Origin of the sequence: Rhizobium album, from assembly GCF_003122325.1 — a bacterium.
Classification (GTDB): domain Bacteria; phylum Pseudomonadota; class Alphaproteobacteria; order Rhizobiales; family Rhizobiaceae; genus Metarhizobium; species Metarhizobium album.
The window spans coordinates 57672-113980 of the sequence record NZ_QFBC01000014.1 but is presented as its reverse complement, the minus strand read 5'-3'; the positions used below and the strand labels follow the sequence as shown (position 1 = coordinate 113980).

General features: G+C 59.3%; 60 protein-coding genes (1 of these 60 only partly in view). 27 read left to right on the top strand and 33 right to left on the bottom strand.

Annotated elements, in window-relative coordinates:
* Nucleotides 1-541: 541 nt before the first annotated feature.
* Nucleotides 542-943, top strand: a complete 402-nt coding sequence (locus DEM27_RS24500) for an ArsR/SmtB family transcription factor (protein WP_109460869.1) — start codon at nucleotides 542-544, stop codon at nucleotides 941-943.
* A gap of 795 nt (nucleotides 944-1738) precedes the next feature.
* Here the strand turns inward: DEM27_RS24500 and DEM27_RS24495 are convergent.
* Nucleotides 1739-2209 carry a helix-turn-helix domain-containing protein gene (locus DEM27_RS24495; RefSeq protein WP_165823570.1) on the bottom strand — a complete coding sequence of 157 codons (471 nt, stop codon included), beginning with the start codon at nucleotides 2207-2209 and terminating at the stop codon, nucleotides 1739-1741.
* Between the two features lie 121 nt (nucleotides 2210-2330).
* Here DEM27_RS24495 and DEM27_RS24490 point away from each other — a divergent pair, with 121 nt between their 5' ends.
* Nucleotides 2331-2636, top strand: coding sequence for a hypothetical protein (locus tag DEM27_RS24490; protein WP_109460867.1), 306 nt, complete (start codon nucleotides 2331-2333; stop codon nucleotides 2634-2636).
* Between the two features lie 16 nt (nucleotides 2637-2652).
* On the opposite strand, the gene DEM27_RS24485 is transcribed toward DEM27_RS24490, so the two are convergent.
* Genes DEM27_RS24485 through DEM27_RS24470 form a run of 4 tightly spaced genes read right to left on the bottom strand, consistent with a single transcriptional unit; the run spans nucleotide 2653 to nucleotide 5065 of the window.
* Nucleotides 2653-3183 (bottom strand): hypothetical protein, encoded by a 531-nt coding sequence (locus DEM27_RS24485; protein WP_109460866.1) that lies wholly within the window; start codon nucleotides 3181-3183, stop codon nucleotides 2653-2655.
* Nucleotides 3184-3195: 12 nt separating this feature from the next.
* Complete coding sequence (locus DEM27_RS24480) at nucleotides 3196-3867, bottom strand: thermonuclease family protein (protein WP_245446083.1); 672 nt, start codon at nucleotides 3865-3867, stop codon at nucleotides 3196-3198.
* Nucleotides 3864-4403: a thermonuclease family protein gene (locus DEM27_RS24475; protein WP_109460865.1), complete on the bottom strand. Its 540-nt coding sequence runs from the start codon at nucleotides 4401-4403 to the stop codon at nucleotides 3864-3866. Before DEM27_RS24475 ends, DEM27_RS24480 begins: the two co-directional genes overlap by 4 nt.
* Nucleotides 4400-5065, bottom strand: a complete 666-nt coding sequence (locus DEM27_RS24470) for a hypothetical protein (RefSeq protein WP_245446080.1) — start codon at nucleotides 5063-5065, stop codon at nucleotides 4400-4402. The genes DEM27_RS24475 and DEM27_RS24470 overlap by 4 nt, the downstream gene beginning before the upstream one ends.
* Before the next feature lie 101 nt (nucleotides 5066-5166).
* Between DEM27_RS24470 and DEM27_RS24465 the strand changes: the two genes are divergently transcribed.
* The 16 genes from DEM27_RS24465 (at nucleotide 5167) to DEM27_RS24390 (ending at nucleotide 20888) form a co-directional block, all read left to right on the top strand.
* Nucleotides 5167-6063, top strand: coding sequence for a lytic transglycosylase domain-containing protein (locus DEM27_RS24465; RefSeq protein WP_109460864.1), 897 nt, complete (start codon nucleotides 5167-5169; stop codon nucleotides 6061-6063).
* A 3-nt stretch (nucleotides 6064-6066) separates the two neighbouring features.
* Nucleotides 6067-6405, top strand: a complete 339-nt coding sequence (locus DEM27_RS24460) for a TrbC/VirB2 family type IV secretion system protein (protein WP_109460863.1) — start codon at nucleotides 6067-6069, stop codon at nucleotides 6403-6405.
* A gap of 3 nt (nucleotides 6406-6408) precedes the next feature.
* A complete protein-coding gene (locus DEM27_RS24455; RefSeq protein ID WP_109460862.1) occupies nucleotides 6409-6708 on the top strand; it encodes a VirB3 family type IV secretion system protein in 300 nt (99 codons plus the stop codon).
* Between the two features lie 2 nt (nucleotides 6709-6710).
* Complete coding sequence (locus DEM27_RS24450) at nucleotides 6711-9125, top strand: VirB4 family type IV secretion/conjugal transfer ATPase (RefSeq protein WP_109460861.1); 2415 nt, start codon at nucleotides 6711-6713, stop codon at nucleotides 9123-9125.
* A complete protein-coding gene (locus tag DEM27_RS24445; RefSeq protein WP_109460860.1) occupies nucleotides 9122-10264 on the top strand; it encodes a lytic transglycosylase domain-containing protein in 1143 nt (380 codons plus the stop codon). Before DEM27_RS24450 ends, DEM27_RS24445 begins: the two co-directional genes overlap by 4 nt.
* 43 nt (nucleotides 10265-10307) lie before the next feature.
* On the top strand, nucleotides 10308-11006 hold the full coding sequence (locus DEM27_RS24440; RefSeq protein WP_109460859.1) for a type IV secretion system protein: 699 nt from the start codon (nucleotides 10308-10310) through the stop codon (nucleotides 11004-11006).
* Entirely contained in the window at nucleotides 11006-11239 is a 234-nt protein-coding gene (locus DEM27_RS24435) for a hypothetical protein (RefSeq protein ID WP_109460858.1), read from the top strand. The genes DEM27_RS24440 and DEM27_RS24435 overlap by 1 nt, the downstream gene beginning before the upstream one ends.
* 13 nt (nucleotides 11240-11252) lie before the next feature.
* Nucleotides 11253-12278 carry a TrbL/VirB6 family protein gene (locus tag DEM27_RS24430; RefSeq protein WP_109460857.1) on the top strand — a complete coding sequence of 342 codons (1026 nt, stop codon included), beginning with the start codon at nucleotides 11253-11255 and terminating at the stop codon, nucleotides 12276-12278.
* A gap of 23 nt (nucleotides 12279-12301) precedes the next feature.
* A complete protein-coding gene (locus DEM27_RS24425) occupies nucleotides 12302-12994 on the top strand; it encodes a VirB8 family type IV secretion system protein (protein WP_109460856.1) in 693 nt (230 codons plus the stop codon).
* On the top strand, nucleotides 12994-13803 hold the full coding sequence (locus DEM27_RS24420) for a TrbG/VirB9 family P-type conjugative transfer protein (RefSeq protein WP_245446090.1): 810 nt from the start codon (nucleotides 12994-12996) through the stop codon (nucleotides 13801-13803). The genes DEM27_RS24425 and DEM27_RS24420 overlap by 1 nt, the downstream gene beginning before the upstream one ends.
* Entirely contained in the window at nucleotides 13800-15053 is a 1254-nt protein-coding gene (gene virB10 / locus DEM27_RS24415; protein ID WP_109460854.1) for a type IV secretion system protein VirB10, read from the top strand. The genes DEM27_RS24420 and virB10 overlap by 4 nt, the downstream gene beginning before the upstream one ends.
* A complete protein-coding gene (gene virB11, locus DEM27_RS24410; protein WP_109460853.1) occupies nucleotides 15016-16041 on the top strand; it encodes a P-type DNA transfer ATPase VirB11 in 1026 nt (341 codons plus the stop codon). Before virB10 ends, virB11 begins: the two co-directional genes overlap by 38 nt.
* Nucleotides 16038-18005: a type IV secretory system conjugative DNA transfer family protein gene (locus DEM27_RS24405; protein ID WP_109460852.1), complete on the top strand. Its 1968-nt coding sequence runs from the start codon at nucleotides 16038-16040 to the stop codon at nucleotides 18003-18005. The genes virB11 and DEM27_RS24405 overlap by 4 nt, the downstream gene beginning before the upstream one ends.
* Nucleotides 18006-18289: 284 nt before the next feature.
* On the top strand, nucleotides 18290-18652 hold the full coding sequence (locus DEM27_RS24400) for a hypothetical protein (RefSeq protein WP_109460942.1): 363 nt from the start codon (nucleotides 18290-18292) through the stop codon (nucleotides 18650-18652).
* Between the two features lie 281 nt (nucleotides 18653-18933).
* Entirely contained in the window at nucleotides 18934-19536 is a 603-nt protein-coding gene (locus DEM27_RS34755) for a helix-turn-helix transcriptional regulator (protein ID WP_109460851.1), read from the top strand.
* An 8-nt stretch (nucleotides 19537-19544) separates the two neighbouring features.
* Complete coding sequence (locus tag DEM27_RS24390; protein ID WP_165823568.1) at nucleotides 19545-20888, top strand: HipA domain-containing protein; 1344 nt, start codon at nucleotides 19545-19547, stop codon at nucleotides 20886-20888.
* Between the two features lie 147 nt (nucleotides 20889-21035).
* Here DEM27_RS24390 and DEM27_RS24385 read toward each other — a convergent pair whose 3' ends face one another.
* The 4 genes from DEM27_RS24385 to DEM27_RS24375 all read right to left on the bottom strand — a co-directional run bounded on the left by DEM27_RS24385 (nucleotide 21036) and on the right by DEM27_RS24375 (nucleotide 24544).
* Nucleotides 21036-21410, bottom strand: a complete 375-nt coding sequence (locus tag DEM27_RS24385) for a VOC family protein (protein ID WP_109460849.1) — start codon at nucleotides 21408-21410, stop codon at nucleotides 21036-21038.
* Nucleotides 21411-21557: 147 nt separating this feature from the next.
* The gene (locus tag DEM27_RS34170) at nucleotides 21558-21713 is read right to left on the bottom strand and encodes a hypothetical protein (protein ID WP_165823567.1); all 156 of its coding nucleotides are present in this window, start codon (nucleotides 21711-21713) and stop codon (nucleotides 21558-21560) included.
* A gap of 9 nt (nucleotides 21714-21722) precedes the next feature.
* Nucleotides 21723-23906: a conjugal transfer protein TraA gene (locus tag DEM27_RS24380; protein WP_128755559.1), complete on the bottom strand. Its 2184-nt coding sequence runs from the start codon at nucleotides 23904-23906 to the stop codon at nucleotides 21723-21725.
* A gap of 233 nt (nucleotides 23907-24139) precedes the next feature.
* Nucleotides 24140-24544, bottom strand: a complete 405-nt coding sequence (locus DEM27_RS24375; protein WP_109460847.1) for a plasmid mobilization protein — start codon at nucleotides 24542-24544, stop codon at nucleotides 24140-24142.
* A 414-nt stretch (nucleotides 24545-24958) separates the two neighbouring features.
* Between DEM27_RS24375 and DEM27_RS24370 the strand changes: the two genes are divergently transcribed.
* The gene (locus tag DEM27_RS24370; RefSeq protein WP_109460846.1) at nucleotides 24959-25669 is read left to right on the top strand and encodes a ParA family protein; all 711 of its coding nucleotides are present in this window, start codon (nucleotides 24959-24961) and stop codon (nucleotides 25667-25669) included.
* Nucleotides 25666-26064, top strand: coding sequence for a hypothetical protein (locus DEM27_RS34750; protein WP_245446079.1), 399 nt, complete (start codon nucleotides 25666-25668; stop codon nucleotides 26062-26064). The genes DEM27_RS24370 and DEM27_RS34750 overlap by 4 nt, the downstream gene beginning before the upstream one ends.
* A gap of 12 nt (nucleotides 26065-26076) precedes the next feature.
* Here the strand turns inward: DEM27_RS34750 and DEM27_RS34165 are convergent, their stop codons facing one another.
* Nucleotides 26077-26247, bottom strand: coding sequence for a hypothetical protein (locus DEM27_RS34165; protein WP_165823559.1), 171 nt, complete (start codon nucleotides 26245-26247; stop codon nucleotides 26077-26079).
* Nucleotides 26248-26521: 274 nt separating this feature from the next.
* On the opposite strand from DEM27_RS34165, the gene DEM27_RS24360 reads away from it, so the two are divergent.
* Nucleotides 26522-27721 carry a DUF1173 domain-containing protein gene (locus DEM27_RS24360; RefSeq protein WP_109460845.1) on the top strand — a complete coding sequence of 400 codons (1200 nt, stop codon included), beginning with the start codon at nucleotides 26522-26524 and terminating at the stop codon, nucleotides 27719-27721.
* A gap of 12 nt (nucleotides 27722-27733) precedes the next feature.
* Here the strand turns inward: DEM27_RS24360 and DEM27_RS24355 are convergent, their stop codons facing one another.
* Complete coding sequence (locus DEM27_RS24355) at nucleotides 27734-27955, bottom strand: hypothetical protein (protein ID WP_109460844.1); 222 nt, start codon at nucleotides 27953-27955, stop codon at nucleotides 27734-27736.
* A gap of 304 nt (nucleotides 27956-28259) precedes the next feature.
* On the opposite strand from DEM27_RS24355, the gene DEM27_RS24350 reads away from it, so the two are divergent.
* Nucleotides 28260-28577, top strand: a complete 318-nt coding sequence (locus DEM27_RS24350) for a WGR domain-containing protein (RefSeq protein ID WP_109460843.1) — start codon at nucleotides 28260-28262, stop codon at nucleotides 28575-28577.
* A gap of 42 nt (nucleotides 28578-28619) precedes the next feature.
* Complete coding sequence (locus tag DEM27_RS24345) at nucleotides 28620-28877, top strand: HU family DNA-binding protein (RefSeq protein WP_109460842.1); 258 nt, start codon at nucleotides 28620-28622, stop codon at nucleotides 28875-28877.
* Nucleotides 28878-29591: 714 nt separating this feature from the next.
* Here the strand turns inward: DEM27_RS24345 and DEM27_RS24340 are convergent.
* The 9 genes from DEM27_RS24340 to DEM27_RS24295 form a co-directional block, all read right to left on the bottom strand.
* A complete protein-coding gene (locus DEM27_RS24340) occupies nucleotides 29592-29903 on the bottom strand; it encodes a DUF736 domain-containing protein (RefSeq protein WP_109460841.1) in 312 nt (103 codons plus the stop codon).
* A gap of 466 nt (nucleotides 29904-30369) precedes the next feature.
* Entirely contained in the window at nucleotides 30370-30513 is a 144-nt protein-coding gene (locus DEM27_RS24330; RefSeq protein WP_245446076.1) for a hypothetical protein, read from the bottom strand.
* Nucleotides 30514-30667: 154 nt separating this feature from the next.
* Entirely contained in the window at nucleotides 30668-31597 is a 930-nt protein-coding gene (locus DEM27_RS24325; protein ID WP_109460940.1) for an ArdC family protein, read from the bottom strand.
* 300 nt (nucleotides 31598-31897) lie between these two features.
* Nucleotides 31898-32482: a hypothetical protein gene (locus DEM27_RS24320; protein WP_109460939.1), complete on the bottom strand. Its 585-nt coding sequence runs from the start codon at nucleotides 32480-32482 to the stop codon at nucleotides 31898-31900.
* Between the two features lie 474 nt (nucleotides 32483-32956).
* Complete coding sequence (locus DEM27_RS24315) at nucleotides 32957-33817, bottom strand: DUF7007 domain-containing protein (protein WP_109460840.1); 861 nt, start codon at nucleotides 33815-33817, stop codon at nucleotides 32957-32959.
* An 80-nt stretch (nucleotides 33818-33897) separates the two neighbouring features.
* Nucleotides 33898-35628: a ParB N-terminal domain-containing protein gene (locus tag DEM27_RS24310; RefSeq protein ID WP_109460839.1), complete on the bottom strand. Its 1731-nt coding sequence runs from the start codon at nucleotides 35626-35628 to the stop codon at nucleotides 33898-33900.
* Between the two features lie 492 nt (nucleotides 35629-36120).
* The gene (locus tag DEM27_RS24305; RefSeq protein ID WP_109460838.1) at nucleotides 36121-38595 is read right to left on the bottom strand and encodes a tetratricopeptide repeat protein; all 2475 of its coding nucleotides are present in this window, start codon (nucleotides 38593-38595) and stop codon (nucleotides 36121-36123) included.
* A complete protein-coding gene (locus DEM27_RS24300; protein WP_109460837.1) occupies nucleotides 38595-38981 on the bottom strand; it encodes a hypothetical protein in 387 nt (128 codons plus the stop codon). The genes DEM27_RS24305 and DEM27_RS24300 overlap by 1 nt, the downstream gene beginning before the upstream one ends.
* Nucleotides 38982-39368: 387 nt before the next feature.
* Nucleotides 39369-40292, bottom strand: coding sequence for a DUF3991 and TOPRIM domain-containing protein (locus DEM27_RS24295; protein ID WP_109460836.1), 924 nt, complete (start codon nucleotides 40290-40292; stop codon nucleotides 39369-39371).
* Between the two features lie 444 nt (nucleotides 40293-40736).
* On the opposite strand from DEM27_RS24295, the gene DEM27_RS24290 reads away from it, so the two are divergent.
* The 3 genes from DEM27_RS24290 (at nucleotide 40737) to DEM27_RS24280 (ending at nucleotide 43678) form a co-directional block, all read left to right on the top strand.
* Nucleotides 40737-42212, top strand: a complete 1476-nt coding sequence (locus tag DEM27_RS24290) for a protein kinase domain-containing protein (RefSeq protein WP_165823566.1) — start codon at nucleotides 40737-40739, stop codon at nucleotides 42210-42212.
* 188 nt (nucleotides 42213-42400) lie between these two features.
* The gene (locus DEM27_RS24285; RefSeq protein WP_205908953.1) at nucleotides 42401-43183 is read left to right on the top strand and encodes a DUF429 domain-containing protein; all 783 of its coding nucleotides are present in this window, start codon (nucleotides 42401-42403) and stop codon (nucleotides 43181-43183) included.
* Between the two features lie 99 nt (nucleotides 43184-43282).
* Nucleotides 43283-43678: a hypothetical protein gene (locus DEM27_RS24280; RefSeq protein WP_109460834.1), complete on the top strand. Its 396-nt coding sequence runs from the start codon at nucleotides 43283-43285 to the stop codon at nucleotides 43676-43678.
* 5 nt (nucleotides 43679-43683) lie between these two features.
* Here DEM27_RS24280 and DEM27_RS24275 read toward each other — a convergent pair whose 3' ends face one another.
* The 13 genes from DEM27_RS24275 to DEM27_RS24215 all read right to left on the bottom strand — a co-directional run bounded on the left by DEM27_RS24275 (nucleotide 43684) and on the right by DEM27_RS24215 (nucleotide 55590).
* Nucleotides 43684-44967, bottom strand: coding sequence for a type II toxin-antitoxin system HipA family toxin (locus DEM27_RS24275; RefSeq protein ID WP_109460833.1), 1284 nt, complete (start codon nucleotides 44965-44967; stop codon nucleotides 43684-43686).
* The gene (locus tag DEM27_RS24270) at nucleotides 44967-45218 is read right to left on the bottom strand and encodes a helix-turn-helix domain-containing protein (RefSeq protein WP_205908952.1); all 252 of its coding nucleotides are present in this window, start codon (nucleotides 45216-45218) and stop codon (nucleotides 44967-44969) included. Before DEM27_RS24270 ends, DEM27_RS24275 begins: the two co-directional genes overlap by 1 nt.
* A 155-nt stretch (nucleotides 45219-45373) precedes the next feature.
* On the bottom strand, nucleotides 45374-45925 hold the full coding sequence (locus DEM27_RS24265) for a hypothetical protein (RefSeq protein ID WP_109460832.1): 552 nt from the start codon (nucleotides 45923-45925) through the stop codon (nucleotides 45374-45376).
* A 65-nt stretch (nucleotides 45926-45990) separates the two neighbouring features.
* Nucleotides 45991-46449: a transposase gene (locus DEM27_RS24260; protein ID WP_109460831.1), complete on the bottom strand. Its 459-nt coding sequence runs from the start codon at nucleotides 46447-46449 to the stop codon at nucleotides 45991-45993.
* 251 nt (nucleotides 46450-46700) lie between these two features.
* The gene (locus DEM27_RS24255; RefSeq protein ID WP_109460830.1) at nucleotides 46701-47192 is read right to left on the bottom strand and encodes an NUDIX hydrolase; all 492 of its coding nucleotides are present in this window, start codon (nucleotides 47190-47192) and stop codon (nucleotides 46701-46703) included.
* Nucleotides 47182-48825, bottom strand: coding sequence for a Na/Pi cotransporter family protein (locus tag DEM27_RS24250; RefSeq protein ID WP_109460936.1), 1644 nt, complete (start codon nucleotides 48823-48825; stop codon nucleotides 47182-47184). The genes DEM27_RS24255 and DEM27_RS24250 overlap by 11 nt, the downstream gene beginning before the upstream one ends.
* 171 nt (nucleotides 48826-48996) lie before the next feature.
* Complete coding sequence (locus DEM27_RS24245; protein WP_109460829.1) at nucleotides 48997-49905, bottom strand: inositol monophosphatase family protein; 909 nt, start codon at nucleotides 49903-49905, stop codon at nucleotides 48997-48999.
* Nucleotides 49895-50443, bottom strand: coding sequence for a GNAT family N-acetyltransferase (locus tag DEM27_RS24240; protein ID WP_109460828.1), 549 nt, complete (start codon nucleotides 50441-50443; stop codon nucleotides 49895-49897). Before DEM27_RS24240 ends, DEM27_RS24245 begins: the two co-directional genes overlap by 11 nt.
* A complete protein-coding gene (locus DEM27_RS24235) occupies nucleotides 50440-51303 on the bottom strand; it encodes a glycerophosphodiester phosphodiesterase family protein (RefSeq protein ID WP_109460827.1) in 864 nt (287 codons plus the stop codon). Before DEM27_RS24235 ends, DEM27_RS24240 begins: the two co-directional genes overlap by 4 nt.
* Nucleotides 51300-52415, bottom strand: coding sequence for an ABC transporter ATP-binding protein (locus DEM27_RS24230; RefSeq protein WP_109460826.1), 1116 nt, complete (start codon nucleotides 52413-52415; stop codon nucleotides 51300-51302). The genes DEM27_RS24235 and DEM27_RS24230 overlap by 4 nt, the downstream gene beginning before the upstream one ends.
* Before the next feature lies 1 nt (nucleotide 52416).
* Nucleotides 52417-53331 (bottom strand): ABC transporter permease subunit, encoded by a 915-nt coding sequence (locus DEM27_RS24225; RefSeq protein ID WP_109460825.1) that lies wholly within the window; start codon nucleotides 53329-53331, stop codon nucleotides 52417-52419.
* Between the two features lie 2 nt (nucleotides 53332-53333).
* A complete protein-coding gene (locus tag DEM27_RS24220; protein ID WP_109460824.1) occupies nucleotides 53334-54224 on the bottom strand; it encodes a carbohydrate ABC transporter permease in 891 nt (296 codons plus the stop codon).
* A gap of 58 nt (nucleotides 54225-54282) precedes the next feature.
* Complete coding sequence (locus DEM27_RS24215; RefSeq protein WP_109460935.1) at nucleotides 54283-55590, bottom strand: extracellular solute-binding protein; 1308 nt, start codon at nucleotides 55588-55590, stop codon at nucleotides 54283-54285.
* A gap of 192 nt (nucleotides 55591-55782) precedes the next feature.
* On the opposite strand from DEM27_RS24215, the gene DEM27_RS24210 reads away from it, so the two are divergent.
* Nucleotides 55783-56309, top strand: the 5' portion of a protein-coding gene (locus DEM27_RS24210; protein WP_109460823.1) for an ROK family transcriptional regulator. It continues 628 nt past the right edge of the window; only the first 527 of its 1155 coding nucleotides appear in the window; its start codon is at nucleotides 55783-55785; the stop codon falls past the right edge of the window.

Below are 56309 nucleotides of genomic sequence, written 5' to 3'. Positions count from 1 at the left end.
ACGATGAACGCCGGTCGATAGACGACTACGCGCGTCACTACCGACCTATAGGATTGAGAGCCGTGATAGCGGCCACTTCAATTAGGGCTCCAGTCACTGATCAAACAAAAGCAAATCGCGATGGTCATTCCCCGACACTCGCCGTCAGAGATCACCAAGGCGAAGGATCTGACTAAGTAGTTCCGCTTTAGGATGAACTAAACTCGCTTTACACCATTCGAGGCGCATCCGAGCGAAGCTCCGACATCTCAGATTTACCAGCAGTAAAATTGCAATGATGTCTTTTTTCCATTGCGCGACCCACTTCCTGCTGTCAAGTTGCGGGCGACGATTGCTTTATGGCTAAAAGCAGTCGCTGCTCGCTTGAGATCCGCGCACGCAACCGAAGCCGATTTCAAACGCAAATCTCAAAGTTTCGAGCAAGTGCGATAATCGATACGTAAAAAACCTACGGTGGCTTGAAAGGTCTCCTGAAGTTCAGGAGCGGGTTGGCAAGTTAGTGGCATCCGTGAGGCAGGCTATCGACTAAATTGAGGCGGGGATGTCGATGCTGCATGATCATACAAGCGCGCTAATGCGTGCTTCAATTTTATTGACTGCAATGAGCAATGAAAAGCGTCTCCAAATTCTTTCGTTGCTGGTGGCGGACGAAAATTCTGTTGGACAGTTAGTGAGATCAGTGGGATCGAGCCAGTCCGCTCTGTCCCAACATCTGTCTAAGTTACGCGAGGTAGACCTTGTACGTGCACGGCGGGATGCCCAGACGATCTACTATTCGTGTCATTCCGATGCCGTGACACGCATCCTCGCGACGCTGCGCGAAGTTTTTACGCCAAGCAACCTTGCCGATGTGTCGATCGCTCGAGAGATACCGAACAATTCAGCTAACCACCTATGTGGCTCCGTCACAGGCGACAATCCAATACCCGCAAATTCTTCCTAAGCATTCCCGGCATCAAAGATATGGCTACCGGACTCTGTTGATATGCCCTGATCTCGCAAGTCTATGGGAGTTTACGCATCGGATCATTGGGGGGGGAATTGATCCGCGATATAGCTTCAACACGGCTCCACCAGGCAACGGAATTATTGAAGAGGTCCGTATGCATATTCCTTTTGAATTGTACGTGCTGATAGGCACGTTAGGCGACGATGATGTTATTCTTCCGCCGGGATTCGAGAGAGAACTGACGTGGCTTGAAAGAGTGGTCGAGGGAGCGATTACATACCTCGTATGCTTCTTCAGTAAGAATTGCTGAAGTCGTCAAAAACCGAAGAGCGCGCTTTCGCATTAATTTACTAATTGCCAATGTTCATCGAAATCAATTGGACTGTGACTATGAGGGCGACAAAGAAGCCGCATCTCATTAGTGCTGGCCCAATTGGTTGTTGGGTTGGCAAGGACTGTTTGAACCGACTTTTATCTACGGACGATATGTATTGACGTGCTGTGTGCTCAATGCGACGGACAAGTTCCATAAGCTATCTTATGTGATGTTATACAATAACACACGCCAAGGGTTGATTGTGTATCTCTGACAGTTTGAGCCGACCAGCTATGCGTCGGGCCACACTCATCGCCGCACTCCTCTGAAAATGCTCCCATTTTAAGAAAGCCAGGTCGAATATAGACTTCGATTTTCCCACACGTTTGAGAAGAATTTTGCTTTGCAGCACAATGCGGTTGGCGTATGTTGAACCGATCGCTAGGTACTTTGGCGCAACCGGTTCCTCGGATCTACTTCCCGTCTTTCTCGGACCGAAGTTTGGCCATCGCATCTATCATCGTCAACATGGATTCGACCGCATCTGCGGGAAGCGACTCCACGACCTTGATCAGCTTTCGGCGACTCTCGGCTTCGGCGGGCGTCTTGCCCCAACGATAAGGAGCGGCTGCCATGATCAAATCGATCGGCGAGAAACCCAACAATTCGCTGAGATGGATCAGCCGCGTAACGTGCATCTTCGTTTCGCTGCGCTCATACCTTCCATATACGATTGGATGAAGACCTAACAACGGCGCTACGTCTGCGTGGGTTAAGCCCGCCTTGTCACGCGCCGCACGCAGTTCATCAGCCATTCGCTGGTCGAGTTCGCTGAACTCTGGTGTTTCAAAGCCTGGACGACGATAGATCGGTTTTTCGACTTCAGGGTCGGATGTTTGGACCAGGCCATTTTCGTCGATGTAATTATCAAGTTTGCCAGACATGAACCCTGCTCTTCTTCGCGTGCCATTCTCATACATCAAAGACATTGCGCCTGGCTACCTTCGATGCCTCTTGCGCTGTCGTCCCTCAGGAACGGCGCCAAGGTAAGTGAGCGAGGGTGGCATGCCAGATCAGGATTTTAGTGCAGAATTTTCGGCCTTGATCGCCCGTCATCGCGAGATCATCATAGCAATGCTGGAGTCCAACCAGTTCTCGCCTATGACCGCGTCAGACGGTGCCACAGTCGCCAGGGTGGCGGAGGAACTAATGCTGAGAACGCGGATCATCGCCTGGCAGCCGACAAACCGGGATGAGGCCTATCGAAAGCTCGAACATCTCGTCCAGGCCTTGGCGGCCGGCGCTCCAATCGACAGGATGAGTGTCGACATCGCGGTCAAAACGGTCGAAAGTTTCATCTCAAGGCGGTGATTGCCGTGCTTTGAAATCAACGGTCGAGACTGAAGAAATACCGCGTCGCCTCCCCACCGGATGTCGGCCCAATATCGAAGAAATACGGCTTTTCCCTCAAGGGCCGCGCCATGGTTTCCCGCCTCACGCAGCCATCGTCCCCAGTCCCCCAGCCTCCGTTTCTTTCCCCCTCCAGGCCCTGCTCGAACACGCTTCCACTGCCTTGGCATCGATTGACCGTTCGACTGCATTGCGACAGCTCGTTGCTGCCATAGTGATCACCGGTGTCGGGCGCCCTGCTTGGGGTCCACCCGGCCGGGCATTCCCTGTAGCGCTCATAGCCGGGTTTTCCGGCACCACCTTCCGGGCAGGTCGGCCACGAGAACCCCGGCTTCTTCATCGCCGAGATCAGCCGCTCCATCGGCGGCCGGCAACTCGGCACGCCCTGCCAGGACGGGTTGTCGGATGCCGCACATAGGAGAACGTGGCATCCCCAGTCGCTCGCAAATACGGAACCCGTCGGCAGAAACGAGATCGAGATCGAAACCCAAAATGAGACAAACTTCATCGGACGCTCCCTTTAGCGATCGGTCCGCCGTGGCCGATTGCGCCAGTCGGCGAAGGGTGGTGTGATTTCGAGGCGGCGATCGCGAAGCAGGTTCTTGTCCGCCTGCGGCCTGCGCTCCATTGATCGGTCGATGGCCTTCTCTCGCCATTCCGCCATGTCGAGCACATAGGTCCCCCACATCCCGTAGCGGGCGGAGCGGGCATATCGTTCTGCCTGCACATACTGACTGTTGGCACGACTGCCTGTCGTTCGCGCCCAGCCGACCTTGAGCTGCTCAAGACCAAGGTCGCGTCCGGATACGGAGCAGGTGGCGTACAGATCGCCACTGGGCGCATACGTCCCTTTGCACGCAACGTCCCGGTTTCCGATCAGACGCTTGAGCCAAGCCTTTGCGAATGGCCCGCAAGGAACCGGGGCAAGGGTCGACCGCTGGTCGCCAGACTTCGGATCGAAGGCCCATTGCGGCAGTGCGCAGGCATCGATTCCGGCTAATTTCACGCGTTGGCCGCTCTGCGGAAACCATAGCGTATCGCCACTGATAACGGACGCCCTGCCGCGTACGGCCTGTGTCACGACGGCTGGCTGATCCGCCCTCTCGGACGTAGCCACCTCCAGATCCGCGGCGTGGCCGGAAAGTGACTGGCCATGGATCAGCAGCGCGACAACGAGGATCGGACGTTTCATGGATTGGGCTCCCTGGCCGTCGTCGCCTTCCCGAGGATGACTGATGGATGCTGCACGTCCGGAAAAGCCCACAGCCCGGCGGACCGCCCCTTGGCATCCTGCTCTGCAACGGCATAAGCGGGGTTGACCGGGATGCCGTCGGCGTTGAGAGCGGCAAACGCGAAGCCTTGCGAGATCAGCGCGGTGCCGAGATCGAGCTGCGTGCCGGCAACCGTCGCGTAGCAGACAACATAGGTGAGTGCTGCGCTGCGCGCCACGGGAGCACAGGCCGGATGCGTGTCCTTGATGAAGGCGGAAAGCACGGCCATAGAAGCGTCACCGCAGTCCTGTTTCAAGCCGGCCTTGTTGGTAAATGCCGTGCCCCTTAAGCAGGACTGGACGCCGTAGAGCCGATAGCGTTGTCCGGCGCGGGACCAGGTCTCTCCGCTTTCCAGCGCAATCCCGGATTCCAGCACGGTGTAGCCAGCCGGCGCCGCCAAGGCGTTGGCAGCGATTGCCAGGGAAACAACTAGAGTGACACGAGCCGAAGCGGTCATTGGCCCTGCACCCGCGGATCGGCCCACATCCCAAAGCCGCCACGGCCGATCTTCTCCGCCGCAGCGAGATCCGGCCGCATCACCGAACCGTCGGCCTTCTTGGCGAGCTTCAGTGCGCCTACCGACAGCAGTTGCTCTTCGAGGCTGTCAACCGTGTCGAGCGATCTAGGGAAATTGTAATATCCGTAGCACGTCACGTCCTGCACCGGGGCGTTCTGTTCGGAAACGAAGGCGCGGCAATAAAGAACCTTGGGTGACTTCATCAGCACGGCCAGCTGTTGCCGGGCAAAGTCCGCGCAACTGCCAGCGAACCCCTCCTTGGCGTTGACCATTTCGCCCTGGCAAGGTTCAAGCCCGTAGAGATGCAGCTGCGTCCGGTCATCGACCTTGATGTCCGTCGGCGACACCGCCTGAAAGCCCCGGGAGGTGGCATATCCCTTGCGGCCAACAGACGTCTGCGCCCCGTCGAAATACTCCACGACGAGGATCGTCTTTCGGGGTGCGGCCAGCGACCGAACGTAATTCTTGTCGATCGCAGAAGCCGCATGAACGACCTCCGGCGCCCCAATAAGCGCCGGGATGATGACTGCCAAGATAACGTAGTGCGTTTTCATCAAATCGTCTCCTTGCCCATTTTTGCCTTTGACTTTCGCAAAAATCAAGATAGCACTTAACTCATCAAGTTATCTTTTGTCATTTTCGCATGAGCGATATGCCGGCGATCTGGCTCTCTTTTTGAGCCGAATTGGTAAGGATCACGCTGATGAAAAAGCCCTTTGGCTTGTCATTGCTGTTAGCCGCTTCGCATCTCACGGTCGCTGAAGCACAGGAAATCTCTCCACCCGGCTTCGATTCGACGCGGTTTTCCGGCCAATTTGTTGAACCTGGCGCCGCTCACCGTGCGCGCGTCGGCCTGGAGAACTTGGAGCGCGGCCGCTCTTTCGTCATTGGCACCGATGGTCTCGCACGCAGCGAGACCGAACCGCAGGCGCTAAACTCGATAAGTTTACCTGCCCGTCTGAATGCCGATGTGAACGAGGCCAAATCGGAGGATACCGATGGCGCTACCGAAATGCGCGGGTTCGCCTCACTGCCCGAACCATGCGGGCCCTCGCCGCTCGAGCCCGCCGCGATCGAAGCACTGGTGATCGCCGCCGCGGAGCGCCACGGCGTCGAGGCACGATTTGCCACCGCCATCGCCTGGGTGGAAAGCCGCTTCGATCGGAAGCGTAACAGTCCGAAGGGCGCGCGCGGACCGATGCAGTTGACGCCCGCCACCGCCAAACGCTTCGGCGTTGCGGACGTCTGCGATCCGGCCTCGAATATCGACGGCGGCGTGCGTTACCTGCACGTGCTTCTCGACGAGTTCAAGAATCCGTTCCTCGCTGCGGCTGCCTACAATGCCGGTGAACAGTCGATCTACACCAATGACGGCATCCCGCCCTACCCTGAGACCGTCCGCTATGTGGCTGCGGTCATCAATCGCCAGCTCGGGCTGGAGCTTCCGGATAGACGCGCCACGAGACCGGGGCGCGGGGTTGCGATCGAGACGGCAGCCGGAGCCCCCCAACCCGCGAGCGACATCATTGGCGCCCGCGCGCCAAACTTCGTCGGCGGGGTGATGCAATTCCCATCAGGGCAATTCCAAACACAGGAGTGAACCATGAAGATCGAACTTTCGGATCGGCAGACAGTGATCGTGCGCGGCGCAGTCTTGGTTGCCGCCCTCTCCCTCCTTCAGATCGGCACTGCCGACCTTGCCTTCGCCCAAGCGACCAACCAGGCGTTCGCACCATTGGAAACCGTCGTGCAGGCGGTCGTGGATTTCATCACCGGGCCGTTCGGCCGGCTGATCGCCATCATCGCCGTCATCGGCCTTGGCTTCCTCGCCTTTGCCGGCCGCCTGAGCTGGTTCACCGCAGGCGCGGTCGTGCTCGGTATCGGCCTTGTGTTCGGCGCGCCCGCGATCGTCGACCAGCTGATCTCGACCGTTGGGAACTGAGCCATGTTGCCCGCCTCCGACGAAAAACCACATCTCACGCCGCTGGTCATCGGCCTCACCCGCTCCCCGACCCTTTGGGGCGTCCCATACATGGCCGTGGTGCTGGTGATCGGCCTGACGATCATCGCCTGGCTCGTTACCAACCAGCTCTGGGCGTTGCTGACCGCGCCAGTCGCCTATGGCGTGCTGTTCACGCTCTGCAGTTGGGACGCGCGGGTTCTCGACGTCCTGCAGGTTTCCACCCGCCTCACCCCGCGCACGCCGAACCGAACGTTCTGGGGCGCCAACTCATATGGGCCGTGACGATGCTGAAGGTGATCCGCGAAGAGCTGGGCTTCGGAGCCGTTGCCAACAGCGAACGGGCAATGGCGCGGCATATCCCCTATCTGCGACACGTGGCCGACACCGTCGTCAAACTCGACGGCGGCGCGCTGATGAGCGTCATCAGGCTCAATGGCCTGTTCTTCCAGACGGAGGACCAGGCTGAGATCAACATGCGCTCGGTCGTCCAGAACACTTTGATCCGGGCGCTGGGATCTAGCCGCTTCTCGCTCTGGTCGACGGTCATCCGCCGTCAGGTCGGCACCGAGATCGATGGCGCTTTCGATAATCCGTTCTCCGCCGAACTCGATCGGCGCTATGCCGCATCGCTTGCCGGCAAGCGCATGTTCACCAACGAGATCTATCTGACGGTCCTGCGCTCAGGGATGCGAGGCGCACTCGCCGCGGGTGACCGGATTAATCGCGCATTCGGCCGCGTCTCTGGACGCGATGCGCAGGCAGAGGAAATCCGTGAGGCCGTTGGCGAACTCGAGGAGATCGTCGGCAATATCGAGCGAGATCTGGCCAAATATGGCGCCCGGGCACTCGGCATTGAGTACCGCTCCAACGAGCCTTATTCCGAGCCGTGCGAGTTTCTGAACACGATCCTCACCTGCGGCATCCCGCGCAAGATGCGTCTGCCGCGCATGGGCTTGGCAAACTATATCGGCACGTCGCGGCTGCATTTTTCCAGGCGAACGATGCAGGCGCAGGGTCCAGTCAAGGCGGATGACCGCTATGGCGCGATGCTTTCGATTAAGGAATATCCGCCCTTTACCGGGCCCGGTATGCTCGATGGATTGCTGCAGGTGAACCATGAGTTCATCCTCACCCAGTCCTTCACGCTCGCCGACAAGCCGATCGCGCAGGAGCGCATCACCCGATTGAAGCGCCAGATCGGTGCCTCCGACGAAGCCGGCAGCGATGTCGAAACCGATATCGATTTTGCGCTGAACAGCCTGCTGAACCAAGAAGCGGTGTTCGGCTTCCATCACCTATCGCTGCTCTGCCTGTCACGCGATCTCGACGGGCTGAACAAAGCCGTGTCCGATCTCGGCGCCTGCCTGACCGACATGAACATCAACTGGCTGCGCGAGGATCTGAACCTCGAGGCGAGTTTCTGGGCGCAGCTGCCGGGCAACCATTCCTACATTTCGCGCAAAGCTCTCCTTTCGAGCGCCAATTTCTCCGGCCTGTCGTCGATGCATAATTTTGCCTCCGGCCAGCAGGATGGCGCACACTGGGGAAGCCCGATCACCATCCTGGAAACCACCAGCCAGACGCCCTACTGGTTCAATTTCCACCGACGCGATATCGGCCATTTCCTTGTCACCGGTCCGACCGGCTCCGGCAAGACCGTGGCACTAACCTTCCTGCTCGCGCAGGCGTTTCGTGTCCAACCCTCGCCGCGCGCGGTATTCTTCGACAAGGACCGCGGAGCGGAAATCTTCATCCGAGCCATGGGCGGTGCCTACGAGATCCTGTCTCCTGGAACACCGACCGGCTTCAACCCCCTGCAGATTGACAATACCGGCGAGAACCGTGAATTCCTGGTCCGTCTTCTCAAATCCATGCTGCGCAAAAGCGGCCACTCTGGCTTTGTCCAGGAAGAAGAAGACACGCTGGAACGGGCGATCGTCCGCCTGATGCAGGAACCGGTCGCGGAGCGGACGCTGGCCAACCTGTCCGGACTGCTGACCGGGCGTTCACGGGCCGATCCGAACGATCTCCGAGCTCGGTTGCGGCCCTGGATCGAGGGCGAGAAGGCCTGGCTGTTCAATGCGCCGCAGGACGTCCTGTCATTTTCCGACCGGCGCGTCTTCGGCTTCGACATGACCAGCATTCTCGATAATGACGAGGTCCGAACTGCCGCGCTCATGTATATTTATCATCGGCTCGACGCGCTGTTCGACGGCACGCCGGTGATGATCTTGATGGACGAGGGCTGGCGCCTGCTGCGCGACCCGACCTTTTCCGACTTCATCGTTGACAAGATGAAGACCATCCGCAAGCTCAACGGCATCGTCGGCTTCGGCACCCAGTCGGCCGCCGATATCGTGCGTTCGCCGGCCGCCCACACGCTGATCGAGCAGTCGGCGACCAATATCCATTTCCCCAACCCGCGAGCGGACGAGGAAAGCTACATCCAGCGCTTCGGGCTGACGGTGAAGGAATTCAACTTCATCCGCAACACGCCGCCGGAAAAGCGCGCCTTCCTGATCAAGCATGGCAATGACAGCGTCATCGCCAAGCTCGATCTCGGCGGAATGCCCGATCTGATCAAGGTCCTGTCGGGGCGCAAGGAAACCGTCGAGGAATGCGCCCGGCTGCGTCAGGCCAATGGCGACGACCCCGCCGGCTGGCTCGCCGAATTCTGCGGTTGGGAGGAGCAGGCATGAGCGTTCCGTCGTCACACCGCTCCTTATCGAACGATCAGCGCTTGCCGCGCGGGCGATGGCGTCATGCCGTCTCGGTCGCGTTGCTTGTCGGCACCTTGCAGGCACCAGATGCCGCCCGTGCCGACGTTCCCACCATCGATGGCACCAATCTCGATGAACGCGAGAAACGCGACGGCGCGACCACTGATATCAAGGACACCGACAATGACCGCCATACGATCCACACCTCGGTGACCTGCTCGATGTACCGTCCGTCACGCCGGAACGATCCGGTGGGATCGGCCGAGGCCAATCCCGAGATCTCCGGGCTGGTGCGGCGAATTGCGCGTGAAGAAGGCGTCGACGAAAACCAGTTCCTCGCACTCGTCTATCAGGAGAGCCGCTTCAACCCTTGCGCCAAGTCGGGCGCCGGCGCGACGGGTCTCGCCCAGCTGATGCCGGGCACGGCGGCACAACTCGGCGTCGACGAGAATAATATCGAGCAGAACCTGCGCGGCGGCGCGCGCTACTATCGCCAGCAGTTGATCAGGTTCGACGGCAATGTCTCGCTGGCGCTCGCCGCCTACAATTCCGGGCCGGGCAATGTCAGCAAATATGGCGGCATTCCCCCGTTCAAGGAAACGCAGGGCTATGTCGCCGCGATCACGCAAGACTGGCTGCCGGCGTTCGGCGGCTCCGACAAATCCGGCATCCCGCTGAACTTCGGCGGCGGCGAGACCGCCTATACGGGTATGCGATCCTCAACGCTGAACGCCATGGGCACGACGACGGCGACACGCGACAGCCTTGGAAATGTCGCAAGCTGGTACGCCCAGCTTGGAAACCTGCAGACTGGCACCATTCAAGACAGCTGGGACCACAATTCGACGGCCCGCAACGCCAACCTCGAGATGATCAACAACGTGATCAATCTCGGGACTGTGATGACCGATCTGATCAATTCCCGCAATGCGGTGACTGCCTCCAATGTTTCGGGTTCGTCTCGCAGCAGCGGGCCGGCCAATGACGAGAAGACGGAGCGGCCGACGACCGACCTCTGCGACGTGAGCAAGCACCTCGTCTGGAATGAGCAAGAGCAGGCCTGCATCGCCAAGCGAGAAGCCGAAACCCAGGTCCAGCTGCAGCTGCAGACCGAATGATCCCAGCCCCCCGCAAGACGGACCTGACCCATAGGAGACGACCTTGAAACATCTCGCACGCATTCTGGCCCTGATCACCCTTCCCGCTCCGGCTCTGGCAGACGTACCCGTCATCGACAAGACCAATTACGCGGTCGCCAAGCAGACGGCCGAGACGACGGACAAGATCCTCGACACCAACAAGAACATCCTGACGACCGTCGAGGATACCTTAAAGGCAGTGACCGGCGATCGCGGCAGTACTGCCTCGCCGCTGAAGGATCTCGCCGTCGGCAACGGTTTCAGCGTGACGTCGGTCCCCTCCTTCGACAGCATCCTCAAGGAAGGCATCCCGAACTTCGGATCGATGAGCGGCGACATCGCCAAGGCCGCCGGCGTCTTCATCAACGGGCTGCAACTCGTCAAGTCGCTCTCCGGCAAGGACAATAGCGGCCTTGCGAGCGACAAATCCTATGAGCAACTGGTCAACACCGTGCTCGGCGTCTCGGCCCTGATCAACGGCTCGAAACAGGCTATCGAAACCCGCCGCAGCGCCTTCGAACAGGCCGGCACCAAGATCGGAACCGCCGAGGACATCAAGGGATCGATCGACCAGAACACCCAGCTTCAGGTCCAGTCGGGCCTGACGCTCAACGAGATGATTGGCGTCATGAACGGTGCAGTCACCTCGCTGCAGGCCGAAAACCAGCGGCGCCTGACCGACATTTCCAACACTAAGAAGACACTGGCCTACGGCGAGTGATGAAGCGCATTCCTCCCACTCTCGGTATCATCCTGGTTCTCGCAAGCCTTGCCGGCTGTGGCACGGTCAAGGAAAAGACGGCGCCGTGCAAACGGCCCGCCATCCTGTCGTCCTTTGTAGAGGATCCTCGCCGGCCATGCGGTCCGATGCAGAGCGTCAACGATCCGACCGCCGCCTTCGAGGCGATCGGCGTCACGCCCAATGCCCCATTCGACCTCACAGGCACGCCATAGGGATTGCGACACGATGCAAGATTTTCTCGGCGACCTGTTGCAACGGATCGAGGATTCGGGAACGAGCTTCTCAGAGCAGGCCTATACTGTGGTGGCCCAGGAAATCATGCCGCTGCTGAGGATCCTGTTCATGGCCTATGTCGCCTGGTACGGGCTACAGCTGGTGATGGGAACGTCGCGTCTCGGCGTCGGAGAGATCGTCGGCCGCATCGTTCGTATGATGATCATCCTTGCCCTGATCGACAGCTGGGCGAACTTCAACAACCTCTTCTATCACTGGATCAACGACACGCCCGAAGACGTCGGCCGCGCGATCCTGGCGGCATCCGGAACGGGGATTACCGAACCGACCAACGGCATGTCGCAGATCTGGAAGACGGCCAACGAGGCGGCCTCCGCCTTTGCCGAACAATCCGGCTATTTCTCGATCCTGCCCAGCATGATTGGCGTGCTGATCATGATCGGCGCGGGAGTGTTCATCGCGGTGGCGCTCGCCATCCTCATCCTCGCCAAGGTGATGCTCTGGGTGCTGATCGGCACAGCGCCGATCTTCATCGCCTGCATGCTGTTCGAGCGCACACGCGGTTACGGCGTCGGCTGGTTCAATCAGGTGCTGACCTATGCGCTGATCCCGCTCTTCATCTACGTGATCGCCGCCTTCCTGATCGCGGCGATGAACCCCGAGCTCACCAAGATCGATGCGGCGAGCGACAGCCGGACGCTCACGCTCGCCGATGTCGCGGGCTTCCTGCTGCTCTGCGTCGCGGGCGGTTTCGTCATGCTCTACATCCAGTCGCTCGGCCAGGGGATTGCCGGCGGCATTGCCGCGGGTGTCGGAAGTGCTGCCCGCACGATTTCGCACGCCGCTGGAATCCGCATCCCGATGGCTGCGGCGCGCACGGGAGCCTCCGCCGGCCGGTCGACGGTTCGCGCCATCCGCAACGGTCGCGATCGGTTCCGGTCTGGCGGTGACGGGGATGACGACGGGACCCGCTTGGCCATGCAGGCCAAGATTTCCCGGCAGGGCACGCCGGGTTGACCTCAAGGAAAAGACGAAAACGAATGGCACAATCCAGGGACATCGACCTTCGCAGCTATTACCAGAGCGGCGACATCTGGGAGCAGGAGATCGTCAAGCGCGCCAAGCGCTCGCGAGCGCTCGCTTGGTTCGTCACCATGATCTTCGGCGGCATCACGCTTCTGTCGCTCCTGGCCCTCGTCATGCTCGTGCCGCTGAAGAGCTTCGAGCCCTATATCGTCGAGGTCGACAAGAATACCGGCTATATCGAGGTCAAGAGCGGCCTCACCCGCCCAGCCAGCCTCACCGACAGCCAGGCTGTTACACAGGCGAATATCGTCCGCTACATCCGGGCGCGCGAGGGCTATGACCCCTATGGGATTTCGGACAATTTCGGGATCGCGGCTCTGCTGTCGACCGCCAACGCGGCTCGCGAACTTCAGGAAAGCTTCAGCGCAGCCAATCCCCGCAATCCGGCAAAGCTCTACGGCAAGAACAAGCGCGTCACGACCGAGGTCGCCTCCGTCACCTTCCCGAACGCGTCCACCGGGATCGTGCGGTTCTCCACCACCGAAGTCTCGGAGACCGATGCCGCGACGCGCCACTGGATCGCGGTGGTCCGCTATCGCTATACCGACACGCCGATCCCCAACGAGTGGCGTTTCGAAAACCCCCTCGGCTTCCAGGTCTACGACTACCGCCGCGACCAGGAAACGGTGATGGGGAACGGCCAGTGATCCGTCCCATTCTCTCTACGATCCTTGCCTCGATCTTGGTCCCCGGCCTGTCTCACGCCGCCGAAACGCCGTCTGCCGGCCGGCTCGACCCGCGCGTCACCAGCGTCATCTACCAGCCCAATAATGTCGTGCGGGTGTTTGCGACCTACGGCATCTCTACGATGGTCATTTTCGACGAGGACGAGAAGTTCGAGACGATCGCGGTCGGCGACACCGAAAGCTGGGATGTCGTGCCGACCGACAAGGGCAACATCCTCTTCGTCAAACCGAAGGCGAAGAACGTCGCGACGAACCTCAACGTCGTGACCACCAAACGCATCTATTATCTCGAACTCAACGATTTCGCGCCGGAGGCCAATAAGAAGGTCTTCGGCATTCGCTTCGTCTATCCCGACAAGGATCTTAACGCTTCGCTGCGGAAAGAAGCGGAGGCCCGTGCCGCCTATCCCAACATCGCTGGCATCGACAAGGCCAACGTCAACATCGACTATTCCTTTTCCGGCGGTGGCGCGATGAAGCCGCTGATGGTGTTCGACGACGGCAAGAAGACCTTTTTCAAGTTCGGATCAAAGGTACCGGCGATATTCGCCGTCAATGCCGACTTCACCGAGACGCTCCGCAATTTTCGGCGCGAGGGCGACTACATCGTCGTCGACGGCACCGCCACCCAGTACACGCTGCGCGACGGGTCGCAATGGATCTGCATCTTCAATCTGAGAAAGCCGGATTTCGGCGAGCCCGACCCGGCAATCATGGGGCCGGCCCCGGATAACAAGGCAACGATGCGCAGAAGGAGCGGAAACGGATGAAGCGGTCTCCCGAACTGGACGCCATGCTTGCGGCCGACGACACCGATATCCGTGACAGGCGCGCGCGCCGCAGCCAGCTTCTCGGAGGTGCAGCCCTTCTGCTCGGCGGAGCCGCACTCGCCTATCTTGTCGTCTTCGCCCCGCAACGACAGGCAAAGGACGCTCTCCAAGGCGACGAAGAGTTCACTACGACGACGTTCCGGCCACCCTCGTTTCTCCGGGATACACCGCAGGTCGAGGAGAAGCCGAAAACCGAGGTGATCGAGATCCCTACCCCGCCGGAATCGAAGCCGGAGGAGAAGAGTGACACGACCCAGTTTGACGTGCCGCCACCCCCGATTGCTGTCGAGACCGCCGAGAAGACAGAAAAGTCTGTTGAGGAATTTCCGAAGCGTTTTCTGTCCAAGCAGGTGGTCGTCGATGCAACGACACCTGAAGCGGGAAATGGCGCTGCGTCTGGAAACCCTGACAGTGGCGCGACGGTCGCCGGTGAAGACCGCGCCAGCAAATACCTGGCGGCAGCGTCGGCACTCGGTGATCGCTCGGCCAAAGCCCGGCAGATCGGCCGCATAGACGCTATGATCCCCGAGGGAACGCTCATTCCGGGCATCCTGGAAACGGCGATCAACAGCGATCTTCCCGGGCAGATCCGGGCCATCACCTCGCAGGACGTCTATTCCTTTGACGGCCGTCGTGTTCTTGTGCCGACCGGCACACGGCTTATCGGCGAATATCAGTCGGATGTCACGCGCGGCCAGAAGCGGATCTTTGTCATTTGGACGCGGCTGCTGCGCGATGACGGGGTTACCGTCCGCCTCAACAGCATCGGGACCGACAGTCTCGGCCGCTCCGGCCTGACCGGTATCGTCGATAACAAATGGCGCGAGCGCTTCGGCTCTGCGATCCTTTTGTCGATCGTCGGCGGTGGCGCCTCCTACCTGACCGGATATGGCAGCGATCAATATAGCAGCTCCGGTAGTAGTGGCGGCAACAATGGCAGCTCAAACTCCGACCGCGCTGCCGATCTCGCTCGCCAGACGATCGCACAGACGTTTTCCGACATGGCAAACCAGGCCCTGTCGGAAAACCTCAAAATCCCGCCGACGATCAGCGTCCATCAGGGTGAACGCATCTTCGTCTATGTCCGCCAGGACCTCGACTTTTCCGCCATGTATCCGGATCCGGTCGAGGAAGCGCTGAAGGAGATCAAGCATGAGCGAGGCCTCGATACGGGTCGTTTCCAGCAATGACCCCTACTACTTCCTGAACCGCTCTCTCGCACCCTTGGCGGATTTCCTCGCCGACCGAAAGGTGGTCGAGATATCGATCAACCGGCCGGGCGAAGTGTTCGTGGAGCGCCTGGGTGCAGCAGAAATGGAGTTTCATTCGGTCCCCGCCCTGACCGTGACAGAGATCGAGCATATCGGCGAGCGTGTGGCGGCGGCAAGCAACCAGTTCATCAGCAGCACCAACCCGTTGCTGAGTGCTGCGCTGCCCTCGGGCGAGCGCATCCAGGTCGTCCTGCCACCGGCCGCACCGGACGGTGGTGCGATCTCGATCCGCAAGCAGGTGATCAGCGACTTCACCCTGGCGCAGTATCGCGACAGCGGTGCCCTCGACCGGGTCTCGGTTGCTGCCGGCGGCCTGAACGATGTCGAGCGGAACCTGATCGACCTGCTGGATGGCAACCATATCCACGACTTCATCGAAACGGCCGTCCGCGAACGCATCTCAATCCTGATCAGTGGCGGAACCTCGACGGGAAAAACCACCTTTCTCAACGCTTGCCTGAAAAGCATCGATCCGCACGAACGGATTCTGACGCTTGAGGATACACGCGAGCTGTTTCCGCCACAGCCAAACAGCCTCCACCTGCTGGCGTCGCGCGGCGAACAGGGCACCGCCCAGGTGACGATCCAGTCCCTGCTCGAGGCGTCTTTGCGTATGCGACCGGACAGGCTGTTTGTCGGCGAGATCCGCGGCAGCGAAGCGTTCGCCTTCCTGCGGGCCATCAACACTGGACATCCCGGCAGCATGTCGACCGTGCATGCGGACACACCGATGGGCGCCTATGAGCAGCTTGCCATGATGATGATGCAGGCCGGCATGTCGTCGGGCTACTCCAAGCAGGACCTGATGTCCTATATCCGCATGGTGATCCCGATCGTCATCCAGTTGAGGCGTGATGGCGGCCGCCGCGGAGTATCGGAAATCTACTACGCCCGGAGCGCGGCATGAACCGCGGCTATATGGCATTCTACCTGTTCTTTTGCGCGTTGATCGCGCTCGCGGTCTGGATGCTCGCCTATAGCCTGATCCTGCAGATCGCCTGGAAAGACGGCCGCATCCTGCATCTCATGACCACGACCAATCCGCTGGCGCCCTTCCAGCAGTTCATGGCCTACGCTAACAGTCGATCACTCCAGCTCGCGGCAGCGGCAGCCTCCGTTCCAGCGCTTGCCGCAGGAGCCGCCACCGCGGCATTCGGATTGAAGCGCCCGTCTAATCCGCTTGGCGACGCAGCGTTCCAGGACGTGGCGTCGCTCCGGCGGGGGCGCTGGTTCCGGAAGGACGGCCTGGTTCTCGGCCGGATGGGGACGCGTCTGCTGCGCCGCAACGACGATCGGCACCACCTGATCATCGGGCCAACACGGTCGGGAAAGGGCGTCGGCTATGTCATCCCCAATGCGCTGACCTTTCCCGGCTCGATGATCGTCACCGATCTCAAGGGCGAGATTTTTGACCTGACGGCCGGGTACCGGAAGGCTAATGGCCACCAAGTGTTCCTGTTCTCGCCGGGAGCGGAGCGAACCCACCGGTGGAATCCGCTTGATTTTGTGCGCGCCGATCGCGGCAGCCGTACGATCGACATCCAGAACATGGCGGCCGTCCTGATCCCCGAGACCGTCGGATCCGACAATGCTGTCTGGCAAGGGACCGCGCAGCAGGTGATTGCCGGCGTGATCAGCTATGTTCTGGAAAGTCCACGTTTCGCCAACCGGCGGAATTTCGGGGAGGTGAATGCGTTCTTCAATTCCGGCATCGATCTGCAGGAGTCCATGAAGCGGATCGTCGAAGACGATGGTGGTCTGTCGCGTTTCACCGTGGAAAGCTTCAATGCATATGTCTCGTTGAACGAGCGCGCGGCCCGCTCCGCCCTGCTCGACATTCAGAAAGCGCTGGCACCATTTCGCAACGAGCGGGTGGTGGCCGCAACCGCCGTAACCGACATGGACCTCGTGTCGTTGCAACGCCGTCCGGTGACCGTCTATCTGGCGCCGAATATCACCGACATGACGATCCTGCGGCCGCTGTTGACCCTGTTTGTGCAGCAGGTGATGGATCTCCTCACCCGCAAATACGATCCAAAGGCACTGCCGGTCCTTTTCCTGCTCGACGAGTTCCGGCAGCTAAAGAAGATGGACGAGATCCTCAACAAGCTGCCTTATGTGGCAGGCTACAATATCAAGCTCGCCTTCGTGATTCAGGATTTGAAGAACCTCGACGAGATCTATGGCGAAACCTCCCGGCATTCGCTGCTGGGCAACTGCGGTTTGCAACTCATCCTCGGAGCCAATGATCAGGCGACCGCGGATTATGTCTCGCGTGCGCTGGGCAAGCGAACGATACGCTATCAGTCGGAATCGCGGACTCTGGAACTGCTTGGGCTTCCACGCCGCACCCGGGTCGAGCAGATTCGCGAAAGAGATCTCATGATGCCGCAGGAAATCCGCCAGATGCCGGAGGATCGGATGGTATTGCTGGTCGAGGGTCAACGACCGATCTTTGGCAGCAAGCTGCGATATCATGCGACCGAACCCTACCGACGCGCTGTTGATAAAGCGCAATATCCCGGCATTGATATTCCAGACGTTGAGCTTGGCCCAGTCTCCATTCGGACAGATGCCATTGTGCCAGTCCCCGCCACCCGCGAACCAGTAGAGGTTGACATCGCCGCCTCGGCGCCGCCGCGACCTCAGCCCACGAGGCGTGTGGCGAGAGCCATCAAAGCGGAGCCCGCGCGGTCGGTGTCCAACGGGGCGGAGCGGGTCTCTCGTTCAGCGCGACGTCTTAAGGCTGCGGTCTCCGCGTCGATTACGCAAGCGCCGGAAATGCCCGCGGTCTCGCGGAAGGCAATCGAGGACATTCTGGCGCTGACGATACCGGATCCTTTGGATGTCGGGTTGGGCGAAGCTACTTAGAAAATCGCAATCTGCGATATCGCGGGCGCGGAACAATCTGTTACTGAGATCTCTGGCGGAGGCTGATACGGTTGGAGGCTAGGGGAGTCTCGCGGAACTATGATCGAATGTCCGTTCTGGTCAAATGCGAAGACGCATAGTTGGTGAATGGATCGTTCGGCGACCTGCCCGCGTTCCAGCAACACCTGCTCCGACTGGCGGCATCCAAGCCGACAGGATGTCGGCGTCGGGACACGATAGATGAGCGGCGGACGCTCCACATTTCGCTCACGAAGGGACGCGACATGAAAAGGGTTCTTCTGATTGGCATTCATCCGGATGCGGTCGATATCCATGATCCGACACTGCCGCCGGACATCACTCACGAAAAAATTGCGGCGGGCATCGAGGCCACGTTGGCCGACATGAAGCAACGGGGGTGGCACGCAGCATTCTGCGCTTTGCGCCCTGAGACCGCAGTGCCCGACATCGAGGCGTCTCTGAAGGAGAACTGGGATTGCATCGTCATCGGCGGAGGGATCCGCATTCCGCCCAACAATCTCATGCTGTTCGAGACTACGGTGAACACAGTGATCCGGGTCGCGCCAGGTATGCCGATCGCTTTCAACACATCTCCGGAGAACAGTGCTGACGCGGCAGCGCGCTAGGCTCAACTAACATCCGATATTCCGAGCCGGGGTGGTCCGTCGAGGGTTTGTGCTCCTCCTCGTGTTCCGATAGAGGCCTTTCCTAACCCGGACTAATGGGAAAACGTGCTCACCCAATGATCCATAGTCGTGCTCCCGAACGGTATCACGTCGGTAAAATCTGTCGACCTACACGATATCCGCTCCCGTACGGTATCAACATCGAAGTGTGATCCCGTAAGGGAGCAAGACGCTTGAACGCACGCTAGCAACATGCTATTGTTCCCGTTCGGGAGCAGAAAATGGTGAAGTCATCTAACAACCCTTTCCAGTCGATCAGCGACATTCAAAAGCTGGTTGACCAGGCCAATCCGGCAATCGAGTTGGCGCGCACGCTTTCGTCCATCAACGCGCCGACCAAAGCCTTGCAAGACCTCAGCAAGAGCCTCACGGTAAACAACGACCTGATGAAGTCGATCGCGTCCGCCTCGGATATCGCCAGACGGTTGACGCAGCAGACGGATGTGGCCGCCAGATTAACGCAGGGGCTGCCGAAAATTGATCTGAACCTCCCCGATATCTCCACAAAAATTAAAGCATCCTTGCCCCGGCAACTGGAGGACCTAGAGACTCGGCCGTCCCCGATTGCAGCGCAAGAGACGCATCCTGAGGCCTTCGCGACATCCGACGTCCAACTCGACAGCATCGAAGACCTCGGACACATGGTTCGTCGTTCCCGCGAACTCCGAAAACTATCCCAGCAAGAGTTTGCCGATCTGGCGGGCGTCGGACGACGGTTTGTCTCCGAACTGGAAAACGGCAAGCCGACGCTTGAATTCGCAAAGGTGCTCCAGGTCGCCCGGGCGGCCGGGATATCGCTTATCGCGCGCGATCGGTCCCGTTGATGGATGTGTTGGCGCTTGACGTCCGGCTGGACAGGTCGAACGACCCGGTCGGCGTGCTGGTCCGCGATCAACGTGGTGGCCTTGCCTTTGCCTACAACGAAAAATACGTGTCACAGCCAGGGGCAATATCTCTCTCGCTGTCGCTGCCCCTCACCTCCGAGCCGTTTGAGGAGGTGATCGCCCGCCCATTCTTCGACAACCTTCTTCAAGAGCGGGACGGCGCGCTGTCCGACATCATGGCCCGCGAGGCGATCAGTCGCGACGATATTGCCGGCCTGCTGTTCCATCTCGGCAAGGATTGTGCGGGGGCTCTTTCTATTTTGCCAGCCGGCGCACCGCCGACCAAGGTCCCCGGCGACTACCGCACGGACTACCAGCGCATCGATGACGCCCGACTGATTGCGATCGTTGACTCCCTTCACAAGCGGCGGCGATTACCGGCCGGTACGGACGACCCTTCTCCGCTTGCCGGGATGCAGAGCAAAATCGCCCTGACGGTCCTGCCGGACGGATCCTTGGCCGAACCCATACCGGGTTCCGGCGCGCCGACGACGCATATTCTGAAGGTTCCGGACCAGGACCATATCCACGACGGGTCTCTCGAATTTGAAACGATGCTGCTCTCCCAGGAGATCGGGATCTCGACAGCGGACGTGGCGCTGTTGCCGATCGCGGACCTCAAAGTGCTCTTGGTCACGCGGTTCGACCGCGCACGCGATAAAGACGATCGCGTTGTGAGGATTCATCAGGAAGACTTTGCACAGGCGCTTGGCTTGCCCGCGGCGCTCAAATACGAACGCCGCGGCGCACCGGGGCGGCGTTTCGATGTCGACGCGGTCCGACGCATCCTCGATGCGACCACCGATCCTGCCGGCGAAAAGGAGTTGTTCATTCAGGCGACGCTGTTCGACCTTATGGTCGGCAATGTGGATGCCCATGCAAAGAACTTCGCGCTTTTCCATGAGCCTGGCGGGAGGATCCGTACGACCCCACGCTATGATCTTCTGCCGACGCGCCTCGACAACAATCTTACGGACGAACTCGCATACACGATCGGTAATGCCACGACACTTGACGACATCAGTCGAGAGGATTTTGACCGGTTCCTTGTGTCTATCGGCGTCCCAAGCGCCGCGGCACGCCAACGCGTTACGAAACGGCTTGCGACAGAGATTGCAAACAAGCTCGCCGGGCACTTGGACAGGCTCGGCAGAAGCGGCCAAAAGCCATTCGCTGATTTGATTGCCTCTAACATGCGAAGCCTTCTTGGTGCGCTGGAGATTGATGTTCCCGGCCCGGCGAAAGACCGTGATGCCTATATCGGTCGGGCAGGTGGCTGGCTGCTCAGCTGAGGACGCTCATCGACGGGTGGAGCCGAGAAGAGATTTGAAGACAGACTTTCTGTGGTGGATATGGAACCGAAGATCGTAACCTTAGCGGATCGTTCCGCGCTGGACTATTACGATACCCCGGCACATGCACCGCCGGCCATCCCTGCCTCACCTCACCGGAAGGGTTCGCACAGACAGTTTATTTCCGTCAGGGTCGCGAAGGTATGCCACGAATGATCCGTTCGGGCGCTCGGTCGGCGGGCTCTCGATCGCTGTGCCGCCATTTGCGGTCCCGGCAGCATGCCACGCCAAAACATGATCCTGGCTCTGTGCAGCGATGCCGATTGTCCCCCCATTGGCAAACGTCGCCGGCTTGCCGTCGATCGGTTTCGTGACCATGAACCGACCGCCCTCATGTGTGTAGATTAGCCTGCCCCTCGCATCCACCTCGCCGACACTGCCTCCCAACGCCGCGAACGTGGCATCGTAAAAGATCTTGGCTCGCTCCAGGTCGTTGCTCCCGATCATGACATGGGTGAACATGCTGCTATCTCCGATAGAGCGCACAGTCGCTCCCGCATGGCGCGGTCTTAAACTAGCGCGTTTCCGCTTCTACCGGCAATGACCATCCTGATTTCGATCGGAGACAGTTGACGAGCATCGGACTCGCCACGCAAGCAGGTGATCATCTCACTTCGTCAGCATAGCCCACAGAAGGGTGAGGCCATGGTCAGCCAGGCCGACCAGCATCACGACCCAGAAGACAGCGCCAAAGACGGTGGCAAGGCTCGCCTCACCTTTACGATCCGGCTCGGGATTGATGATGATGGGCCTTTCGTCTCGCATATCTCGCTCCTATCGCTCGTGATCGTCCTGATCGCGTTCACGCCGCGCGTCCGTGTCACGTTGTAATTCGATCCTCGGAACATGCTCGCGGGCGGGATCGGTTCTGGTCGTGTCACCCGCCTCCGGTCGCGACGTTTCGGTTCTCGTTTCAGCCCTCTTCGCGGCGGTGCCTTGAACCTCCGCTTTGTCGACTTCGTCGCGGCGGTTCCGGTCTTCATCCCCGGCATCGCGCTCACGCGGCATCTCCTCCGGACGCACGCCCTGCCCTCCGGCGTTCGGCATTCCATCCGACTTCACTTTCTCCGCGGCACGCTCCCGGGAGCGCTCCGCCGCCTCAACAGCCGCCCGTAGCTCGGTGTCAGCGTCGGCAACCTCGCGAATGAGTGAATTGCCGGACGCGCCGAGTTCACCCGCCCGGGCCAGTTCAAGGTTAAGACTGGCCCTCAGCGAAGCTTGGTCGACTTGATCATCCCGAGAGCCGACCTTGTCCAGTGCATCCCTATAGTGTTCGACTTCGAGGAGCACCCGGTTGGCAGCCTCGACAGCCTGTGCTCCATGCTGGGCAACGGCGGCATTCCAGCGCTCGTCCGGCGTTTCCTCTCGCACGGACTGCCGCTCGGCAGCCTGGCTCTCGATAGGTTTGTCAGCAGTCTTCTCGGCTTCTTCGTTTTGCATCATTTCACGTCGGGCTTCGACATGTTCGCGTGCCGCGAAGGCGATCTCGGCAAAGGCCTTACGTTGCCCCTCCGGCATGACACGCTCGGCACGGTCGAGCGCGTCAGTGACCAGCTTTTCGTAGGCATCGAACTCGTTAGTGTTCATCTGCTGCATGTCGGCATCTCCAGATAGAACCTTTTCCAGTATAACCAAATGCGTTTTGTATTGCGACAGGGAATTTGGATGATCGGCTGCGGCATTACGGTTTGAATCCACACTGAAATCGACGGTGTCGAGCCGATTTGTCTGTCTTTTCGCGAAATCTTTTGCGCCCTTCCCATCACCCGACTGCGCGATATCACCCCATTCCAGCTTAGCAATATCAGTATAGTTTCGGCTTTTGGTCGTTTGCGCAAAACTGTGCCGATCCGAGCGCTGGCCATCATAGCGTGACTGCGCGGCGTCGCTCGTTCCCTCATGTTCTGTGCGACCGGATCGTGATATCGGACGGACCTGATTCCGGTTGAACGCAGGTGGGCTGGCACGGTCGCGCCGATCGGTCATTTCCATGTCGATGCCATGGGCACGGGCGGCCTCGGCCATCCCCACCCGCCATTGTCGGAAAGAGGTGATCGACGTTTCGATCCGGTCACCGAATTCGGATCGCATCGCCACGATCGCATGGACATGGACATGCGGCCGCTTGCCACCATCGGCCTCTGCCTTCGGGTCGTCGGTGGGGTCATGCAGGGACAACATATATCGATGGCCAGCGAACTGGCGCCCGAGAAAGTCCCGCGCCGCCGAATGGAATGCGGAAGCGTCGGTTCCCGCCCGTGCCGACAGAACGAGATGCATGACGTCACGCGACTTGCGACTGTGCAGATGGGCGCGCCATTCCAGCTGGACCAGATCGGACGCCTGTTTCGCATCGGTGATCTCGCGTCCCGCTTGGTCGCGTACCTCGTCTGGGCTTGCGACGAGATCGCGCACCCTGGACGCGCCGTAATCCGTCCCATTGCCATGCCCGGTAAAGCGGAACGTGACCGACCGCTCCACGCCATTGCTACTCTGATCGATCCGGGCCTGTACGATCTCGGATGCCTTCCTGTCAGCCGTCAGTCGCTCCCCCGCCCCGTCGCGCAAGACCGAGACGCCCGCGATCGCAAAGCCATTGATCTCGGGCCGCAGTGAGATCGAATAGACGAACCGACGGTTCCCGAGGGCATTTTCGAGGATGTCGCGGGCTTGCTCGTAAAAATTCTCCTGGTTTCCGACCTTGCTCACACTGACGCTGAACGTGCCGATATCGCGGCTTTCGGCGCGATTGCTCATCAGGTGATCCCATTCGGCGCCTACCGCGGAAATCCCGTCGCGCCCGAGCAACTGCTCCCCGCGCTCGTTCTCGGCCGCCACCTGACCATTGCGCGACACATAGCGGATCATCGCGCCGAGGCGCCCACCACTTCCGAAGGAGGCAAGTTTCACGACGACGGGCTGGCTGCCCTTGGACAGGCGCTGGAAGCGACTGCGCATGGATGGCTCGCCAGCTCCGCGACGTCCCCCATGCCCGCTCCTTCCGCGTGCCGGGCGACCATCAGTGCCGGAGCTACCCCTCCCTGCACCCAGCCCGGCACCCGCGACGGAACCACCCCGGCGACGGCGCTCCTCGTCCTCTAAGCGGCGAGCGCCCCCCAGGCTCCGCTCGTGCAACAACGCCGCCTTGCGCGCCTGCCACTCCGTCTCGAATGCGCCGAGGAAGAATTCCATTATGCGCCCCTATGTCTCTGAGCGCCGCGGCGGCCGAGTTCCCTGAGTTCGATCGCGATCGCCGCCACCAGTTTCTGAACATCGGCGAGCGCTGGATCTAGGTTTCCAGGCGCGATCCTGCCGGCCGAATTGGCGGCACGCGCAAGCCGATTGAGATTGACGCCAACCGCATGCATGTCGGATGCGAGTGCCGCGAAGATGGCCCGATCGTCGTCGGTCAGGAATGGACGTACGCCCGCTCCTTCCAGGCAGAGAGCGCGCAAAAATCCGGAAACTGTCAGACCCGCGCCCGCCGCGGCCACATCGATTCTCTGGCATTCGGACACCGAGAACCGGACATGCAGGACCCTGTCCTTACGCCCGATCAGACCAGCCTCGTCTTCGATGACGCGTCTTGTCGCCATTGCCGTGCCCTCCGCTTGAAGACCCGCCGCAGGCGCTATCGACGGCTTGTCCGTCGATCGTCAGCAAATTTGTATCACAAAATTGCGTATCCTGCCAAAACAGAACTAAACGATATACATTACATTATCAACCCCCTCACCTTCCCAAAACTGGGCCCAGCCAATACGTCCGCCGGGTGCAGACATGGACCAAATTTGTAGAGATGCGATCTACATTTGCAGATGTTATTCACACGTATTATCAATGAATTATACTTGCATTTCCATAGACGTTATATGTAGCGTCTAGCCAATCACCACATCTGGGTTCCATGGGTGATCGCCCATAGACCACGGCCGATGGGCTCAATATCAGGGTTGACATAGATGTAACTTATCTAGTTATCTTCACGCGCAACTGTGAAAGGACGAGCCATGGGACGTATCTATGCCGCAGTGAGCAACAAGGGCGGCGCCGGAAAGACGACATTCGTCACGCTCGCAGCCGGTGAATACGCCGCCCGGAACGAGCGCGTGCTGATCATCGATGCCGATGCCCGCCAGAACCTGTCAGGCTGGTGGCGACTGTGCCACAACAAGGAGAACGTGCCGGCCAACATAGAGGTGACTACCGCATCATCATCTCGGTCGCTGGAAACCGTGATCAATCGGATGGGTGCGTCCTTCGACCTGATCTTCATCGATGCGCCGGGCGTCGATACTTCTTTGCAGTCGGCAATCGTGCGATCCGCCGACCTGGTGATCTCCCCGATCCAACCCGCGATCAAGGAAATCGAGGCGGCTGGCCAGGCGGCAGCACTGGTCAATCAGATCAACGACGACACGGGTGCTTCGATCCAGCATCTGAACCTGCGCACACGCGTCACGGTCACGGGCCGCAACATGGAAGCCTACCGATATATTCGACCCTTCGTCGCCGGACTGCAGCAGGCCGATTACCGCACGGCATTGTGCGAGACCGAGCTGTTCGAACGCAACGTCTATAGGGAGATCCAGAACGGTCTCGGAACGCTTCAGATGCAGGAACTGACCGACACCGTGCGCAAGGCGCGAACGGAGGTCCGGGCGCTGATCGACGAAATCGAGGAGCGGCATCAGGCACACAGGAAGGACAGGGCGGCATGACGAAGGCGAGCCTTGGCAGCGATGATTTCGTGATCGCCGCAAAAACCGATAGGCCGTTGCGCGACGCTCAGCGACAGGACGAGCCGTTGGATACCCGCCCGCACCAAAAGAGCGACGAGGCAACTTCGACGTCGCTTGAGACGGTCCTGCCACGGCTCTCGCGTCCAGAGCGCAAGGAGAAACTAACGAGCCGCGCGCTGGTCCGGGAAGATGCCCGGCTTGCATTGAAACAGTTGAAGCGTGCTAAGGAGCGAGACGCCAAGTTCTATGTCAACGTCGCGCTCAGCTACGACATGAAAAACCGCCTCAAGCAGGCGGCGCATGACAACGACATCAACATGACCATCATCATGCAGGCCGCCATCGAGGCCTATCTCGTCGACAATGGCTACTGACACGCGGCCGCCTCAGAAGGGCGGCTCGGCTTCGATCGTGCCGTCGATTTCGGCCATGATGACGGCGAGCTCTGCGCGGGCGATCTCGAGCTCGGCTTCGATCTGGCGGCGTTCCTCGATCGTGGGGGCGTTGGCGGCCTCAAGGCGCAGTTCTTCGAGGTGGTCTTCGATTGCTATCGTCATCGTCGTCTCCTTGACGTATGTGAGAGATGACGGCGCAGCGCTGGGCGGGGAAAGTCAGGTCAAGGCTCGTGGAACACGACCGGCGGAGCCGGCGCGCGGAGGAACCGATTTTGTCGGAACGGAGTGAAACGCAGTGGAGAGAAAATTGGAGGGGCCGCGTGGCCTTGAGCTGGCTTTGCCCGTCCGGCACAATCGGCCGATCTGAACAGACAGGTTTACCTCTCGTGTGGCACCCCTTGTTGCCCTCACCTCACATGCGGCGGGAGCAGTTGGCATGAGGCGCTTCCTGCTCGGTGGCGTCGCCTGCGACGAGAGCAAGGATGGTTTCCGGGATCTCTTGGCCCAGGCCTATCGCGACAAGATTAGGCCGCTCTGCCTGTGCTGCGAGCCGGCAGTGCCGATGTATATTGCCGATATCGGCGATCAACTGTTGATAAAGCGCATGCCGCTCACCGGCGGCAAACACGATGCAACCTGCCCATCCTATGAGCCGCCCTATGAACTGTCCGGGCTCGGGCCTTTGATGGGCGGCGCTATCAAGCTCGATCCCATGGCGGGTACCGCCGCGTTGAAACTGGACTTCTCGCTGTCGAAGCGTGGTGCCGCCGCAAAATCAGACAGCGAAGCGCATCCTGCTGACAGTGTTCGCAACGAGGCTAAAAAACTGTCGCTGCGCGGACTGCTGCATTTCCTCTGGCACGAAAGCGGGTTGACGGAGTGGACGGCGCATTGGTCCGGAAAACGACACTGGTGGCAGGTCTATCATCACCTGAGCGAAGCTGCCGGCCTGATGGAAGTCCGAGGCGAGGCGCTGGCTGAGCGTCTGTTCGTGCCCGAACCGTTTCGTGCCGAAGACAAGGTGGCGATCGAACAGCGCAGGGCACAAAAGCTTGCGCCTCTTTTCCAGGCGGCGACTGGGCCGAAAAAGCTGATGGTGTTGGTGAGCGAGATCAAGGAGTTTGCCGAGGCCCGCAATGGCCGGCAGTTGGTGATCAAACACATGCCCGGTTTTCGGCTCTACCTGGAAGAGCCGGCCTGGCGGTCGCTGCAACGACGATTCGAGGCCGAACTGACCTTGTGGCAAAGCGGGGAGAGGTCACACCTGATGGCGATCATGACGATCGGTGGCACAGCCGCCGGCATCGTCACCGTGAACGAGATCGCCCTCATGACCGTTACCGAGCAGTGGCTGCCGATCGAGAATGCCTACGAACAACAGCTTGTCGAGCGTGTGGCGCGTCTGCGCTCGAAGTCGCTCAAGGGCCTTCGTTTCAATTTGGCTCGCAGCCAGCCGCTGGCAGATGTCATTCTCCTGGAGGCGAAGCCGCCTTGCGCCCTCTATCTCATACCGCCGGATGCGGCGGAGGACTTTGAGACGGCGCTGAGCGAAATGATCGAGGCACGTCCGGATCTCGCTGCGTGGATCTGGCGCGTCAGCGACGGTGAGATGCCACCCTTGCCATCGCTGCGGTGAGTGTGGGGGGCTCTATTCCTCGGTCGTGTTATCGAGCAGACCGTCATAGACTTCGAGCAGGGCGTTGGTGATCGCTTGCCCAAGCGCATTGCCGGCGGCACGCACATCGTCTTCCGAACCGTCTCGTGCGGATCTCGCCAATTCGAACCCGTGTTCGCTGACGATCTGCTTGGCGACCTCGATTGCCCATTGCCCGAAATCGCCGCGGTTTTCGATCCTGATTGCCTCTTCCATGCCGGGCTCCCTTTCAAGTCGGCGACGATCTAGCGCGTCCTGGTTCAAATGGCCAGCATGTGCACGCTGCCGGGGCGCGATGACCTGAGCGATCGACTGTCTTCCGCGAGAGGATCGCAACCCGAATGGGCCGAAACCGCATGGCGTGTTCGGTGCGCTTGCGCATAGAGCCGTGCGGCGAAGCCGCCTCGCCCGGAATGAACACTGCTCGTTACGCGTCTCATCACCACCATGAATCGAAGTGTTCGCACCGATTCATAATTGTCGTTGGACGGCAAACGTCGAGCGGGCGATTCTCCCGCTCATGTCGCTCTACCCCTTTCATCTTTACTGTCAGCGTGTCGATCCCACGCGCAATATGGCCCGCTACTACATGCTCGCGATCCAGCCGACATTGTTCGGCGAGGCTGCGGTCGTGCGCCGTTGGGGCCGGATCGGATCACGCGGCGGCGAAAAAAGCGAGGTCTTTGCAACAGAACGCGAGGCAGCGATCCACTTTCTCACGATCGCGCGCCAGAAGCGGCAGAAGGGTTACAAACCGGTTGGATCCGCAGAGTATCTGTGGAAATCCAAGGTTTCGCATGCGGAGTTCTGCATCGCGTCAATGACAGGTCGGATTTAGGCTGTCAGGAATCTTAGATCATTCTTGATGCGGAGACTAAAAATGACCACGACCAACGAAATTGCCGACAAGATCGCGGCAGAACACAGCCTCACCAAGGCACAGGGAAAAGCCATCGTCGAGGCGGTGATTGCTTCGATTACCGAAGCCGCTGTTGCCGGCAACGAAACGTCCCTTCCCGGCTTTGGTAAGTTTAAGATCAAAAACACGCCGGAACGAGAGGCCCGTAATCCAGGAACTGGCGCCACGATCAAGGTTCCGGCAGCGCCACCACTCTTTCCGGTTGGCTTTCTCGCATGACCGTGACCGCTTTTCGTGTTCAACGCGCCGTCATCACGATCGAACTGCACCGAGACGCGACCTCCAATCAACTCCGAGGCAAAGTTTGAATAGGCTTCCATCGGCGTATGGATATAGCCCTTAAGAGGACGCTTCGTGGCGGATGCAGGATAACCCACAACACTCGCATAAAAGCGCCCAACCCCCAGGCCTTTTTCAGCGACGCAAGGCTCTGAAACGAAGGGCCGGTGAGACAGAGATTGTGCTTCTGACGGGCTCATCAACCGCACAGCTAAGTCATCGGCGGCATTGATTTTGAAGGTACCACGCAGCGACATCGCCAATCCAGTGGAGTCGAATGTGAACAGCGGTATGTTTGGGTTGTCGTCCAACACATGCGCCGCTGTTGCGATTGCCATTTGACCCGCGAAGCCGATTAAGACACCGCTTCCGAGCAATCGTGGGCGCATGGTCTTGTCCTCACCACAGATCGGGATGACGGCATCCCTAATCGTCGCAATCTCCTTATCAACATGCTCTCGAGACGGCCGGTTGATAGGAAGTTTAACCGTAATGCTAACCGCATTGCCCGACGTCTTCGTGATGAACGCAAGGTCTGTCATGTCTGAACGCTCTCGTCATTTTGGCAAGGAGGCAGGGGCCAGTCTCTGATAGGCTTTGCAAAGCGCCGAAGGAAGAGGAAAGGCCCCGCCAAATTGGCGGGGCCTTTGTAGATCAGCGCCGCGTGCTGCGCGACCAGATGAGCTGCAGGCCTTCTTGGCCCTGGACTTCGGTCAAGGTCGCGTAGATCGGGGCGGGGAAGCTCGGGTCATCGAGTTTGACCGAGATGTAATCGCGCTCTGTTTCGCGGGCCTGCTTCTGCCACCCGGCGCCGAACTCGACATTGCCGGCCAGAACCCTGAAATCCGGTGCATCGTCGGAGGAGCGTTCGACCCGGACGATCTTGGCCTTGACGTTGAGGTTGAGGGTCTTGATGGTGCCGGAAAAGCCGTTTTCGGAAGCGGTGAAAGAGCCGATGGTTGCCATTGTCTTGGTCCTTTTCAGTTGCTCGGGCCGCGCCCATCGCGGCCTCGATGGCTGTCGACGGGACCGGAAACGATCGGACCGCACCCTTTAGGGCCGCAACGAAGTGGAGGACGGCCCTTTCGCCGAGGCTTTCTTGTTTCGCGAGGAATGGACGCGTAGCGACCAGGGGAAGAAAACGAGCAGGCCGTTGCGGGAAGACGATCGAGCCGAGCCCGCGAGGCGTTTTTTGGTCAGACAAGCCGCATCGAGACCGCAATGGGCGAGCCGTTGCATGGGGATGGTTCAGACAATGGCTCCGCCGCGGTCTGGCGTGGATCTGGACGGCGTTGCCAACGGATATCCAATATCGCCAATTGAAGCACCAGAGACCTAGTCGCGCGGCTCGGTCCGATTGCTGGCAGACCCGCTGGTTCCACAAGCGACGAACGGGTCACTGCTGCCAGCCTTCGGCTCGCCGCTAAATCCGTCACGATGCGGCAATGTTTTTCAGGAAGGCCGGGCTGACGCCACCCGAGCCCGTAGCCACCGTGTGCGAGCCGCCGACGAACTTCCGATACTGTTTCGTGGTCAGAGTGACGAGCTTCTCCTTGCCGCGATTGATGAGCGCCACCGGCTCGATCGATGCTGCTTGGAGGATCTCCCCGAGGCCCGGTTCACATCGGAAAACGAAAAGTGCTTCGTGAGCAACTCCACGCACTTACATAAAATAGGTAGTTCAGGTTCTTCATGAAAGTCGGGTGCGATAGAAACCAACTTGCAACACGTCATGCGGCCATCTCAGCAGAACTAGGCTGCAGCGCATGCAGGTAGGCCACGGCCCTCTGCGCCTGCGCCGCCGCCTGGACGATAAACCGCTTGTCGCCGCGGAGCACCTCAAGCCAAGAGGCGAGATAGCTCGCATGGTCGGGGCGGGGCTCAAGCTCCGGGACAATGCCCAGATCGGCGGCGAGAAACGCCGCGCCAAGTTCGGCGATCAGTTCCTCGCGCGCCCGCTCAGAGCGGTCTTTTGCATAACGTGATAGATCACGGTTGAGGCGGTGGGCGGCCCCGGCCCAATGAATTTCCTCGTGTCCCAGGGTCGCATAGTAGCTCTCGACATCGCGAAACGCCTCGATCGGCGGCATCTGGATGACATCTGGTCCGGGCGCATAATAGGCTGCCGTGCCACCATGGCGGATCGTTGCCCCCGTTGCACGGAAGAAGGCGTCGGCATGCTCAATCCGCTCGACGGGTTTGATGGGCAGCGTCTCGGGCACCGCGCCGACACCCGCAGGCAACCCTTCGATCTGCTCGAGATTGAAGACGGTATAGGCTTTCAGGAATGGGATTTCGTGCTCGACGTCGTCGCCATTGGCGTCTGTCTCCGTTTTCCTGATGCGGTTGGCATAAACCACCATTGTCCCGGTCTCGCCTTTGCGCACGTTGCCCCCAAGTTCCAGTGCCTGGCGAAACGTCATCCAGGTGCTGGCGGCAAAGCCGCGGCTCACGGCCTCAGACCAGAGGAGTAGGACATTGATGCCGGAGTAGGGTTCGCCGTTGAAACGACGCGGGCGCGACACGCGTCCTTCAAGGGTCGCGGCACTCCACGGCTGGACCCAGGGGCGCACGCCCTCTTCCAATTGAGCGAGCATGATATCGGTGATCCGTGTGTAGACGTCCGGACGTGCCGTGCCGGTCTCGCCAGACGTTTTCATTGGCTTTTTCATCGTCTTTTCCTTCATTTTCGACACCGCGCTGATCGCGGCTCGTCACGGCGGTCGACCAGCGCGCGGGCGGCAGGGGCGCACCCGGCTTGAAGCCATCGTGCCAGGAGAAGGAGAGTGCCGGGCCGAAACGCAGTGGAGGACGGCTTGTCCGTTGCGCCGGTCTCCCGCCGCCCTCGGGCTAGACCGCGATCCGGGACGAGCCGATTGGGCGCGCGCCATTGCCCGCGACACGAAAAAAGGCCGGGACGATGCCGGCCTTCCAAACGGATTGTGTGTCGATTGCCGCCTTCAGTCGAAGGCGGACATCTGCAACGAGGCGGCCTTCTGATCCAGCGAGGCGGCCGGCGTTGTGATGACGCCGCGCTCGTAAGGCTTCCAAGTCTCGCCGGTGATGTCCTCATAGGCGGACACCGCACCTTCGGCGGCCATGCGCAGGACGTGGGCCTGCAGGCCCATGTCGGCGGCAAATTCCCGCTTGCGCTGGGCGCGGCTGTCAAAGCCGACCGGGCCGCTCAGATCCTCATCGCGGAAATCGTTGGCAAGTTTTGTGGTGAGGTCGCGGGCCTCGGTGACCGAGCGGCTGTAGAATTGTCCCGCGCCATAAGCCGAGCCGACAAACGAGCCGACGATGCGCTGCATGTGGATCAGCATCGCCTTTTCGCCGAGGCCGTCCTTGAGGGCATCGGCGCTGTCGATGAGTTGCTGGCGGTGGAGTTCGCGGATCCCATCGCTGTCGATGACCGAGAGGCCGAAGCTTTCGGAGATGCGGATCGCCTGGGCTGTATCGGGGCAGGCATGACGGACCATGTCGAGGGTTGTTGCGCGCGGGGTGGCGGGACGGGATTTGTGGGCGGTACGATTGAGCGGTGCCATGTCGATGTCCTTGTCGGTTCGGTTGAGCAAAGCCCAAGGAGGCATTCATCCGGTGCTGCTCCTCGGGTGCGGTCGACAAGAACCGGGCAAGCGGCCCGGCCCAAGGCCAGGACGATGCTCAGTAAGCAGGGTGGGGCTGCGGAGGCTGCGGGCCGCCTGCGGCCTGCAGAAAACGCGGCCCCGCCTTGCGAAGGCGTGCGTCGGTCCTGCCGCCCCGCGGCGCGGAACGCGGCCTTTGACCGGGATGCGTCCGGTTCAGACCGCAGCAAAACCGAGGAACCGCGCCGATGAATCGATACTCACGGTGCTCATCCTATCGGCACGGCGCGCTCGCACGCTCGATCAGACGCCATCGGGAACCGAGCCCACGGACACGATCGCCGAGCATCCGAAACGCAAAAGTTTGCGTCCCAATGCATGGGAGCCTCCGCGGCGGGCGCCGCCGGCGCGCCGCGCCGGAGATGTGACGCGATACTATCGCCCAGCCCAGCCGGCAAAGCTCGATGGCCCGTCATAGGACACGTCCCGGTCCTCGTCGATCACGAAGCCGAAGAGCCCGATATCATATCGTTCCTCGAGCACGAGGAACCGTCGTTCGACGGGCAATAAGCCTTCGCCGGTCGCAGGCCCTCCCCGATGTCCGCCAAGCGTCGCTATACATTCGACGAAGCCGGAGTTCTGCGTCGAGAGGATTGCCGCAATCACCACCCACCGCTCGGCGTTCTCGGTGTCGAAGGCCCTTCGATCCTTCACTCTCGACTGGCCGTGCTCAAGCGTTGCATTGTGGATCTCCTCCCAGGCATCGGGGTAGACCTGTTTGAGGATGTCATCCGCGGTGCGGCGCTCCAGGTCGGTAAAGAACGCAGGAAAGGCGATTGCGACCGCGCACCAGGCGCAGTCTTCCTCGTACCAACCATCGCAGGAACGCAGCAGCGGATGGACCTGAGCGTTGCGTTCCGAGGAGAGTTCGAAACCACCATGGCCGGCGGTCTGGTGCGAGACGATCCCGGGTCCATAGGCAACCGCGTGTTGTGATGATCCCCAACGCGTTGCCCGCCGCGCGGCGATCGAATGGCGGTCAAGCAATGCCAGTTGATGATGGTGAAGGACCCTCTGCTCGACCACCTCGCGAAACCCTGCTTCGTCAACTTTATCGTCACGACCACCGTGAAAGTCGGCGGCTGTCCAGTCCGTGAGCGCGCCCGAGAGACCCCATGCTTTGACCAGATGAAAACCATTCTCGGCCGGCATCATTGCAAAGGCCTGATAGCCGATCCGAGCGACAAGGATGCCGTCACGCGTGCGACCATATTCTGCAATTACTGTGTTGGACATTTTTTGCTCCTGTCCGAAAAGCGGCACGAAAACGCCGCCGGGGCCAGCCGGCGGCGCGTTTGAGATCGGAAGATGAGGCGCTATTCAGCGGCTTCGCGGAAGCCGGTGCGTTCATCCTCTTCGCCGTCCTCGGTTTGCTCGTCATCCGGGTCGGCGTCCGCGGAAATCACCGGTGGCATCTCCCGTTCGGCGTCACCGGTCGCCTCCCCCGCAGAACCGTCGTCTGGATCTGTCGGAGAAAAACGAGCGGCCCAAGCTGAGGCCTCGTCGCCGGCAGGGGCGATCGTCGAGGCCGGGTGAATGAAGCTGCCCTCGGCAAAATGCTCGACCAGCGCCGCGCGGGTATCCTTGACCTTGATCCTGATCGGAACCCCGGACGCTTCAGCCGTTGCCTCCAACGCTCCGCGCGACAAGCATGCGAGGAACTCCTCAGTCGCCATGTTGGAGAGGAAGGCATCGGCACCGATAGCGTCACCGGCAATGCGTGCCGCAAGACCGCTGTCGGATCGGTTACGGCGGCATGACATCACGTCGACCAGCAGGGAGCGCGCTACCTGGTGCAATGTTTTCCGGTCGAAGTTGAGCCTGCCGTCCTCGCCGATCAACCGGGCGGCGTGTTTGCGGCCTTCCGCATGGCCATAAGGGTTATCGGAAGAGCCACTCGCGATCGCGACATTGGTGCCGGCAAAGCCGAGTATCAGCAGTGCCATCAGCGTGTCGTCCTCGATCGGCGCGCGGGCCAGCGCTGCGTGAAGCGCATCGGTGCGCAGATCGCCCACCATGTCGAGACCTTTCTGGCTGACATCAGGGCGCACCTTGGGCACTGCGACAGCGTCATCAGACTGCGTTTCACCATCTTGCGGATCACCCTTGGCCTTCTTGCTATTGGGTACGCGATAGGCGATCGACTGGACCGAACCGTCATGCGGATTGATGTACCATCCAGTATAGTCGCCCTTGCCCGGCTTGCCGTAGACTTGGCTTGCTTTGGCAGGCAGCTTCGGCTGGCCCCAGTCGTTGACCTCAATCACTGTGCCGCGTTTCGGCAGGTTGCTGGCGAGCCATTCCTGCTGGGCGCCGAGAAAGGCGTTGATATTCGTCGTATAGCGTCCATCCTGGTCGGCCGGTGCGAAGAGATCCTCCAACCAGGTGATACCGTAGGCGGCGGCGAGATCGTCGCCAAAGCTTGCATCTTTCGCCAGCATCCGGGTCTTGGTGAGCGCCCGGGCGATCTCCCACCAGGCGGCCTGCTCCTGCTTTTTGGGCTTGTGCTTCTTCCAGACCTGCACCTGCTCCTCCTGGCTGGCGGCGGCGATCGTGCGCAATTGCTGCTCGTTCGGCATGTCGCCACCGGCCATCTGGTCCAGCATCGCGGCCATGATGTTGGCGAGGAGACGCAACTTGCGGATCTGGCGAACGGCCAATGCCAATGCCAGCGCGATCGACTCCTCGGTCCATCCGAGGGCAACCAGGCGCTCGATGGCGCGCCACTGATCGACCGGGTTTAGCGGTTCGCGGGCGATGTTTTCAACAACCGAGCGGACGGCGCCGTCGCCATCACCGGTGTCGTTGACGAGGACGACGATCTCCGGCAGGTCCGCTTCGATCGCCTGGGCGACACGGCGGTGGCCGGCGTCAATCACGAAGCCATTGCCCCCTTTGGACGCGGCAGAGACGACTGGCGGCTGCACGATGCCGACGGCCTTGATCGAGGCGAGGAGCACGGCGTCTGCCTGCGATGAGGATTTCGAGCGGCGGGCCTTGTTCGGATTTTCCTGGAGCGCGCGCGGATCGATGGAAATGAGATGCATGAGACTATCCTTTTAGGGTTTCCGGGAACGGCCTCTCGCCGTCCCTTCTCGTCTTCATCTCGAAGACCCCTTCCCGACCGCGGGCGGATAGAGCACCCGCAATTGCGAACGAGCGGTGCCGGCTTGCGCACCAGCGGGTCTTTCGACCTGCGTGTGGGCGCAGGCCAGCATTGCGACGGTCGCGATTGAGGACCCCGTCGGGTGTGACAACCGTCTGCGATCCCTTCTCAACCTTCTCCTTTCCATTCCTCGAGTGTCATGGCGCCGTGCCGGATGCTCCTTTCGAAACCGGAGTACCTGCCTGAGGTGATCGGCCAATGACGCAGAGATGAGGAGCCCGATAGAGCGGTCCTCAGGACAAGCTGGATCGACTGGCCGCCACTGACCTGCTTTTGGAGCAGGGATATTCCAGCGCCTCGCTAAAACTGACCCTATCAGTAGAACTTGCCAGCGAAGCCTTCATCCAGCCGACTCGATCGGCATGGAGCCGCTTTACAGGGGTTTTCTCATTTCCGTGAGCATGTCCGAGAACATAGGCGCGAAGTCTTCATCAGTCACTGTAAGAGCGAATTCACAGGCGGCTATCGCCTCTTCGTGCTGGCCAGACCGCCGGTAAACATTGGCACGAAGAAAAAGCAACTCCAGCTTCTGACGGGGCGACAGGCTTGAAAGGTTTGACGCTTGGTCGAGGTCTTCTAAAGCGTCCTTCGGTTGATCGTGCAGTGAGAAGATCTGGGCCCGCATGATATAGGCCTTAAAATGTTGGTCGTCCGACCACTCGTCCTGATCGATAACTTCGTTGTAGTCGGCGAGCGCCCGCTCGAATTCGCCCAGCTTCACCAGCGCACCGGCTCGATTAATGTGCATCTTGGCGGCAAGGTTATCCGAAGACTGTACGAGCTTAAGAGCGCGATCAAGGTCATCAAGTTCAAGATAAATGTCGTTTTTACCCCGTTCGGTCGACCGGTAATAAAGAACCTGCGACAGTCGGGCACGAGCGTAGTCGGCTTGTTCTTTTGCCTCCTCACCTAGCGCGAGAATGGCCTCAAGATCCCCAACAGCGCCGTCTATATCGTCACCCTCCAGCAAGATGTCGGCGCGAACCAGATAAGCCTCCGCTTTTTCCTCGGTGATAGCGAATCCGCTGTCGAGGATAGCCTGAATCGATGCGAATGCATCATCGATGGTCTTTAATTGCAGTTCCGCAACCGCCTTCAGCCGCATGCTGGTGATCCAAAGACGATCAACCTCATCGCGCGCGCGCGCCCCCCGCCGCCCTTCCCGGCTTGTCTCAACATATGAAAGGCATTGAGTCAGATCTTCGATTGCCGCCGAATTCTTTTGCCTGCGCAACCGCGAGAGAGCGCGATTATAATAGGCAGTTGCAATATATTGCGCGACAAACCCAGGCAACTGCTCGTCAGTAGCGCCTCTCAAACGATCGCAAACAACGATCAATTGGCCAAGGCAACTCTCGCCGAGTTCTTTCAGGCCGGCGTTATCGAAGAGCACAGCGATTTGCGAAAAATGAACCGCGTAGTCCATCACATGCCCGATATTGGCTTTGTCGCCCTCGGGAATGTTCAGCAGCGTAAAGCTCTTGAGGCCATCATGGTTGGGGAAATCAGCGATACAACGCCTGGCAAATTCGATGGTTTCCCTAGCGTCGGCTGCAAGTGCTGCGGACAAAAGCGTGACCCCTTGTGAAACGCTATCGTGTCGCGGCCGATCGACCCTGAGGTTCCCGGCACACCGTTCCAGAATAAAGCCTTCGCCGAGCAGATCAGGCTTGAGGCCTACGAAGCCCCCGTCGGCATCGCGTGTTGCTGATCCTGCAATGGTCCTGAGCCAATCATCCTGGATCAGCGGCGGCAAATCGACGCCGAATTCGGCGTAGCGCGCCAGAATGTCGTCATTGGCGTATCCTCCGATCGTTGCGACGCTTAACAAATTGAGATGTTGTTCAAAGAGTATGCGCGGTGGGCTAAGTAGCGGAAGCTTTGTAAGTCCAAGCAATTCCTGCGACAGCAGAAAATCACGCTGGAGGATGGAATCGAACAGATCTGCGCTGTCCCACTGTCGCAAGCTCTGGACGGGGCTTGCCACAACCGCACGAATTGCCAAGATCAAAAATAGCGGACGCTGATCGACATCCGCCTGTTTCAGCCAGTCGACAGCCGCGTCGACGGTCTCGTTGGAAAGCTTGCTCCCATCCATCGCGGCGTGACTGACGATCTGCTTAAGAACGGCATCGGGAAGTGGCTCCAGCTTGCGGGTACAATCTTCGAGCCTGCGGCGGGGCAACCCACTCGGATGGTAAGCCGAAGTCAGGATCTCAGATGCCTCGTGCGGAAAAGCTGACGGCAAAAATTGTCCGACCCACGCGTCGTCGAATTCGAATGGCCGCTCAAGAACAAGCACACGCAGTGGAGCTAGAATACGATCCTTTGCACGTGAAAGCTTACCGATGATTTTGCTGATGGATTCGGCGCGCGTTGCGAGATGGTCGATGACAATGAGTGTTGGTCGATCCACGATCCACTTGTTCCACCCGTCGTAATCATCGTCCCTCGGCAGGAAGCCGCAACGCCATCCCTTCTCCATGAGGACACTGCAGAACATATCGGCAAGACGGGTTTTCCCCTGCCCTCCGGGCCCGGTCCAAAGCCACCATTTGAAGCTAGGCTGGTCTTCAATTGCCAAAGCAAATGCCTGGAGTTCGGCGAGTTCTGTGTCTCTCCCACAAAAGACTACGTCGTATCCATATGCACTGAGGCGATCTTTTACGCTTCCTTCAAGCGGCGCCACCAGAGATGGACCGCCAACGTGTTCAGATTGCGTATAGACGTCTCCAAAGACCCGCTCGATGATGGTGAGGCGGCTAACCGTGCCATGAACAGCGATCGACGAACCGGCTTTCGCCGGCAGATCGGTGTTCTCAGGCTCGCTCTCGTCGGCCACCGGCATCAGATCGTTACATTACCGTTGACCGTTCCGATCGTAACGATCTTGCCAACTCTTGCCCCTTCAAAGACCTGGACGACGAACGAGTGTGTTGCATCATCTTGCTTGGCCCGCTCCAATAAAGCATCCAGATTCGACTTCAAAGCTGGATCTTTTTGAATAGCCTCATTGACGATCAGTGCGACTGCTTCGATCGTGGTCGTCTCGTTCGGCTGCATTGCAAGGTTGTCTAAAACGGCCTCCGACGCGGGTCTTCCTCTCAGGTTGACGACGATCCAATCATAAACAGGCTTGAGCGACGTGAACGCAGATTTTGCTGCTTCTTTGACGATGGACTCAGCAGCCCATTTCGCGGCCAGTGTTGCCGCGGCAATTGCGATTGGTTCCAAGACGACATCTCCCTCGCCTAAACTCCGACTGCATTGTGAACGGTTTGACTTTCGACTTCAAGCGAATCGCTGAGGCTGGCGCTGGCGGATGACGAAGAAAAATATCTTCTTATGATGGTCCAGATGTTTTCGAGTCTTTTCGGTGCGCCTTTGACCCAGGAGGGGGCGAGGGATTGGCACCGGATGATGCTGTCACCGTCCCGCGAAAGGTCGCAGCGATGCCTTCGAAGGCTTTGCGCGATCAAAGGCGACCGCAAAACAAGACATGGGACGATAACTTCGGGTGTAGCTGGACCTCGCGTTTTATCGCCCCTCCAGTCGTTTGATCTCCCACCTTACTGCCGACTTGAGCCGATCGCTTCAAGTGCGTCATTGGCGTCCAAAGATTCACCATTGACGCGTTCGCACCGTCTGCTGCCCCCTGCCCTCGCATATTTCCTTCCAGTCTTCATTCCAGTCGACTGCCCGAGGCCGAAGCCGCTGGAAGTCGGCGCCAACTTGACCGGCCAGATGTCGCAACCGGTCGGCATAGACCTCGCCCTGCGGATCGGCATCGGTGGCCGCCACGAGCAAACGGTTGGCCGAAATATGCTCGATGGCTTCCACCGTCATCGGTGACCACCCACCGCCGGTGCTGGTGTAAAGCGTATCGGACCTGACCGCTTCGATGGCGGCAAGGCTGAGCGCGTCAATTGCCGCCTCGGTGATGCAGACGCGCGAGGCGCTGAGATTGCCAAAGCGGAACAAGGCTTTGAACCCGCCCTTGGCAAAGCCGCGCCAGGCAGTGCCCCGCTCCTCCCAGCCCGACAAGGTGCCGATTTCGTCGTCATGTCGGAACCAGGCGCTGCCATAGGGTCCTTGCCGGATCAGACCGGCACCGACGGCACGTCGTAGGACCGTGCCCTGCAAGGCCCTCACCTGAGTGAGATAAAGTGCCGCCGGCGAGCCACGCTCAAGGGCTGGACGCCGCCCCCATCGCGCCGCGACCGGCATCGGGTCCGTGCGCCGGACCGGAGCCCAGGTGAAGGAAGGCGTCGACCCAATTCCTGAAAGCCCGCCGAGATGCTCAAGTGCAGCGGCAAAACTCACACCTTCGATACGCCGCGCCAGCGAAAACACGTCGCCCTTCATCTCCGAGAGCGGATCGAACCAACCCGTGCCGTGGTGAATAACGATCACGATCTCACAACCACGCCGGAATTTCAGCGCCCCTCGGCTGCTTTCTCTCCTATCAAGGACAAACCCTGCCCGGCTTAATACGTGCGCGCAGGAAACGCGGGCACGTATCTCTTCTATCTTTTCCCTGTTCATCGTCCTTTTCCGATCTTGGCTTCTCATGGGGAGAAGGTCTCACCGGAACCTGGGCGCGAAGGCCTGGGCTGCAAGGGCGCGATCGCAGTTCGACCTGAAAAGAGGATATTCCCGCGGCGAAGCTTCCCTTGCGGCCAAGATGCCGCAAGCGCTACCCGCGTCAGGGATGGAAGCCCGAGGGGGAAGACGGGCGCACGCGCCGACTTCAGCGCAGCCGACAGCCCGAGCCTTTAGGCGACGCCCATATTCATCGTTTACCCCCCGATCATCAGTTCAAGCGCGAATGACCTAAGGCCTTTAATCGGAAGAGAGACGGCACCGCCGACACGTGATGTTGAGCAACATCAAAAAGCTGATGCGATATTGCGACCCGGCGCACAGATCCCTAAGTTTCGAGCGCGCGTTTATGCTGGCTGCAACGCGCAAAGCGGGGGAGGTTGTGAATTGGCAAAGCTTTACGGCAATCGCTGGGAAGGCGTCGAGGGTAATCTGGGAGAGGGTGGCCAGAGCCGCGTCCTCACCGTCGTTGACAAATCGGATAAAGCGGCGGGGCATTTTGCCTTGAAGCGGATCCTCAATCCAAAGCGTGACAACCGATTCAGGAACGAGGTCGAAGCGATCAAAACCTTGTCGCATCCCAATATCGTGCCGCTGATCGATCATTCCGCGTTGGACGCCGTCGAACCGGCTGAGGACACGAAACGCTATCTGGTGATGCCAATTGCACATGGCGGCAATCTCGCAAGGATCGCAGCAGAACTCTATATGGATCTGAGCCGGGTTCTCGACATCGCCATCCAGGTTGCCGAGGCGTTGAAGGCAGCGCATGCGGCCAATATTGTCCATCGTGACATCAAGCCTGAGAATATACTCCTCTCCGGGGACGGCGATCATGTATGGGTGTGCGACTTCGGAGTTTGCCTCATCGATGACGGGCGTCCCCGGGGCACATTAGACGATGAGGTCGTCGGCCCGGTGATGTTTATGGCTCCCGAACTCGAAGGTGGCGGAAACCTCGACGTCACAGCGGCGGCCGACATCTATTCGCTTGGAAAACTCATCTATTTTCTCTTCACCGGGGGCGTCCGCTTGCCACGCGAAAACCTGGGCGACGACAAATACGCACGGCCGTTAGCCACCCCGGGGTTAGAGGGGCTTCGGCTTCTCCTGGCGCAAATGATTTGCCCCCTTGATCGGCGTCTCCGATCAATGGACGCTGTCCTCACACGCCTGCATCAATTACGATCCCCAGCGCGGCCGGAGGGGCTATCAGAAGCGGGGCACGCGGCACGCGACAAAGCGATCGCGAAAATCGCCGAGGACGAGCGCCAGCAGGCAGCAAGACGCGAAGAAGAGCGCAACTCAGCCCTGATGCGTGAGGCCGCTGTTGGATTGTTGTCGCGATGGATTGCGGACCAAGCGGAAGCCGGTGCCAATGCCCTCCATGTAGAAGGCGCGTTGAAAGCGTCGACCCAGGTGTCGAAGCAAGCCTTCACTATGCGTGTTGTCAACCGAAGGCTACTTGCTCTGCAGGGCGTTGAGGTCTCTTATCAAAAAGCGACGTCGGCCAAGGCCAGAATCTGGGCGCTCACGTTCTATATTTATCAAGCACCGGGTGGACACTCGAAATCCAAACTGGGCGTAGTGATGAGCTTGGAACTTCGCGAAGCGGATCAATCGCCAGTAAACGATTGCACAGCATTCCTCAAGCGGGAAGCATATGGAGCCCATCATCTGGAGTTTCAGGTTACGGACACCGAACCGGCACTCTTGGAATTCGACGAAGAGGAGATCGCGGATACCGAAAACAAGATTCGGGCATGGGTTCGGGATGCCGTGTCGGCATTACCCGATCTCGCCAGCCGAGACGCCTCGCAATTCATTGTATTGCGGCTCCCGAGCAATATGCGAGGTCGATGAATGGATCTGCAAACCTCGGCGCGCCGCACAGCCCATCTGGGCGCGACGATTTAAGTGGCAACCGACGCGGTTAAACAAGGGATTGGAACGGGCGTCATCTTGCACCATAAAGATATGACCATTGTCGACGAGATGTCCGCGCAACCCGTTGTTACGGCGATGCCGCAGTCGGCGGTGGACCTCCCGCGTTGAGGGCAATCCTAGGAATCGACGCTGCCTGGACGCTGACGGAGCCCAGCGGCGTCGCCCTCATCGTTGAGAGGGATGGGCAGTGGCACCTTGAGGCCGTCTCCCCATCCTATGCGCATTTCATCTCTGATGAAGCCGGTAGGCACCGCCCCCGCGGTTCTGCCGTCTCGGCAAATCTCCTCCTGGAGGAAGCAGCACGTCGGATTGGACAAGCAATCGACTTGGTAGCGATCGATATGCCATTATCGCAAAGGCCGATTATTTCCCGACGGCTTTCCGATAACCTAGTGTCGTCGGCGTACGGTGCGCGGCATGGCGGCACGCATAGCCCGAGCGCGGTAAGGCCTGGCGCGATCAGCGACAGGCTCCGACGAGACCTGGGGACGCTTGGATATCCGCTGCTGACCGCGGCGATTGATCAACCAGGGACGATCGAAGTCTACCCTCATCCAGCGCTAATCGAATTGCTGAAGGCGGAAAAACGACTTCCCTACAAGACATCCAAGGTCCGCAATTACTGGCGCGATGATCCGCCGGGCATTCGAAGGGAACGGCTGCTCGGCGTCTGGAACGACATTGTGGGCGCCCTCGATCAAGAGGTCGCGGATACGCACAAGATGCTATCAGTCCCTGCATATAATGCCATCGGATGGCAAATGAAGGCATTTGAAGACATGCTCGATGCGGTCATTTGTGCGTGGGTCGGCGCTTGCGCTCTCGACGGCAAAGCCACGCCTTTCGGTGACCAGGAGTCGGCGATATGGATACCAGGCTCGAACTGATCGCAACCCTCAAAGTACCTCAACTCGCCCAATTGAATTTATTCAATTAAGTGCGCTACAGAGCGCTCTGTTTCTCAAACAGCGATTCAGGAAGATACCGTGACGACTACAGACATAGAGAACCTCAAAGGCGCTCTGCGCATGCGTTTGCGTCGTGACTTTGTCGAAGTTTCTAGCGCCCGCGATACCAGCCGAAAAGCCCATCTTGAAGTGTTTGAAAGCAAGCGTGGCGGCCGGGCCCTGGGGGTCGAGTTTGGCCACCTGGATCGCATCAATTTCTGGGTCGTTCGTCTTGGAATGCCGCGTGATCTGCCGCCCACGATAGAACGGGTAGACAAAGAGCCCAACGGTAGCCGCAGTTGGACCGATGCGAATGGCGACGGCGCCAACAGCAATCTGTCGGGCTACAAGCAGTTCGCGACCAAGCCTATTGCACGGCTTGCCGTGAAAACGCTCGATGAGGCGGTATTGGTTTTAGATCATCTCGCCCGATGAAACGGTTACCAGGCGAGGACCTTATCGCACCGCTCGGAAATGTCGTCACAAGCGAGGTCAAGCAGCGCTGTGTCGGCTGGCGTTCCGTCGAAGCTCTTCCGAACGTCGATCACCGTCAACGCCATCTGTTTGGCCATCGCACGCAATTCCTCGCGAACGATCGCAGGTGTAATCGCGACGTCGCGGGCAAACGTCGTCCAGTGCTCGACCGTCAGGGCGGACGGATCCCGCTCGCCGCCGACAAACATGGCGAGACGCGGACGTTGCTCCTTGTAGTTCGCCCGAAACGCCGCGGCGTTGTTGACGTCGTAAAGCTTGCTGAGGTGGATTCCATCGGCGCGATAGACCAGGGAATAATTCTTGGCATGGGCGTCTGGATTGCCGATCAGGAACTGGAAGATCGCGCGCCTCAGGAGTTCAATTCTTGACGCGGCGGGGTCGACGGTTCTGCTGAGGAGTTCAAAGCACTCCGCCCAGCCAGGGCCACCGTCTTTCTCGTATTTTTCTCGCGGAAAGCGCCCCATTGCCTGACAAAAATCCTCCTGATGGAGGCGCCTAATGTAACGTTGCCCACCGAATTCCCCGACGGTGCGATCATAGCGGGCGATCAGCAGAAATGGCACTCCGTCGGCGATCTGGACAGAGGACTTGACCGTATCGAGGCCAACGGAACGCGCAATCTCCAGGCAGAAATGCTCGACACGCAGCGAATCCTGCAAGCCTTCGATATCGATCTTGACGATATGGGTCGTCGGAGTACGACCTTTGGGAAGGGCCAAGGATTTTCCAACTTGAAGCAATGCCGCCTTGTGATGCATGCCTGCCAGCGACAGTCTGAGTTCGCCATCGGCATCCACGAATAGTGGCCGTCGCGGCAAATCCTTGATGTAGCCTGCGAGTTCCTCATCCGGCATGAGATGATATTCGGGCCGCACGCGCTCTTCTGGAATGACGTCTGCGCCTGACGGAAGAATTGTCACAGCACCCGGGCAATCGGCGCCAAGTTCATAAAGCAGCGCAAAATCGTCTCTTGCGTCAACCTGAAAGTGCCGCGCGAGTTGTTCGCGCACGGCGTTGTTGTCGGGAAGAAGTCCATCAAAAAAGGGACCTGCCTGATCCTGATCGAACAGCTCTGCTCGAAAAGGCAAACTCAAGGATAGCGGATGATGCTTTCCATCGGAATCCGCACTTTCGAGCCAATCCTTTTCATAAACGAAGGAAAGTCGGCCGTCGCGAGCAACGTCAAGCGTCCCCACGGGCAAGCCGTACAATCGGACCGACGCCGGCATCAGAGGGTTGCCTCATCGTCGGGCATGCTGGTCGCTTTTTGCCCGGGAATTTCCGCGTTGAGCCTAATACCAAGGGTGGTGAGGATTTTTAGAACCATCTCGACTGGAGGATTGACATGTCCCCGCTCAAATTCGGACAACCACTTTTGCGAAAACCCCGTGAGCCCGGATGCTCTTGCCTGAGTGAGGCCACGACGTTTCCGTTCGAGACGTACGATTTTGCGAATGTCGTCGACGTTGCGGATTTCCACGATTATAACCGTTCAGTGATAAATTGAGCCTCTGCAATAAAATATCACCGAACGGTTATAAATCAATTCCCCAAGTGCGATTATTACCGAACGGTGATAGAATTCGCTCCCGATCCGGTGGGCAAGCCAGTTGCCGCATGGCACTGGCTTGGCGTTTAACGAGAGTCAGCGCGATGGAGCATCGCGGCAAGCTTTTTGTTTTGCACGCGCAAATGCTTGATGAGCAATGATCTTAATCGAAGATTTTCTGCTTCAAGATCTTCAAGCATAGCGTCCGTGATGACGTCCTGCCCCGTCACCGTTACAGAGTGTCCTCGTACGCCGCGATCAGCGCCAAGTCGCTCTGAACGACGGCGGTTTCTTTTCGGCTTAACGATAGTCTCACGTGATTTTGCGGGAGCGACGTCAGCGACGTCGTCGCTCGATGAATGGCTTTGCTCTAATGAAAGCGAGGCATCAGGATGTTCGGGGGCGACCACTGCTTGATCGAAATCGTGGCTGCGATTCTCTTCCATTGTGCCGGCGGTCGAAACCTCGACCTCCGGTGCGCTCTGCTGCACCGTATCCGCGCCCACCGGAACTTCCTCCTCTGCAAGCGCAAGCAATTCCTTCAGATTTGCATTCCCCCAGATCGAGGCATTCGCCGGGCGGGCTTGCCGCCGCGAAGATTTATACTCAACGACGAAGTTTCGCTGTGGATGTCTCATATACACTTTCACAGATCGTATTTGTTATGCCGCGAGCAGGCTCATGCTGGCTGCCGGATGTTGAGCTACTTAAGCCCCAGACGGCGACGCAATTCGGCATTTTCGTCCTTCAATTTTTGGGCCAATAGCGTTCGCAAACGTACGTTTTCAGCTTCAAGCTCTGCGAGTTCGGGCAGATCTTCGAGCGCAGGAGAATTGTTGACCTGTTGCGCTTCCGGTTCGGCCGACGCCTTAGCCGCCTTCTTCCACTGATAATAGGTCTGGTCCGAAATGCCAACCTTCGCCACAGCGTCCTTCAACATCGCCCCATCGCGAAGATCCGCGTCAATCGCGAGTATCATCGTGGCTTTTTCGTCAGCATTATAGCGGCGAAGCTTTCTAATTGCTGGCTCTCTAGCAGCCGTTTTCGGCGCACGCGGTGAAGCCTTATTCGCTTTCGCGGCGGATCGAGATTTCTTGACAACGCTGACTTCGGAACCCGCTTCAGCCGGAACCGCTACCGTGTTTTGATTTTCTTCGTCCATCCGAGGGCCTTTCGATCGTAGCGCTGCGCAAGGCGTTGCGCGCTAAGAACACGATCAATCGACGATATCGGACACCGACGTCAAGAAAAATCCAATCGACAGCAGCGAGACCTAAGTCGCAGATCAATCGTTTTGCGGGGCGCATTGGCGAGCCCAATGTGCTGAAGCACTATTGCTGGAAGTTCGCATCGAGCACAGTTCGCTGACGTCGAATTTACAATCAAGCGGCAAAGGATGAAGCGACGCCTCCCCTAACGGTGGTTCAAATAGGCGGGAACTTGGCGGACCATGGAGCGCAATTCAGGCTCTTTAACCAGGGATGCGGCTTCGCTCGGGTTGAACCAACGAACGACACGCTGGCCAAGTTCCGGAAAGTCGGCCCTCGTCTCGTGCACATGCAGAAGATGGACTTGGACGATTGCTGGCACAATTCCTCCGCCACGTAACCTCTTCGCATAGGTGTAGAAGCCGAACGGCTTCTTCTTCACCTTTCCGATCACACCGGCTTCCTCCCAGGCTTCTCGTCGAGCCACCTGATGCGCTTTTTTGTTGCGCATTCCCCACCCTTTCGGAATGACCCATCGACCGGTGTCGCGGCTTGTGATCAACAGAATATCAACGTCATCGCCGTGGTCGCGCACACAGATCGCCGCGTATTGGGTAATGCAGTCGCCGCGCAGTATCTGACCGGTCACCGTGACCAGATCGGCGAAAGCTGACCGGTAAAGGCGCTCATCCGACATCACGTAACCTGCTTTCGATGAGGAGGCCGTGTTCATCCATGATCGGATGGGCGACAGAGACAATATGGGCGTTGATGCGCTTCAGGTCGCGCAGCATGTCGAGATGCAGCGAACTGGTCTGCAGGCTGTCGGCGCGGCCGTCGCGCAGGCGTTCGAGATGGCGCTCGGAGGATTGTTTCTCCATGCGGCGGACCTCGACCTTCACTTCCATCATCTGCTTGGCGAGTTGCAAGTCGCGGGTGACGAAGATCGTCTGGGCGATGCGCAGGTTGTCTATCGTCAGGTGGAAGAGCTTCATCAGTTCCTCGTAGCCGGCTTTGGAGAATTTCAGCCCGAGCGAAGCTTTCTTGGCGACCTGCGGAGCCAAGCCCTTCTCGATGATGTCACCGATATGCTCGAGGTTGATCGCGTAGTCGATGATGACGATCGAGCGGCGGCCGTTCTCTTCGCTCAGGCCTTCGCGGCCAAGCTTGGAGAGATAGATCTTCACCTCCTGCTGCAGGCTATCGACGCGCTTTTCGAGCGACGGGATTTCCTTGAGCTTGGCGAGGTCGTCCTTCTCGAAGGCGTCGGACGCACGCATCAGCATCCGCTCGATGAGATCGCCGACGCCGAGCGTTTCACGGGTGGCGCTGGCGAGCGCCACGACCGGCGTCGAGAGCTCGCCCTGGTCGAGATATTTCGGCGCGTTATCGGCCTGCACATCTTCCGGCACCAGCCGCATCATGAGCCGCGACAGCAGCCGCGAGAACGGCCAGGCGAGGGCAGCGAGCAGCAGGTTGAAGCCGAGATGGGCATCGACCGGCAGCTTCGCAGGCGAAAGTGGCAGCATTTCCAGGATATCGGCGCCATAGCCCGAGAGCGGCAGCGCGATGGCACAGCCGATGGCGCGGACGATCAGGTTGCCGAGCGTCACCCGCTTGGCAGATGGCGGTCCGGAAAGCGAGGCGACGACCGGCGGAATGGCGCCACCGAGATTGGCGCCGAGTACCAGCATGATGATCAGTCCGGCAGACAGAATGCCGGTCGAGGCGAGTGACAGGATCAGCACGACGGCTGCGAGGCTGGACGAGGAGATGAAGGCGATGCCGGCGGAGAAGGCGAGCGCAACCGGCCAGGCATTGTCGAGCAGGCCGATGAAGGCGGCGAGTGCCGGCGATTGGCGCATCGGCTCGGTCGCGGCGCTCAGGAGATGAAGCGACAGCAGCATCAGGCCGATGCCGATCAGCGCCGTGCCGCCGCCTTGGCGGGAGGTGGAGCCGCTGCGATAGAGCACGATGCCCGCAAGGATCACTAGCGGCGACAGCCATTCGATACCGGTCGCGACGATCCAGGCGGTGACGGCGGTGCCGACATTGGCGCCGAGCAGCACGATCTGCGCCATGCGCGGCTTGACCAGCTCACGCTCAACGAAGGAAGCCACCATCAGCGCTGTTGCCGTTGAGCTCTGCAGTGCGATGGTGGCGACGAAGCCCGAAACGAAGGAACGCAGACCACTCCGCGTGCCGGTCGCAAGACCGGTGCGCAGCTTGGCGCCGAAGGCCCGCGACACGCCGTCCTTCACCTGTGCCAGGCCGAACAGCAGCAAGGCTACGGCTCCGACGGCGTTGATCATGACGATTGTCGCTAGCAATTTCTGCTCCGCATTCATGCCGCTTACTTTAGGGCCGCGCATCGCAACGGACCTCGTGACAGACCGCCCAGAGCCGCCGTTCAGTCTGCATGGTCCGCCAAAGACTGAACGGCGACCTCTCTGGGAGGAGAACGCTGGCTTTACTGCACCAGCCGACAGATAACGGCCCCCTCAGCCGTTATTCTTGAATTCATGCATCCCACGCCACAGTCCGTCTAAGGCAGCATTCGGCGGACGCTTTTTCGATCCTAAAGCCCGGTGACCAAATACCTCGCCGACGAGGGCGTCCCAACTTTCAAGGTCTGTTGCCGACAGGAGGGCGCCGTTGCGCTTGGTCGCGTCGTAAGGCGTTCCATCCAGGCAGCTGACATAGCCACCCGCTTCGGTGACGATCAGCGTTCCAGCAAGATGGTCCCACGGTGTCAGGCGATCCAAGAAAACGAAATGTCCATGCCCGCCGGAAAACGCCCGATACATGTGTGCCGCGCACCGGTGGCTTGAAAACATTCGCGCCTTTGCAAGCTTCGCGAGGATGTCCGGCTTGATGTGGGCTGGTAGAAAGTCGGTCGAGACATAACCCACCATCTCTGACAGAGGTGCTGGCGCGGATATCGAAAGCCGAAGCTCCGTTCCATCCGGCCGCACAAGGAATGCTCCACTCCCCTTTTCGGCCACCACCCAGTCGTCGCTCATCGGATCATAGATGACCCCAGCGACAGGTTTTCCCTGTCGAACGACGGCAGCCATCACGCCAAACAGAGGCATGCCGGCGACGAAATTCGCTGTTCCGTCAAGCGGATCGACAACGACTGCTAGTTCAGCTTCAGCCAGCAGATCAAGCAAGCCCGGGTCTTGTGCCGCGCTTTCCTCGCCGACAAATAAGGCTTGCGGGAGAAGTGTCGAAAACTGTTGCTTGAGAAAGCGTTCGGCAGCTTCGTCGGCTGCGGTCACAAGATCATTCACGTCCGCTTTTGAGCGAATATCGAGTTCCAGATCTCGCGATTCTTGGAACCGCGGTAAAATCTCTCGCCAAGCGGCCTGACGGACGCAATCGGCGATAGCCCGAAGATCAAGCTGCATGGGCCGGACCTCGTGGTTCGGGTGGAAACATCAGCATCATTGCGACACGACGCTCTGTGAGCAGACCGCTCTTAGCCTCGTCAGCCAGGCGCTGCTGCAACCAGATCGGTATTGTGCCGCGTTGCGCCTCCTCAAAGCCGATTGAAAGATAGAAGGAATAATTGAAGGGCGCGAAACGGTAGGTGGTGAGCGCAAGCCCCGTTAAGCCCCTGCTCTTCGCCACCGACATGACTGCAGCGATCAGACGCCGGCCGATGCCCTTGCCTTGCAAGCTACGGACAACGTCGATTTCGGCAATATAGAACATCGCCTCGATGACTTCGGCAGCGATAAAGCCCACAGGTTTGTCAGTTGCATCAGAAGCGACCAGCAAGCATTCGGTCTTGGAAATCCGGCCAAGCATGTCGTGGGAGAGCGCTGTCGGCGCTCCAGGAATGGGTACGCCGGCATCGATCAGGGCCGTGAGAGCGTCCATCTCGATCGCATTCAATGCGCCGAATTCGTCTGACCGCGCCTCACGAATACTGATCCTGGTCACCGCCGCATACTCCTTAGCGAACCTTTTTTCGCCGCACCATCGAAGTTGAGATAATTCCTGAGCGCCGCCATCTCGTCCGTTTGGATCGAAGAGAACCCGGCACGCAACAGGCGGCCCCAGATCGCATCGGGATTCTTGAGGGCCGCGGTGTCGGTGAAGCCCGGCGACGCGACGGAATCGAGCGTGTTGACCCAGAGTGTGATGCCCGCATCGTGGAAACGCTGTTGGATGCGCTCGATCTGCGACAGATCCTTGAACGACGCTTCGCAGACGAAAGGTTTCAGCCGGAAAACGAGCTCGACCTGCTCATCGGCAGTGTCATGCTCGAGATGCGTACGCGCTATAAACGGCACGCCCTGGGAGACAACGTTGGCTTGGATCCAATCCAGATCCGCTTCAGTTTTCAAATCAGCCCAGAAATCGACCTGGCTGTCGACGCCGCACGCCTTGGCGTAGGCGAGAACGTCCGGAATGACGTGCCGGTGTTTAATGTCAAGGTGAATGAAGATCCTGTCACGGGTGAGTTCGAAGACGTCACGCAGACTTGGCAACATCTCCTCGGTAAGGGCGTTTTCAGGTCCACCATCACGGTTGCGCAAGGCGACGCCTGTCAGGTCTTTCAGCGTCATCTGCTCCGGAGCCGTGTCGATCCCGGCCACGCGCTCAAGCGTATCGTCATGCAGCAGCACGAATTCGCCGTCAGAGGTTTTCCGAACATCGATCTCGACCACGTCATAGCCGGCTTCGATTGCGCGGCGGATCGCAAGCAGGCTGTTTTCTGGAGCGTCCGTCCAGATGCCGCGATGAGCGACGATGGCGCAACGGCGGTGCGGGTCAGCCATGTATTCAAAATAGTTCATTTTCCATCCTTGCTCGCGACGCCAAAACCTTCCGGGATCGCCTTGCCGGTTTGACCGTCGAATAGGTGAAGCGCTTTCATCGGGAAGGTCACCGCAAGCCGTGTGTAGTCGGGAACGACGCCTCCAAACGGCGTGGCGATACGGACGGGCGTTCCGGCGATATCGACACTGATGATGGAGTGCGAGCCGAGGTCCTCACGGAAGCGCACCGGTGCTGCTAGGCCGCCACTCATTCCTTGCTCGACAACGACATTTTCGGGCCGAATACCAAGCTGAAAATCACCCTTGAGACCATATTCGCCAACCACCTGCCCGTCGGAAAGACGAAGCACGGAGCCATCCCCCTGAGCCGGCAGAATGTTCATCGGCGGTGAACCAATGAATTTTGCGACGAACACCGAGGCGGGCCTATGGTAGATCGCTTTTGGGGTGTCGAACTGCTCGACCTGACCCTTGTTCAAGATCAAAATCCGGTCGGCCAGCGTCATCGCTTCTACTTGATCATGTGTGACGAAGACGGTTGTCGCACCAATGCGCCGGTGGAGGTCCGCAAGCTCGATACGGGTGTCATGACGCAGTTGAGCGTCGAGGTTGGACAAGGGTTCGTCGAAGAGTAGAACCCCGGGCTCTCGGATGATCGCACGGCCGATCGCCACGCGTTGCCTTTGTCCACCCGAAAGCTGTCCGGGCTTGCGGTCGAGATAGTCGCCAAGGCCTAGCATGCCTGCGACGATTTTAACCCTGGCCTGTCGTTCAGGCTTGGTCATGCCGGCGACTTTCAGGCTGTAGGACATGTTCTCGGCAACGGTCATATGCGGATAAAGTGCGTAGTTCTGGAACACCATTGCGCAGCCACGCTGCTTCGGCTCCAGATCCTGTACTTCCTTGCCGCCGAAAAGGATTTTGCCGTTGGTCACACGCTCAAGGCCGGCAATCATCTGTAGAAGGGTGGATTTGCCGCAGCCAGACGGACCGAGGATGACGGTGAATTCGCCTGATCTAAATTCGATATCGAGAGACGGAATCACATTGACCTTGCCATACGCCTTGGTCACGTCCGCCAGTCGGATGCTTTTGGCCGCAACATGGATTGCGGTATCAACGGCATTCATTTCACTTCTCCGAAAGAATGAGGCCCTGGACGAGATACCGCTGCAGGAGAGCGATCATCGACAGAGGGACGATGGATACGAGGATGGCGCCGGCCATAATGAGTGGATAGTCGGGAACGGCACCTTCGTCGGGGACGAGTCGCGCCAGACCGACCACTGCTGTCTGCATGTCAGCCGTCGAGGACGCGACCAGGGGCCAAAGATACTGCGTCCAGCCGCTGAGGAAGGTCAGCACGAAAAGCGACGCGAATGTGGACCGCGACAGCGGAAGCAGGATGTCGACGAGAAACCGGATTGGACCGGCGCCATCCATCCGGGCAGCCTTGAACAGGTCCCTTGGCAGCGTCAGAAAAAATTGCCGGAATAGGAACGTACCCATGCCGTGCGCAAGCAGCGGGATGACAAGTCCGGCATGCGTGTTCAGGATGCTCCATTCCATGTGAAATGGGGCGCCGAACAACGCAGCGATTAGATCGTTCAGTCCCGTTGCGTCGAGGAGGGCATTGATCGGCGAAAACACGTTGGAAGCGACCTGGTAGGTCGTCACGAACCGCATATCGAGCGGCAGGATGACGGTTGCAAGGATCAGTGCGAATACGACGCCTGCCCAACGGGTTCTGAAATAGACAATTGCGTAAGCAGACAGGAAGGACAGCACGCAAGTGGCTATTGCATCGCCCAGCGCGACAATCAGGCTGTTGATCATCTGTCGAGGGATGGATGTTTCGGTGAAAATCCGTCGGATATTGACGAAGAACTCGTCCCCTGGAGACCAGACCAGCCCGTTCTGCAGCATGAACTCGTAAGAATGCGATGCCGTCGTCAGCGTTAGGTAAAGCGGTCCGAGGATATAGATGATCCCAACAAGGAGGATCAGGCTTGCGACGATATTGATGGAGCGCGCGTTTTCGACCATGGCTATCGCTCGTAGTTGATGTGCCGACCGAGCAGGACGAACTGCAATGTGGCGACAAGGATGAAAAACACCATGAGAATGGCAGTCTGCGTCGACGCTCCGGAGAGGTCGTAGCTGCTGAACCCGTCAAGGTAGATTTTGTAGACCAACAGCGTCGTAGCGCCCCCCGGCCCCCCCTTGGTGATCGTATCGATAAGCGCAAAGGCCGAGGTCACGCTTTCGGTGAACTCCAAGACGAGCGTCAAAAAGAGTTGCGGCATGATCAGCGGCAATTGCACGTCTAGAATCCGCCGCCAGGGTCCAGCGCCATCCATGGCACCTGCCTGGATGATCGTGTGTGGGATGGCCCGCAAGCCTGCCAGCAAAATCACGAAGTTAAACGGGATATTGCCCCAGACATGCGCGACAATCAGCGAGATATAGGCGTCAAACCCGTCGAAGGAGGGGTTCCATATCCCTGGGAACAGGGAGTTGAGCGGCGCAAGAACGCCGACAAATGGATTGAAAACGAAGGAAAACACCAGGCCGATAGACGCACCTGCAATGCCCTTCGGCCAGACAAGAATGTTGCGAGCTGGCAGCGACATGCGAACGGCGCGGTCGGCGGCGATAGCGAGGATCAGCGGTACGAGAACCGCCAATGACGATGCGGTTGCCATGAAGAGCACTGTCCGCCCACTCGCCTTCCAGAATTCGGGATCGGAGAGCACGCGGGCAAAATTGTCCCAGCCGACATACTCGGAACCGCCACCGAACGGACGTTCAAGGAAGAACGACCAGTAGAAGGCCTGGAAGACGGGAGCGTAGAAGAAGAGGAAAACCAGCACTGCGAGCGGTGCCACTAGGAAGATGGGCAGCCATCGATGCCGGAACATGGTCGAACCAAGGAACATTGAGTACCCCGTTTTATGGAGGCCATGCGGAACCGTTTGCCCCGCATGGCAATTTCGATCAGGGAAGTTCTACGCCCTTGTAGGTTTGCTGGAAGCGCTTGAGCAGTTCGTCGCCACGCTTCTTGGAATTGTCGAGTGCCACCTGCATCGTCTGCTGACCGGCAAACGCCTTCTGGGTCTCTTCCGTCCAGATCTGGCGGAACTGAAGATAGGAGCCAAGCCGGATACCCCGGGTATCTGGCGTGGCAGGCTTGCTCATCGATTCGATGCCGATCGCCGCAGTGGCATATTTGGCGGATTTCGCGTCAGGGCTTTTTGCGATGGCGTCGAGCACGTCATTGGTGACAGGCACGTAACCGGTGGCGGCTACGAAAGACATCTGCTGTTCCGGCTTGCGCAGGAAGTTCAAAAACGCCTTTGCAGCGTCGGTTTCCGTCTTATCATGCCCCTTCATGATATAGATCGATGCACCACCGACCAGCGTGTTGTGACGCTCCTCGCCCTTATACATCGGCGCCATGGAGACAGTGATGTCGTACTTGCCTTCGAACGCCTTGGTGAACGTCGTGTAGGATCCCGAGGAGGCTTCAATCATGGCGCATTCGCCGGAACTGAAAGCCGCGACCAGATTGCCGCCCTTCGTATCGCCGTTCAGCCGAACCAGGCCTTCGTTGCGCCAATCGACGAGGTTTGCGAGATGCTTTGCAGCCAGGGTCTTGTTAAAAACATACTCGGCATCCAACCCGTCATAACCATTGTGCTTGCTGGCGATCGGCAGACCATGGCGCGCCGAAAACTGCTCGAAGACGATCCAAGGTTCGGCATTGGTGACGAACGGGCACGTGCTGCCGGCCGCCTTCAACTTGCGCGCCGCGTCGATCACCTCTTCCCAGGTTTCGGGGGTCTTCGTGACGCCGGCTTTTTCCAACTCCGTCTTGTTCGTATAGAACAGCAGGGTCGATGCATTATAGGGCTGCGCGAACAGCTTGCCTTTGGTGGTCTCGTAGTAGGCACGGGCACCAGCGATATAGCTGTCCCATTTCACATCGGGCAGGACGTCCTGCACCGGCACGACCGCGTCCGAGAGCATGAGATCCAGCGTGCCGGCATCGAGAACCTGAAGAAGCAGCGGAGCGTTTTTAGCGCGATAAGCGGCGATCGCCTTTTGCACGAGAACTTCGTAGCTGCCCTGCCCGACGCAGGTCACCTTGTGCTCGCTTTGCGCTGCGTTGAACGCATCGCATTGCGCCTTGATGGCGACTTCGACGGGACCCGTATTGCCGTACCAGAACTCGAAATTTGCCGCCTGCGCGGACGCTGCGCATGAGAAAAGAGCGGCCGTTGCCGCCAGGGTGGTGAATTTCATGGTGCCCTCCTGTTTGGACGCCGCCGAGCCCTCCTCGGCGATCATGACGACGTCCTAGTTACTCAGATAGAGTAACAAGTTTATGACAGAGTGCAAGACCTTGTTCGATGAAAAAAACCGCGTTATGGCTAGAGGGACGACGGGGTGGCTCCCATAGTTACCCTGTCATGGTATTTATAAGAGGGAATTTGAATGAGTTACGTGCCGGATCGCCTGATTGCCCCACGGTTTTTCCGGCCGACAGATGATGCGGTTGCCACCCCGAACGAGCGGGCGTTGCTGAGGGTCATATGGCGTAATCCTGGCGTTTCACGCACCGAACTCACTGGCCTCACCGATCTCGCCCAGCAGACGATCCACAGGCTGCTCGACCAATTGGCTGAGCGTCGCATCATCGGCCTTGGCTCGCCAAAGCCCGGCCTTGGGAAAGGTCAACCGAGCCCGATACTGACGCTGGAGAGCAACTATGCGTGGTCGTGCGGCTTGTCGGTCAATACCGACGTGATCGACGTCTGTTTGATGGATTTTGCCGGAGGTGTGCTGGCAGAAACCAATGTGCAACTGCGGGAGCGAACGGTGGCTCAGTCGCTTGAGCGTGTTCGTGACTGGGTTTACGAACAACAGGCGGCATTGTCGCTACAGTCCGAGCGATTCTTTGGCGTTGGCCTCGGGATAGCGGGCTTTCACGTGAGCGGAACACGCTTCAATGCATCCCTGCC

Bases quoted from the DNA above. Each gene is read 5' to 3' on its own strand.
- DEM27_RS24215 (WP_109460935.1), bottom strand. From the start codon at position 55,590: ATGAAATTCACCACCCTGGCGGCAACGGCCGCTCTTTTCTCATGCGCA.
- DEM27_RS24360 (WP_109460845.1), top strand. From the start codon at position 26,522: ATGAGGCGCTTCCTGCTCGGTGGCGTCGCCTGCGACGAGAGCAAGGAT.
- DEM27_RS24325 (WP_109460940.1), bottom strand. From the start codon at position 31,597: ATGAAAACGTCTGGCGAGACCGGCACGGCACGTCCGGACGTCTACACA.
- DEM27_RS34165 (WP_165823559.1), bottom strand. From the start codon at position 26,247: ATGACGATAGCAATCGAAGACCACCTCGAAGAACTGCGCCTTGAGGCC.
- DEM27_RS24405 (WP_109460852.1), top strand. From the start codon at position 16,038: ATGAACCGCGGCTATATGGCATTCTACCTGTTCTTTTGCGCGTTGATC.
- DEM27_RS24500 (WP_109460869.1), top strand. From the start codon at position 542: ATGTCGATGCTGCATGATCATACAAGCGCGCTAATGCGTGCTTCAATT.
- DEM27_RS24430 (WP_109460857.1), top strand. From the start codon at position 11,253: ATGCAAGATTTTCTCGGCGACCTGTTGCAACGGATCGAGGATTCGGGA.
- DEM27_RS24495 (WP_165823570.1), bottom strand. From the start codon at position 2,209: ATGTCTGGCAAACTTGATAATTACATCGACGAAAATGGCCTGGTCCAA.
- DEM27_RS24385 (WP_109460849.1), bottom strand. From the start codon at position 21,410: ATGTTCACCCATGTCATGATCGGGAGCAACGACCTGGAGCGAGCCAAG.
- DEM27_RS24460 (WP_109460863.1), top strand. From the start codon at position 6,067: ATGAAGATCGAACTTTCGGATCGGCAGACAGTGATCGTGCGCGGCGCA.
- DEM27_RS24305 (WP_109460838.1), bottom strand. From the start codon at position 38,595: ATGCCGGTGGCCGACGAGAGCGAGCCTGAGAACACCGATCTGCCGGCG.
- DEM27_RS24340 (WP_109460841.1), bottom strand. From the start codon at position 29,903: ATGGCAACCATCGGCTCTTTCACCGCTTCCGAAAACGGCTTTTCCGGC.
- DEM27_RS24455 (WP_109460862.1), top strand. From the start codon at position 6,409: ATGTTGCCCGCCTCCGACGAAAAACCACATCTCACGCCGCTGGTCATC.
- DEM27_RS24480 (WP_245446083.1), bottom strand. From the start codon at position 3,867: ATGAAACGTCCGATCCTCGTTGTCGCGCTGCTGATCCATGGCCAGTCA.
- DEM27_RS24245 (WP_109460829.1), bottom strand. From the start codon at position 49,905: ATGCAGCTTGATCTTCGGGCTATCGCCGATTGCGTCCGTCAGGCCGCT.
- DEM27_RS24490 (WP_109460867.1), top strand. From the start codon at position 2,331: ATGCCAGATCAGGATTTTAGTGCAGAATTTTCGGCCTTGATCGCCCGT.
- DEM27_RS24310 (WP_109460839.1), bottom strand. From the start codon at position 35,628: ATGCATCTCATTTCCATCGATCCGCGCGCGCTCCAGGAAAATCCGAAC.
- DEM27_RS34750 (WP_245446079.1), top strand. From the start codon at position 25,666: ATGACGAAGGCGAGCCTTGGCAGCGATGATTTCGTGATCGCCGCAAAA.
- DEM27_RS24465 (WP_109460864.1), top strand. From the start codon at position 5,167: ATGAAAAAGCCCTTTGGCTTGTCATTGCTGTTAGCCGCTTCGCATCTC.
- DEM27_RS24425 (WP_109460856.1), top strand. From the start codon at position 12,302: ATGGCACAATCCAGGGACATCGACCTTCGCAGCTATTACCAGAGCGGC.
- DEM27_RS24355 (WP_109460844.1), bottom strand. From the start codon at position 27,955: ATGGAAGAGGCAATCAGGATCGAAAACCGCGGCGATTTCGGGCAATGG.
- virB10 (WP_109460854.1), top strand. From the start codon at position 13,800: ATGAAGCGGTCTCCCGAACTGGACGCCATGCTTGCGGCCGACGACACC.
- DEM27_RS24400 (WP_109460942.1), top strand. From the start codon at position 18,290: ATGAAAAGGGTTCTTCTGATTGGCATTCATCCGGATGCGGTCGATATC.
- DEM27_RS24345 (WP_109460842.1), top strand. From the start codon at position 28,620: ATGACCACGACCAACGAAATTGCCGACAAGATCGCGGCAGAACACAGC.
- DEM27_RS24275 (WP_109460833.1), bottom strand. From the start codon at position 44,967: ATGCCGGCGTCGGTCCGATTGTACGGCTTGCCCGTGGGGACGCTTGAC.
- DEM27_RS24375 (WP_109460847.1), bottom strand. From the start codon at position 24,544: ATGGCGACAAGACGCGTCATCGAAGACGAGGCTGGTCTGATCGGGCGT.
- DEM27_RS24370 (WP_109460846.1), top strand. From the start codon at position 24,959: ATGGGACGTATCTATGCCGCAGTGAGCAACAAGGGCGGCGCCGGAAAG.
- DEM27_RS24265 (WP_109460832.1), bottom strand. From the start codon at position 45,925: ATGAGACATCCACAGCGAAACTTCGTCGTTGAGTATAAATCTTCGCGG.
- DEM27_RS24235 (WP_109460827.1), bottom strand. From the start codon at position 51,303: ATGAACTATTTTGAATACATGGCTGACCCGCACCGCCGTTGCGCCATC.
- DEM27_RS24320 (WP_109460939.1), bottom strand. From the start codon at position 32,482: ATGGCACCGCTCAATCGTACCGCCCACAAATCCCGTCCCGCCACCCCG.
- DEM27_RS24220 (WP_109460824.1), bottom strand. From the start codon at position 54,224: ATGTTCCTTGGTTCGACCATGTTCCGGCATCGATGGCTGCCCATCTTC.
- DEM27_RS24260 (WP_109460831.1), bottom strand. From the start codon at position 46,449: ATGGACGAAGAAAATCAAAACACGGTAGCGGTTCCGGCTGAAGCGGGT.
- DEM27_RS24350 (WP_109460843.1), top strand. From the start codon at position 28,260: ATGTCGCTCTACCCCTTTCATCTTTACTGTCAGCGTGTCGATCCCACG.
- DEM27_RS24255 (WP_109460830.1), bottom strand. From the start codon at position 47,192: ATGTCGGATGAGCGCCTTTACCGGTCAGCTTTCGCCGATCTGGTCACG.
- virB11 (WP_109460853.1), top strand. From the start codon at position 15,016: ATGAGCGAGGCCTCGATACGGGTCGTTTCCAGCAATGACCCCTACTAC.
- DEM27_RS24435 (WP_109460858.1), top strand. From the start codon at position 11,006: ATGAAGCGCATTCCTCCCACTCTCGGTATCATCCTGGTTCTCGCAAGC.
- DEM27_RS24445 (WP_109460860.1), top strand. From the start codon at position 9,122: ATGAGCGTTCCGTCGTCACACCGCTCCTTATCGAACGATCAGCGCTTG.
- DEM27_RS34755 (WP_109460851.1), top strand. From the start codon at position 18,934: ATGGTGAAGTCATCTAACAACCCTTTCCAGTCGATCAGCGACATTCAA.
- DEM27_RS24315 (WP_109460840.1), bottom strand. From the start codon at position 33,817: ATGTCCAACACAGTAATTGCAGAATATGGTCGCACGCGTGACGGCATC.
- DEM27_RS24450 (WP_109460861.1), top strand. From the start codon at position 6,711: ATGCTGAAGGTGATCCGCGAAGAGCTGGGCTTCGGAGCCGTTGCCAAC.
- DEM27_RS24230 (WP_109460826.1), bottom strand. From the start codon at position 52,415: ATGAATGCCGTTGATACCGCAATCCATGTTGCGGCCAAAAGCATCCGA.
- DEM27_RS24475 (WP_109460865.1), bottom strand. From the start codon at position 4,403: ATGACCGCTTCGGCTCGTGTCACTCTAGTTGTTTCCCTGGCAATCGCT.
- DEM27_RS24225 (WP_109460825.1), bottom strand. From the start codon at position 53,331: ATGGTCGAAAACGCGCGCTCCATCAATATCGTCGCAAGCCTGATCCTC.
- DEM27_RS34170 (WP_165823567.1), bottom strand. From the start codon at position 21,713: ATGCGAGACGAAAGGCCCATCATCATCAATCCCGAGCCGGATCGTAAA.
- DEM27_RS24380 (WP_128755559.1), bottom strand. From the start codon at position 23,906: ATGCGCAGTCGCTTCCAGCGCCTGTCCAAGGGCAGCCAGCCCGTCGTC.
- DEM27_RS24295 (WP_109460836.1), bottom strand. From the start codon at position 40,292: ATGAACAGGGAAAAGATAGAAGAGATACGTGCCCGCGTTTCCTGCGCG.
- DEM27_RS24485 (WP_109460866.1), bottom strand. From the start codon at position 3,183: ATGAAGTTTGTCTCATTTTGGGTTTCGATCTCGATCTCGTTTCTGCCG.